Genomic DNA, 55,068 nt, shown 5'->3' with positions numbered 1-55,068 from the left:
GCCCGCCGCTCCAGCTGCCCAGGTACTTGTCGGGGATGGTGCCCTCGTCCGGGCCAGGGGTCGTGGGGCCCGGCGTGCTCGGTCCGGGCGTCGGCGCGGTGGGCCCCGGCGTCTCCGGAGAGCTGCTCGCACTGTTCTTGCCGCCGCCGCGCTTGTCCTCGGTACCGTCGCCGTTCATGACGGCGTAGACCGTGCCGCCCGCCCCGATGGCCACTATCAGCGCCACGGCGACCAGCGCCACGGTCGACCGGGCGCTGCGGCGCGGGGGCTCGGGCAGCGGGGTGGGGCCGTACGGGGGTGTGGGTCCGTATCCCGGAGGCGGCTGCTGGGGGTAGCCGTACGGGGTGGACTGGGGGTGGGACGGCTGGTGGGGGTAGCCGTACACGGGGGCGCCGGGTGGCGGCGTGGGAGGCGGGGTCTGACCGGACACCATGGTGGGCAGGTGATCGAGGGGCGCGGCACGGGGCGTGCCGGGAGGCGGGGGAGTGGCGTCACCACCCCCCTCACCACCTGCCCCGACGGCTCCCGAGCCCGCGCCGACGGCTCCCGACCCTGCGCCGCCGGCTCCTGACCCTGTGCCGGCCGCCCCGGAGTGTGTCCCAGGCGTACCCGATCCTGCACCGGCCGCCCCGGGTCCTGTCCCGGGCGTACCCGCTCCTGCGCCGGCCGCTCCCAATCCTGCACCGGGTGTACCCGGTCCCATGCCGGCCGCCGCCGACCCTGGGCCGACCGCACCTGGTCCTGCCCCGGCGGCTCCCGACCCTGCGCCGGCCGCCCCGGGGCCTGTCCCGGGCGTACCCGGTCCCGCACCGGCCGCCGCCAAGCCTGCGCCGCCCGCCCCCGGCCCCGCACCGGCCGCACCGGCACCGGCCGCACCGGCCACCCCCGCCCCCGCGCCAGACACCTTCGCCGCCCCCGAGCCCCCGGGCGACGCGCACGCCGCGCCCGGGGACGGCTGTCGCGGCTCCTCCGGGCTCTCAGGGCTCTCCGGATCCTCCGCGTCCAGCAGCTGCACGGCGTGCCTGCCGAGCTGGGCGACCAGTGCGGCCGGCAGCCACGGGTCGATGGTGCGGCCGTCGCCGAGGGCGGCCGCCGCGCCCGTGCGGTCCAGGATCTCGTCGAGGGAGGGCCGGGCCGCCGGGTCCTTCCTGAGGCATGCGGCGATGAGCTCGGAGAGGCTCTCGGGGAGCCCTTCCAGATCCGGTTCCTCCTGCGCGATGCGGAACATCAGCGCGTGCACGCCGCTGTTGGCCGTGCCGAAGGGCAGCGCCCCCGACGCCGCGTACGCGAGGACCGAGCCGAGGCAGAACACGTCGCACGCCGGGGTGATGCGATCGCCGCGCACCTGCTCCGGTGCCATGAAGCCGGGCGAGCCGACCAGCGCGCCGGTGCGCGTGAGGCCGCCGTCGGTGACGGTCTCCAGCGCGCGGGCGATGCCGAAGTCGATGACGCGCGGGCCGTCGATGGTGACCAGGACGTTCGACGGCTTGAGGTCGCGGTGGACGATGCCCGCCGCGTGGATGTCCTTGAGGGCGCCCGCGAGCCCGGCCGCGAGGATGCTCACGGACCGCTCGGGCAGCGGGCCGTGGTCGTGCGAGACGACGCTCTGCAGCGAGGGCCCTGCGACGTACCCCGTGGCGACCCACGGGATGGCCGCCTCGGTGTCCGCGTCGAGGACCGGCGCCGTCCACGCGCCGCCGACCTGCCGCGCGGCCCGCACCTCCTGCCGGAACCTGTTCCTGAACTCGTCCTGTTCCGCGAGTTCCTGGCGGACCAGCTTCACCGCGACCGTACGGCCGCGCTCGGACCGCGCGAGGTACACCTGCCCCATCCCGCCGGCGCCGAGCCGCGCCAGCAGACGGTACGCACCGATCCGCTGCGGATCCCCGGGTACGAGCTTCTCCATCGCCGCACCGACCTCCCCCATTGGTGTGCAACAGAGTGAGGATAGTGCGGCCGTGGGACAGGGTGGGGTGGGCTTGCCTCTACGGTTCCGTAACGGGTTCCGTAATGGGTTCCGTATGGGGTGGGACAAGGGGTCCCGCACCGCCGGCGCAGACCGTGTCCAGCGCGGCGGACAACCGCTCCAACACCCGTACCGACTCGGTGAATCCGTCCGTTCCGAGCGCCGCCGCGAGGCGCTCCGCCAGCTCCGCGTGGCCCGGGTCGATCTTCGCGACGGCGGCAAGCCCGGCCTCCGTGGGGCGCAGCAGCTTGGCGCGGCGGTGGGCCGGGTTCGGGGCGTACTCGGCGAGGCCCTTGCGGACCAGGAGGTCCGCCACGCGCTGCACGCTCTGCCGCGTGATGCCCATCGCACGGGCGATGCCGGAGACGGGCAGCGGTTCGTGCAGGACGGCGCCGAGGACCTGCCAGTGGGCGGCGGTCAGGCCCGCGGGCCCGGCCAGCTCGTCGGAGACGGCGAGGAGTTGGCCGTTGAGCCGGAAGACGGTCAGCGCGGTGCGGCTGAGCAGGTCCTGGTGTGCGCGTGCCATCTGCCTTTCCCCGCTCACGAGTTGAGCGTCTCGTACGCGGCCGGGTCCGAGTCGTGGAAGAGGCGGTACCACGCGTCGAGCTTCTCGCCCTCGAACACGTCGCCGAGCCGCCCGAAGATCTCCCGGGCGAACGCGACCGGTTCGGTCGGCCCCGCCGTGATCAGGTCGCCGTCGGTGACCGCGTCCGTCTCGACGTACCGCTCGGCGCCCTGATAGCCGGTGGCGGCCAGGTATGTCGCCGCCCCGCTGGTGTGCGCGCGGTCGTCGAGGAGACCCTCGCGGGCGAGGCCCGCCGTGGCCCCGCAGATCGCGCCGACCGGCACGCCCGCGGCCAGGAACGCGCGGGCCGTGCGCGCGAACGGCGCGAGGTCGTCGCTCGTGTCCCACAGGTCGGCGCCCGGCAGGATCAGCAGCGAGCTGTCCGGGCCGCCCTCGGTGCGCAGCTCGCCGAGCGCCAGGTCGGGCTGGACGCGCAGGCCGCCGAGGGAGGTGACCGGGGCGGTCGTCGGGGCGACCGTGCGGATCTCGTGGCCGAAGCGGGCGAGCCAGGCCGTGGCGTGGCCGGTCTCCCAGTCGGCGAAGGTGTCGTAGACGGCCAGGTGTACGGGCTTGCGGGACATGAGGGCCTCCAGTTGCCGTATCGCGAGGTATGACCGCATGCTCTCGATGAGGTATGACAGCATGCTGTCGAAAAGGCAGCGTGCTGTCAATCGATTACGGGCCCGGCCTTCCTTAACGTCCACAAGGGGCGCCCTTAACCCGCCCCTCCCTAGCGTCCTCGTCATGGACAGCACACTGACCCTCAGCGCCCACCTGGGCCTCGACCTGGCCGCCGTCGCCCTGCTGACCTTCGGGGTCTTCTATCCGCGGCACCACAGGCGTGAGCTCGTCCCCGCGTACCTGGCCCTGAACGTCGCGCTGTTCGCGGTGGTCGCCGGGCTCGGCACCGTCGGCGGCGACGGCGGGCTCGCCCTCGGCTTCGGCCTCTTCGGGGTGCTCTCGATCGTGCGGCTGCGCTCCGACGCCCTGCAGCACCAGGAGGTGGCGTACTACTTCATCACCCTGGTGCTCGGCCTGCTCTGCGGCCTGCCCGCGCTCAGCCTGCCGGTGGCGGCGCTGCTCGCCGGGGTCCTGCTGGTGGTGATGTACGGCGCCGACCACCCCCGCCTCTTCGCGGGTGACCGGCGCGCCATCGTCACGCTGGACGCCGTCTACCGCGAGGAGGGCCCGCTCAGGGCCGAGCTGGAACGGCGCCTCGGGCGGCCGCTGGGATGGACGGTCCAGGAGGTGGATTACGTACGCGACCTCATGGTGCTGGAAGTCCGATTCCGTCAGCCGGAACCTTCCGGGCGGCGTGGGGAGTTGACCGTACGACGACGCACGACCCGGTCCCGCACGATCACCCCCGGCCACCAGAAGGAGACCGTGTGAACCCCGCCGTACGCGCCATCGGCCGCGCCGCGCTCGCCGCGCACCCCATCTCGCTCGACGAGGTGAACGCCAGGGCGGAGCTCCTCGCCCGCTACGACAACAGCTACCTCGTGCCCGTCGAGATCTTCGAGGATCTCGCGTCCCTGCTGACCGACCCCCGCCGGCGAAGCGGCCCCTTCCGGGCGCTCAGCATCGGCGGAAAGCGCTGGTTCCGCTACCACTCGACGTACTACGACACCCCCGAGCTGCTCACCTTCCACGACCACCGGCAGGGCCGGCGGCTCCGCTACCGCATCCGGGAGCGCGTCTACCAGGACAGCGGCGAGCGGCAGTTCGAGATCAAGCTGAAGAGCGGGCGGGGCGAGACCGTCAAGCACCGGCAGCGCCTGGAGAGCGGCGACCACGCCCTGGACGGGGTCCGGCTCGGATTCCTCGCCGGAGTGCTGCGCGGGTCGTACGGCATCGAGGCGCCGGGCGGGCTCACCCCCTCGCTCGTCACCGACTACCAGCGCGCGACCTTCGTCGCCGACGGGCAGCGCATCACGTGCGACGCGGGGCTCGTCGTGCGGGACACGGCGACGGGGCGCAGCGCGGCCGCCGACAGCGGTCTCGTGCTGGTGGAGACCAAGACCAAGGGGCATCTGACGGACGCCGACCGGGTGCTGCACCGGTTCGGGGTGCGGGCCGCGGACTTCACCAAGTACTGCGGGGGGTATGCCGCGGTCCGGCCCGAGCTGGGCGTCAACCGGTGGGCGCGGGCGGTGCGGACGGCGTTCCCGCGGGCGGTGGCGGCCCCTCGGGGAGCGGGCGCGGGAACGTCAGGGTGACCTCGGCGCCGCCGGCCGTGCTCACCGTCCCGAAGCGGCCGTTCGCCTCCTCGGCCGTGCGGCGCGCGATGTCCAGGCCGAGGCCCGTGGAGCCCGCGCCGCTCGTGCCGCGGTCGGGCGCGGTCGCGTCGGGGAAGCCCGGGCCCTCGTCGGCGACGGTGAGCTCCGCCTCGCCGCCGGGCAGGACGCGGACCGTCACGCGGTAGGCGGTGCCCTGCGGTGTGTGGTCCAGGACGTTGCCGATCAGGGCGTCCAGGGCGGCGGCGAGCTCGTCGGCGGGGACGGTGACGGGGACCGGCAGGGGCGTGTCCCCGCCGGGAGTGACCGTCTCCGTCCGCCGCCCCTGGTCCTCCGCGAGGGGCGCCCAGAACGCGGCGCGCTCCCGGGCCACCGCCGCCAGATCCGCGCGCGGCGCCTCGCGCAGCGGCCGCCTCGCCCTGCGGATGACGTCGTCGACGCTCCGCTCCAGCGCGGCGACGTCCGCCGCGATGCGGTGGGCCTCGTCCGGGTCGCGGAGGGTCTCCGCGTCCAGGCGCAGGGCGGCCACCGGGGTGCGCAGACGGTGGGCGAGGTCGGCGGCGTTCTCCCGTTCGGCGGTGAGGAGTTCGTCGATGCGGGCGGCGAGCCGGTTCAGTTCGCCCGCCACCAGGCGGAGTTCGGGCGGGCCCTCGGGGGTGGCCCGCGCCGTGAGGTCACCGGCCGCGAGGCGGTCCGCGGTGCGGGCGAGCCGTCGGGTGGCGCCGACGAGACGGGCGCCGAGACGGTCGGCGAGGAGCAGCCCGAGGAGTACGAGCCCCACGCCGATACCGGCGAGCACGAGCCAGGAGGTGAGCGTCCCGGCGTACAACTGCTGTCTGGTGAGCGTGACTTGGACGACGGCCGTACCGCCCTTGGCGCCCTGGACGGGCACCAGGACGAGGCGGCTGCCGGAGTCCGTCTCGTAGGTGAAGGCACGTCCTGTGCGGGCGAGGCGGACGGGATCAGTGATCGGGGAGCCGCTGTTCGCGCGCGGCCCGATGACCGCCCCGTCCGCGAGGATGAGCGAAGTGGCGGGCAGCCCCCGGCCATTGACGCTCTCCACCGTCTGCTCGGCGGTCTCGCGCTCGTCGGCGGTCGCCAGGGTGGGACCGAGGGCGTGGGCCACCCACTGGGCGCGGGCGGTGGCCTCGGCGGTGGCGCGGTCGGCGGCGTGGCTGCGGGTCAGGAGGGTGAGGGGGACGAGGAGGGCGGTGAGGACCAGGGCGGTGGTGGCCGCGGTGAGGAGGAGAAGGCTGCGGCGCATGGATCAGTCCGTGTCCGTGGGGATGACGTCGCCCTCCGGGGCCGCGAGCTTCACACCGACCGTGCGGACCGTGTGCAGATAGCGGGGCCGCTGCGCGGTCTCCCCCAACTTCCGGCGCAGCCAGGACAGATGGACGTCGACCGTCTTGTCGGCGCCGCCCAGGGGCTGCTGCCAGACCTCGGCGAGGAGTTCGCGGCGCGAGACGACCTGGCCGGGCCTGCGGGCCAGATAGGCGAGCAGGTCGAACTCGCGCGGGGTGAGGTCGAGGGCCGTGCCGTCGAGGGTGACCTCGCGGGCCGTCGGATCGACGGAGAGGGCGCCCACGCGGAGGGGTTCCTCCGTCTCCGCCACCCCGAGGCGGCGCAGCACCGCCTTGATGCGGGCGTCCAACTGGGCGGCGCCGAAGGGTTTCACGATGTAGTCGTCAGCGCCGGCTTCGAGAACCGTGACCATCTCGGGCTCGTCGTCACGGGCCGTCGCCACGATGACGGGGACGTCGCTGACGGCACGCAGCATGCGAAGGACCTGCGCCCCGTCGACATCGGGCAGCCCCAGATCGAGGACGACCAGGTCGGGCCCGCTGGTCACGGCCGCGTCCAGTCCCGCCATGCCGCTGGGCGCGGTCGCCACCGCGTGGCCCTTGTCGCGCAGGGCCCGCACGAGCGCGCCGCGGAGCTGGGGGTCGTCCTCGACGACAAGAAGATGCGCCATACAACCACCGTAGTGAGGGGCGGGCCCCGGGCTCGGGCAGGGTCCTTGTCGGGGCACTTGTCGGGGCCTTAACCGGACGTTAGGAAACGATGCGGCACAGTGGCGGGATGAGGAAGTGGCGGAACGCCGTCGTCACGGCGGCGTGGGTGGCCGTGGGGACGGCGGCGGGGGCGCTGGGTGCGTGGCAGCTGGCGAGCGCGGACGGTGGGGGCGACGCGGCGCACAGTCGTCCGCTGGACGAGGCGGCGGTACGGAGGGCGCTGGCCGGGGCCGCGCACTCTCCTCCGGCACGCCGGAAGACCCCGCCCCCCGCTCCGCCGTCCCACTCGTCCTCCCCCTCCGCGGAGAGGTCGACGGTCCGGTTCACCGGCGGTTCGGCCACGGTGGAGTGCCGCCCCGACGGCACCGTCCGGCTCGTCTCCTGGAGCCCCGCCGACGGCTTCCACATAGATGACGACGTCGAGCGGGGCCCCGCCCCAGTCGTACGCCTGGAGGCCGAACCGGCCGACGACGACGCACAGGAGGACCTCCCCTACGAGCTCCGCTGCACGGCGACGGGCCCACGGGCGAAGGTCGTCCCCGACACGGACGAAGAAGACTGAAAGCCCACCCGCGCCCGCACTCCGCCTGCCGCTCCGCTGTGGCTGATCGCGCAGTTCCCCGCGCCCCTGGGCAACCCGCGCAACCGCCCCACGCTCGGCAGAGCAGCCCCGGGTGCCCTGGCCGCAGCGGGCGACGGCCACCCCGCCCCACCCAGGGGCGCGGGGAACTGCGCGCTCAACCCCCACCGGCCGCAAGCCGAATCAAAACCCCCGCCCGGCAGGGCAAGCCCCCGGGTGCCCAGGAAGAGCGGGCGGCAGAGCCCCGGCTCCCTAAGGGGCGCGGGGAACTGCGCGCTCAGCCCCCACCGGCGGTAAGCCGAATAAAGCCCCCGCCCGCCAGGGCAAGCCCGGGTGACCAAGCAAAGCGGGGGGCGGCCGCCCGGGGTCACCCAGGGGCGCGGGGAACTGCGCGACCAGCCCCCACCAACCCGCACCCGAGAAGAAGAGCACCCACAGGGGGACGAAAAGCCCCGCCACCCGACACTCTGTCGGGTTCCACCCCCCACGCCCGACAGGACGCCCATGTCCCGTCCACTCCGTGGACATTTACCCTCGGCCCCATGACCCCTCAGCCGAATCCCCAGGTCGGCGCCGCCGTGAAGGCCGCGGACCGCGCACACGTCTTCCACTCCTGGTCCGCACAGGAGCTCATCGACCCGCCGGCGATCGCCGGCGCCGAAGGCTCGTACTTCTGGGACTACGACGGCAACCGCTACCTCGACTTCACCAGCGGTCTCGTCTTCACCAACATCGGGTACCAGCACCCGAAGGTCGTCGCCGCGATACAGGAGCAGGCGGCGACGATGACGACCTTCGCGCCCGCCTTCGCCGTGGAGGCCCGCTCCGAGGCCGCACGCCTCATCGCCGAGCGGACCCCCGGCGACCTGGACAAGATCTTCTTCACGAACGGCGGCGCCGACGCCGTCGAGCACGCCACCCGCATGGCCCGCCTGCACACGGGCCGCCCGAAGGTGCTCGCCGCGTACCGCTCGTACCACGGCGGCACCCAGCAGGCCATCAACCTCACCGGCGACCCGCGCCGCTGGGCCTCCGACACCGGCACGGCGGGCGTCGTCCACTTCTGGGCGCCGTTCCTCTACCGCTCCCGCTTCTACGCGGAGACGGAAGCGCAGGAGTGCGAGCGCGCCCTCCAGCACCTGGAGGACACCATCGTCTTCGAGGGGGCGCAGACCGTCGCCGCGATCATCCTCGAAACCGTCCCCGGCACCGCCGGCATCATGCTCCCGCCGCCCGGCTACCTCGCGGGCGTGCGCGCGCTCTGCGACAAGCACGGCATCGTCTTCATCCTCGACGAGGTCATGGCGGGCTTCGGCCGCACCGGCGAGTGGTTCGCCGCCGACCTCTACGACGTCACGCCGGACCTGATGACCTTCGCCAAGGGCGTGAACTCCGGATACGTGCCGCTCGGCGGCGTCGCCATCTCCGGGAAGGTCGCCGAGACCTTCGCCAGGCGGCCCTACCCGGGCGGCCTCACCTACTCCGGGCACCCCCTGGCCTGCGCCGCCGCCGTCGCCACGATCAACGTCATGGCGGAGGAGGGTGTAGTGGAGCACGCGGCGAACCTCGGCGCGCAGGTCATCGAGCCGGGCCTGCGCGCGCTCGCCGAGCGCCACCCGTCGGTCGGCGAGGTGCGCGGCGTCGGCATGTTCTGGGCCCTGGAGCTGGTGAAGAACAGGGAGACCCGCGAGCCGCTCGTGCCCTACAACGCCACCGGCGAGGCGAACGCCCCCATGGCCGCGTTCGGGGCCGCCGCCAAGAAGCACGGCCTGTGGCCCTTCATCAACATGAACCGCACCCACGTCGTGCCGCCCTGCACCCTCACGGAGGCGGAGGCGAAGGAGGGCCTGGCCGCCCTGGACGCGGCGCTCTCGGTGGCCGACGAACACACCGTGTAGCCCCGTCTCACCTGGGGTGACGGTGCCGGGCGGGGGCCACCTTCGGGCCCTCGCCCCGAAACCCCGACCGCGTAGTCTGGCGTGCTCGTAAGGGAACACACACGCGACCACGTACACGACCTCCGCGGGGGAAACAGATGCCCGGCACCGACGGCCCCGCCGTCATCCGCAGCACTCTGCGCCAGCAGATCGCCGACGCCCTCCGCGACGAGGTCCTGGCCGGCAGGCTGGAGCCGGGCCAGGAGTTCACGGTCAAGGAGATCGCCGAGCAGTACGGCGTCTCCGCGACCCCCGTCCGCGAAGCCCTGGTCAACCTCACCGCGCAGGGCCTCCTCGACGCCGACCAGCACCGCGGCTTCCGCGTCCACGAGCACACCCTGGACGACTACCGCTCCATGCTGGAGGCCCGCGGCCTCGTCGCCGACGGCATCTTCCGCGACCTCACGGCGCACGGCGCCCGCCGGGACGTCGGCGACGCCCTCCTCTCCGTGCGCCGCCGCGGCGAGGAGGCGGCCCGCGCGGCCTGCGCCGGCGACCTGACCGTCCTGATCGGCTACGACCTGCGCTTCTGGCGCGAGCTCAGCACCCTCTTCGGCAACCCCTACCTCTCCGAATTCCTGCACCGCCTGCGCGTGAAGTCCTGGGTCTGCGCCGTCACCCACCTGCGGCGCTGGAGCGACATCAACGGCGGTGACCTGCGCGGCCTGCTCTGGTCCCGGCACACCGAACTCGTCGACGCGCTGGTGCGCCGCGACCCGGCGGCCGCCCACGCGATCGTCGTGGAGTACAACGCGCACTCCCTGTCCCTCATCGAGCGGCTGGCCGCTGCATGAGCGTGGACCTGACAGTCGTCGTCCCCGCGTACAACGAGGAGCGGCGCCTGGGCCCCACGCTGGCCGCGCTCCGCGACCACCTCGACCTGACGTACCGGGGCGCGTGGGAGCTGATCGTCGTCGACGACGGCTCGACCGACCGCACCGCGGAGATCGCCGCCGAGGCGGCCGCCGACGATCCCCGCGTCCAGCTCGTCCGCGGCGGCCGCAACCGCGGCAAGGGCCACGCGCTGCGCCTCGGCGTCCTCGCCTCGTACGGCCGCCGCGTCCTGGTCACCGACGCCGACCTCGCCGCGCCCATCGAGGAGCTCGACCACCTCGACAAGGCGCTGACCGACGGCAACGCGGCCGCGATCGGCTCCCGCGCCCGCCCCGGCGCGACCATCGGCGCGCACCAGCACCGCCTGCGCGAGCTCCTCGGCCGGACCGGCAACTTCCTCATACGCACGGTCGCCGTCCCCGGAATCCGCGACACCCAGTGCGGCTTCAAGCTCTTCGACGGCGACCGGGCCCGCGAGGCGTTCGCCGCGTCCAGGCTGCACGGCTGGGGCATCGACGTCGAGATACTGCAGTACTTCAGGCGGGCAGGCTGGCCCGTCGCCGAGGTGCCCGTGCGCTGGTCCCACCAGGAGGGATCGAAGGTCAGGCCGCTCGACTACGTGAAGGTCCTCGCCGAGCTGACCCTCCTCAAGGCCCGTGCGGTCCGCCGGGCCGACGTCCTGATCCCCCTCCTCTTCCTGGCCCTGTCCCTCACCCTCTTCTCGGGCCGCTGGGTGTCCCCGGCCCACCGCTATTTCCCCGACTCCATGCAGGACCAGAACCAGTGGGAGTGGTTCTTCGCGGTGACGGCGGACAACGTCCGCCACCTGAACAACCCCCTGTTCACCACCCTCCAGAACGTCCCGGACGGCGTGAACCTCATGGCCAACACGGTCATGCTCGGCCTCTCCGTCCCGCTCGCCCCCGTGACCTGGCTCCTCGGCCCCGCGGTCGCCCTGAACGTGGCGATGACCGGCGGCCTCGCCGCCACCGCCCTCACCTGGTACCGGCTGATCCGCAGACGCCTCGTCCCGCACCGGGGCGCCGCCGCCACCGGCGCGCTCCTCGCCGCCTTCGCGCCCCCGATGGTCAGCCACGCCAACGCCCACCCGAACTTCATCGTCCTGTTCATGATCCCGCTGATCGTCGAGAGGGCGCTGCGGCTCTGCGAGGGCACCCGGGTCGTACGCGACGGAGTCGTCCTCGGCCTGTTCACGACGTACCAGATCTTCCTCGGCGAGGAACCGCTCCTCCTGGCCGCGCTCGGCATGCTGCTCTTCGCCCTCGCGTACGCGGCCGTGCGCAGGGACGTGGCGAGGGAGGTCTGGCGCCCGCTCGCGCGCGGCCTCGCGATCGCCCTCGCGGTCACGATCCCCCTGGTCGCCTTCCCCCTGTACTGGCAGTTCTTCGGGCCGCAGAGCTACAAGAGCGTGCTGCACGGCGACAACGCGGGCAACAGCCCCCTCGCGTTCCTCTCCTTCGCCGAGCGCTCGCTCGCGGGCAGCGACGCGACCGCCGACCACCTCGCCATGAACCCCACCGAGGAGAACGCCTTCTTCGGCTGGCCGCTCGCCGCCCTGGCCTTCGCGATCGTCGTACGCCTCTGGGAGCGCACGGTGGTCAAGGCGCTCGCGTTCACCGTGGTCGGAGCCGCCCTGCTCTCGCTGGGACCGAAGTTCCGCATTCCGCTGACCGAGACCGTCCTGCCAGGACCGTGGGCGGCCCTCTCCGACCTGCCCCTCTTCGAGTCCGTCATCGAGTCGCGCGTGGCGATGGTGTGCGCCCCGGCGCTCGGCATGCTGCTCGCCCTGGCGCTCGCCCGCCTGCTGTCCGCTCCCCGGCGCGCGCACCGGTACGCGGGTCTCGCGGCCGTCGCCGTCGCGCTGCTGCCGATCGTGCCCGCGCCGCTCAGGGCCGTGGACCGGACCGACGTGCCGCCGTTCATCGCGCAGGGCACCTGGCGCACCTACCTGGGCGACGGCGAGACCCTCGTCCCGGTGCCGGTCCCCGACCCCGGCAACGCGGAGGGCCTGCACTGGCAGACCACCGCCGACCTGGACTTCCGCATCCCGGGCGGCTACTTCAACGGCCCCTGGGGACCCGACCGCATCGGCATCTACGGCCCCACCCCCACGAACACGTCGAACCTGCTGGCACACGTCCGCTCCACCGGCCGCGTCCCCCAGATCACCTCCGCCTGGCGCGAGGCGGTCCGCAAGGACCTCACCTTCTGGAACGCGGGCGTCGTGGTCCTGGCGCCGCAAGAGAACGACACGGAACTGCGCAGGACCGTGGACGCGCTCATCGGCCGTCACGGAAAGTGGGTGGGCGGCGTATGGATATGGGACCTGCGCCAGGGCAGCTAGAGGACCAGAGGCCCCACTACGCTGCCTGCACGCGAAGCACCACTCCGCAACCCGCACCTCCGCACCTCCGCAACGAACGCTCACTCGTACCTCCGCAACGAACGCTCACTCGTACCTCCGCAACGAACGCTCACTCGTACCTCCGCAACGAACGCTCACTCGTACCGTCCGTCGCCCGACCTGACCCGAGGAGTCCTTCTTGGCCTGCGACCTGTGGCTGGTCCCGCTCGTCGACGTGCTGTGCCACAGCGCCGACAACCCCTTCGCGGAAGAGCTCGCCGTCTACGACAAGGCGCTGAACGAGGCGGGGCTCCCGCCCGTCCCCGTCTTCGCCTACATGCCGGGCCTGTCCGGCGACGTCGCCCCGGTCGCGGGCTTCGACTACGACGCACTGCATTTCCTGCGCCGCGCGTACCTCCTCCAGATCTGCGGCCTGGAGGTCACGCCGGTGGACGCGCTCGGCGGCGACTACGAACAGCTCCTGGAGATGTTCGACGCCACGGCCCAGCAGTCCCACCTCGTCTGGCACTACGACCACGCGGGCGCGTACGTCCCCGTGGACTTCCCGGCCCCGCTCTCCAACGACGAACTGCTCGCGGGCGGCGGCCCCCTCGGCTCCTCCCAGGCGCTCCTGCGCGAACTGGAGTACGTGGCCCCCTCGATCGGCATAGACCCCGCCAACCCACCCCTGCCCCCGGCCCCGCCCGCCGCCCCCACCTCCCTGGAGGAGCCGGCGGCCCCGCCCCCGCCGGACGCGAGCCCCTTCGCGAGGGAACGCCACGTCTGGCTTGGCCTGCACGCGGCGGCGACCCGCAGCCTGGCGCAGGGCTCGATGATCATCTACAGCTAGCGATGAGTTTTCGTGTCCCGCCCGGTCTGACTGTCGTACACGACTATTCAGGAGGAGCCACGTGAGTCAGCCAAGCCAGCCGAGCCAGCTACTGAAGGTGCAGAACTTCGTCGTGTCGCAGGACGGGTTCGGCGCCGGTGAGGGCCAGAGCCTGGAGCGTCCCTTCGGTCACGCGAATCCCGGGGAGCTGATGGCGTGGGCGGGTGCGACGGCGAGCTGGCCGAACCGTACCGATCCGGGCGGGAGCCGGGGCCTGGACGACTACTTCGTCCGGGACTTCCACCACAACATCGGCGCGGAGATCATGGGCCGCAACAAGTTCGCGCCGCAGCGCGGGCCCTGGCAGGACCACGAGTGGCGGGGCTGGTGGGGCGAGGAGCCCCCGTTCCACACGCCCGTGTTCGTGATGACGCACCACGAGCGCCCTTCGTTCACGCTCTCCGACACCACGTTCCACTTCGTCGGCGGCGACCCGGCCACGGTCCTCGCACAAGCCCGCGAGGCGGCCCAGGGCAAGGACGTGCGGCTCGGCGGCGGTGCCACCGTCATCCGGCAGTTCCTGGCGGCGGGCCTCGTCGACACGCTGCACGTGGTGGTCTCACCGGTGAAGCTGGGCTCCGGGGTGCGGCTCTGGGAATCCCCCGACGAACTGCTCGACCGCTACCACCTGGATGTGGTGCCGAGCCCGAGCGGAGTGACGCACCACGTGTTCTGGCGCAGGTGACGTACGACGTACTGGCGTAGAGGTCAGTGGGGTCCGTGGGGTCAGCGGGGCTCGGGCGGCCGCTGCCGGGGCATGTTCGGCCGGGCTCCGGGCGGCAGAGGGAACCGCCCGGGGGAGGCCGGCGCCTCCCGCTGCGGGCCGCCCGGGCTCATCGCCTGCATGGCCAGCGGCACGGGCCCGGCCCGGAACTCCATCATCCAGTCCGAGGTCTCCGCCCGCACCAGCTCCGTCACGTCGTCGGAAAACCTGCGCAGCACCCCGAGGCACCGCTCGGCCGCCTCCCCGGCGGTGCCCTCGGTGGGCCCGAGGACTTCCCGCACGCTCTCCGACGCCCAGTCGAACTGCAGCACCTGCAGCCGCCGCTGCACGGCCTGCGCGGTCGCCACGTCCCGCATCCACCCCGACGTGAGCCCGAAGAACCGGTCGCACCCCACGCACGCCACGCCGGCGAGCAGCGACACGAACCCCCAGGAGGCCCCGGGTCCGGCCACCACGGCCAGATCGAGCAGCGGCAGTACGCCGGCGCCCATGGCGCCCAGCGCGGCGCCCGCCCGCAGCAGCCGGGCCGCGCGCCGCTTCCGGCCGCGGTCGACGAGATACCACTCGGCGGTGTCGAGGGCACCGCGCTCCACCCAGCGGTACAGCTCGTCGAGCCGCGCGGCGGGCTCGCCCCAGTCGCCGAGGGGAAAGGCCCGCCCGGCCAGATCCCCGAACCGCGCACCCGGTCCCGCACCGGCGCCCACCCCCGAACCCTGCCCCTCGGGGGGCACCCCCTGAGAGGGCACCCCCTCGGGAGGCATCCCCTCGGGCTGCATCTCCGGCTGGCTCACCCGGCACTCCTCTACGAGATCGCGCGTATCGACACCAATTCCTACCGCCCAATGGGTGGCCATGAGCCCGGATTCACGGCTTTTCCGCCCGGAAGAGCTGCTTGATCAGGTATAGGAAGACGGTTGATCTCACTCGAAAGAGTGCTGGGGCGACGCGCTCGCCGACCACGTAGGCTCGGTCTTGGCGGCAACCCCGCCAGATGGACCCGCATAAACGGACCCGTACGAAACGGAGCTGATCGTGATCCCCGGTGGTGGCCAGCCCAACATGCAGCAGCTGCTCCAGCAGGCCCAGAAGATGCAGCAGGACCTCGCGGCGGCGCAGGAGGAACTGGCACGCACGGAGGTGGACGGCCAGGCGGGCGGCGGCCTCGTCAAGGCGACGGTGACCGGCTCCGGCGAGCTGCGCGGCCTGGTGATCGACCCGAAGGCGGTCGACCCCGAGGACACGGAGACGCTGGCGGACCTGGTCGTCGCGGCGGTCCAGGCGGCCAACGAGAACGCGCAGGCGCTGCAGCAGCAGAAGCTCGGCCCGCTGGCCCAGGGCCTGGGCGGCGGCGGCATCCCGGGCCTTCCCTTCTAAGAAACCCCCCGGCCAACTACGGTACGTAGAAGCCGGACACTCTCAGCAGCACAGCATGATTACGGGAAAGGCGTTCCGTGTACGAAGGCGTGGTTCAGGACCTCATCGACGAGTTGGGCAGGCTGCCCGGCGTCGGTCCCAAGAGCGCGCAGCGGATCGCCTTCCACATCCTCCAGACGGAACCGACGGACGTACGCCGCCTGGCCCACGCGCTCCTTGAGGTGAAGGATAAGGTCCGCTTCTGCGCGACCTGTGGGAACGTCGCGCAGGAAGAGCTCTGCAACATCTGCCGCGACCCGCGCCGCGACCAGTCCGTCATCTGCGTGGTCGAGGAGCCGAAGGACGTGGTGGCGATCGAGCGGACGCGAGAGTTCCGTGGTCGCTACCACGTCCTCGGGGGCGCGATCAGCCCCATCGAGGGCGTGGGCCCGGACGACCTGCGCATACGGGAACTGCTCGCGCGCCTGGCCGACGGCACGGTCACGGAGCTGATCCTGGCGACCGACCCGAACCTGGAGGGCGAGGCGACGGCGACGTACCTCGCGCGCATGATCAAGCCCATGGGCCTGAAGGTCACCCGCCTGGCCAGCGGACTCCCTGTCGGGGGAGATCTGGAATACGCGGACGAGGTCACCCTGGGCCGCGCTTTCGAGGGGAGACGACTCCTAGATGTCTGATGCCACGCTGCACGCGACCGCCCGGAACCAGAACCCGGACGACTTCGCCGTCCAGATCTCCGACCAGGTCGAGAGCTTCATCGTCTCGGTCAGGGAGGTCGCGAGGGGCGACGAGCCGGACTCGGCCGTCCCCTTCCTCCTCCTGGAGGTCTCCCAGCTCCTCCTGGCCGGCGGCCGCCTGGGCGCCCACGAGGACATCGTCCCCGAGGAGCGGTACGAGCCGGACCTCGGCCCGGAACAGGACGTCGACGACCTCCGCGAACGCCTGGCCCTCCTCCTGGACCCGATCGACGTCTACTCCGAGGTCTTCGACCCGTACGAGCCCCGCAAGGCCCCGGTCCCCTGCCGCATCTCGGACGACCTGGCGGACGTGGTGGCGGACCTCTGCCACGGCCTGGCCCACTACAAGGCGGGCCGCACCACAGAGGCCCTGTGGTGGTGGCAGTTCTCCTACTTCTCCAACTGGGGCTCCACAGCCTCCGGCGCCCTCCGAGCCCTCCAGTCCCTGGTGGCCCACGTCCGCCTGAACCAGCCCCTCGAAGACCTCGACGGCCTGGACACGGACGAGGACCTGGCAGCGGAGGGCCTGGAGGAGGAGGCGGGCAAGGTGATGGCGGAGGAGATCGCGGGGCCGCTCGGCCTCCGGACGGTGAAGTAGCGCGGGCTCCGGCTCCCGCTTCCGCACGGGCGCGCGGCCCGCACCCGTGCCCAAGGGGCGGCCCTCACCGTTTCACTCGTCGAGCCGAGCACACGAAGACGGGGGCGCCCGATCAAGCAGGCGGCGCGCAAGGCGACCGAGGCGTACGTACTGGCGCACCGGAAGTCGCCGATCCAGCACCCCAGTTGAAGACCCAACGCTACGCTGAGTCACACAGCTGCGCTAGGGAAGCGGGGGGCCATGGCGGATGAGGCGTGGGTGGGACTGGCCGAGGCGATCGGGGCGGTGCGCGCGGAGTTGGGGCGGGCGGCCGAGGAGGGTCAGGGCCAGGGCCTTCAATTCCGTACAGGGCCGGTCGAGTTGGAGTTCACCGTCGACGTGCGCAAGGACGGTGAGGCCCGAGCGAAGGTGCTCGTGCTCCCCTTCGGGGCGGAGGCGAAGGCGGCTCGCTCCAAGGGCACGGTGAGCCGGCTCAAGGTGACGTTGCAGCCGGTCGACCCGGAGACCGGTGAGGACGCGCGGGTCGGTGACGACGTGGAGGAGCGCCCCCGGTAGGGCGGCGGCCACGTCATGGACGTACGACGGGTCGTGGAGATCTGGAACCCGGGCGAAGGCAGGGCGGGCACGGGTTATCTGGTCGCGGACCGGATCGTCCTCACGGCGCTGCACAACGTCCGGGGCGCCGGGGGACTGGAGGTCCGCCGGCTCGACCCGGACGGGCACGACCAATGGGCCGACGCTGAGGTTCTCTGGCCTGAGCGCGGACCGGACCCGCAGCCGGATGCGGCACTGATCCTCGTCACGGGCGCGTCCTGGGCGCCGCTGCTGCCCGGTGCCGCTCCCGTACGGTGGGGCCGCATCGATCCGGCCGTCGCCGAAAGCCGGCTCGGCTGCCTGGCCGTCGGCTTCCCGCGTGCGGAGGCGCGGGACGGCGTCCGGGACACGAAGGAGATCCGGGGCCACATCGAGACCCTGACCGGCCTGAAGTCGGGCGGCGACGTGATCACCGCGTACGTCGACCGGGTGGCCACTCCCAGCAAAGCGGACCAGAAGTCGCGCTGGTCGGGAGCATCCGGCGCGGCGCTGTTCGCTCGCGGACGGCTCGTCGGCGTGGTCACGACCGACCGCGCAAGGGACTACGAGGCGGATCAGCTCACGGCGGTGTCCGTGGCGTCGCTCGCCGCGCGGCCCGGCTTCGCGATGGCGGTGAAGGCGGCGGGTGGTGACCTGGTCCTGGAGGAGGTCACGGCGACGGACGCCGACGCGGTCGAGCTGCGCACGGCGTACGACGTCGAGGCGCCCCGGGGCCTCCACAATCTGCCGGACCTGCCGTCGCGGTTCTTCGTCGGCCGCGAAGAGGCGCTCGCCTCGCTCAGCCGTGCCCTGTCCGAGGACTCCCAGACGATCACCCAGACCCTGCACGGCCTCGGCGGCGTGGGAAAGACGACGCTGGCGCTGCACTACGCCCACGACCACCGGGACGCGTACAGGCTGGTGTGGTGGATCCGCGCGGATACGCCGGACCTGATCGACGTGGGACTCGCCGCGCTGGCTGCCCGCCTTCGAGGGCCCGCGCCCACCCTGGCGACCGCCCAGGCCGCCTCCTGGGCCATCGGTTGGCTGCAGACCCACCCGGGCTGGCTCCTGGTATTCGACAATGCGGAGAGGCCCGAGGATGTGCGGGCGGTGGCGGGCCAACTTTGCGATGCAGGGCGGCAGTTGATCACGTCCCGCTGCAAGGGAGGTTGGTCCGGAGATCCGATTCCCCTCCCGGTCCTCGACGCCGACGCCTCGCTAGACCTACTGGCACGCCTGACGGACGGAGGCGACGAGGACGAGGCCCGCGCCCTGGCCGAAGACCTGGGCCACTTGCCCCTTGCCCTGGAGCAGGCGGGGGCGTTCATCGCCCAGACCTCGATCACGATCGGGGAGTACCGGGAGATGCTCGGCCAGTACCCGGGGGATGCCACCGACGCGGCACCTGAGGGCTCGGACCCGGCACGCACGATGGCCCGCATCTGGCGCATCACCCTGGATGTTCTCCACAAACGTGACCCGCGCGCCGTCGACCTGCTGCGCATCGCGGCCTGGTACGCCCCGACGGGCATTCCTCGCGACTTGTTCGCTCCCCTCGCTGAGAACCCCGTCGACCTCGCCCGTCTCCTGGCCCTTCTGGCCAACTACAACATGATCACCCTCGACCGCTCGACACTCGGTGTCCACCGCCTGGTCCAAACGGTGGCCCGCACGGCAGCGGAGAAGGACCCGCATCGGGCCGCGTCCCTCATCGAGCGCGCCCGTGGGATGGCCGCGGTCCGGCTGCACGACCTCTTCCCGAGCGACCCCGCGCGTAATGTGGACGGATGGCCGACGTTCAGGGCCCTCTTGCCGCATGCCGAGGCCTTGCTGGAGGCGTGGAGGCCCACCGATGACACCCAGGTGACTCACTACGTCATCAATGAGGTGGGCCTCTACCTCGAAGGGCAGGGCGAGGTGGCAAAGGCCATCGAGTACCTCAACCGCGGTGTGGGCGCGGCCACCCGGGTGTTCGGCGCGGAGCACCCGCACACGCTGGCGGCACGGAACAACCTGGCCGCCGTCCATGAGTCGGCGGGTAATTCGAGGCATGCGATCGCCCTGTATGAGCAGGTGCTGGCCGACTGCGCTCAGGTGTTGGGGGCGGCCCACCCAGACACGTTGAGGGCGCGGAACAACCTGGCTGCCACCTGTGAGTCTGCGGGTGATTCAGCTCGTGCGGTCTCCTTGCTAGAGCAGGTGGTGCCCGAGCGGTCGCGCGTTCTGGGCGCGGACCACCCGGAAACGCTGTCGTCGCAGGACAACCTGGCGGGTGCGTACAGTGCGGCGGGTGATGTCGCTCGCGCGATCGCTTTGTACAAACAGGTGCTGGCGGATCGGCTGCGCGTGTTGGGCCCGGATCACCCGAGCACGTTGACGTCGCTGAACAACCTGGCCGTCGCATACAGGAAGGCGGGCGATGTCGGTCGTTCGATGGCTCTGTACGAGCAGGTATGGGACGGCTGCAGGCGGGTGATGGGTTCGGACCACCCGCAGACGCTGATGGCGAGGAGGGCTCTGGACTCCGCTCGGAACAGCAACTGGAAGTTCCGCAAGCCTACGGACTGACCGGCCCCAGCGTCGCGAGCAGTCGTGCGGGATCCACGTATGGTGCCGTCGGTGTCGGCTCGGAGTACCAGAGCAGGGGCCACGTGTTGCCGGCCAGTGCCGGGATGCCGATGTACGTCACCGTGCGCGGGGTTCCGAAGCGTTGTACGCCCAGCGGCCATGTGTGGTCCTTGGCCGTGCCCGGGGCCACCAGGAAGTACATCCAGCGGAAGCCCGTCGCCTCGCAGATGACGGGGCCGGCGTCCCCGTCCGCCTCGGCGAGCAGGCGGGCGGCGACCTGTTCCCCTCGTACGCCCTGAATCCGGAGCGTGTCGAAGTGCACGCCGGACACCCGGAGTTGGTGCCCCGCCACCGGGACCCACTCGGGCCAGTGAATTGCGTTCGTCATGGTCACACTTTGCGGTGGGCGGAGTTACGCTCGGTAGTGACTGAGGGGATACACGCCCGGCTGTATCCGTCGGAGGTGGTCGCTGTGTCCGTTCAGTACAACCCGACGTGGCGTTATAGCGGGAACCAGTTGAAGCGGTGGCGGATGAAGGCGAACGTCACGCGGGAGGAGCTGGGCGCTGCCTGTAATTACTCGCCGGACACGATCAAGGCCATGGAGCAGGGTGTCCGTATGCCGACCGCCCGGGTCTTGGACGCGGCGGATGCCCTGTGCGGGGCGGATGGGCTGCTGAGCGCGGCGAAGGATTACGTCCAGCGTGAGAGGTTTCCGCAGCGAGCCCAGGACTTCATGGCTCGGGAGCAGGAGGCGATCTGCCACTGGTCGTACGAAGTCGCCCTCATTCCCGGTCTGTTGCAGACGGAGGCCTACGCGAGGTCGCTGATCGGAAACCGTTGCCCGCCTGTAGACATGGAGACGGTTGAAGAGCGCGTCTCGGCTCGGTTGGAGCGGCAGTCGATCCTGACTCGGCGGCCACCGGTAGCCGTCAGCTTTGTGGTGTACGAGGCCGCCTTGCGTGTCCCGCAGGTGGACAAGGCACAGCTGGCGCGGCTGCTGGAGGTGGGGAGTCTGTACAACGTCGTGTTGCAGGTGCTTCCCTTCGGCCGTGCACTTCCTGCCGCGTTGCCCGGTCCGATGGTGCTTCTGGAGACTCGCGACCATGAACGACTGGCCCTCTCGGAGGGGCAGTCGGTGAGTCAGTTGACTGCCGACCCGGATGTGGTCGCCGCCCAGAGTGAGCGGCTTAGCATGATCCGCACGGTGGCTCTCGGCCCTGCTGAGTCGGCCCAATTCATCGAGCGGATGGTGGATGACCTGTGACTGTCGAGCTCAATTGGTTCAAGTCCAGCTATAGCGACGACGAGGGTGCCAACTGCGTCGAGATAGCGCTCTGCGCTCCCAGCGGCCTTCGCGTCCGCGACTCAAAACTCCCCGCGAGCCCAGAGCTGACGATCTCCGCCCCCGCCTGGGCCGCCTTCATCGCCGCAGTTCAGCCCGGAGCTTGAGCCCCGGGACCCGAGCTTCTTCCTGGGTCTGGTTCACCGGCGAAATTGACCCAACCCACCTACCCAAAAGGGGAGTTGCGCGTTCCGTCACCCTCAAGAGTGACGTTCCGTAGTCAGCTTGCGCCGGAACGTAAAGGCGCCCTAGGTTCGCGGCAATAGAACGGCCTCGGCCGGTGCGCCAACACCGGGTCCGAGGCCTAGCTCGACGTATCGAGTGCCTTCGATTCCTAAGCCCTACTCTCGAAAGCAGCCGACCGTGGCTTACGCCAAGCCTAATGCCGTGCTCCCCTCCCCGTCCCACCCCATGGCCAAATCGGGCTACGGCAAACGCCTCGCGGGTGACGCGGAACCGGACACCGAGCCCGACTTCGCACACTTGGGCCCCCGCGACGCGGAATTCGCGACGTTCGTCGATCATCTTCCCGACGGGGCCGCGATGGGCCACAAGGTCATCGCCGCCGAACACCCCAGGTACGGCCAGCAGGCCACCCGTACCTCCCTCAGGCGCCTCACCGAGGCCGGTCACCTGCGCTGGGTCAAGGAGCACATCACCGTCGAGGACAACTCGATGCGGTGGGTGACCAGGACGTACTGGTCGAGGGAGCCCAAGTCGCGCGAGTGGTGGGCCGAGTTCGTGCGGGAGCGGCACGGGCGGGACGTCACCGACGCGTACCAGCCGGGCCTGGCCAGGGTGACCGAGCCGGAGCCCGCCGCCCAGCAGGCACCGGAGCCGGAGCCGCCCACGGCCCACCACACCCTCGCCCAACTCCGCACCGCAGACCGCCGCATGGCCCTCTCCGAGCAGGAGTGCAAGCAGCTCGCGCCCCGCGCAGCGGAGTGGCTCGCCCGCGGGGCCACCCCGCAGGACATCACGCGCGCCCTCACCGAAGGGCTGCCGCCCACCGTCACCAACCCGGGCGGTCTCGCCCGGAACAGACTGGAGAACAAGATGCCCCCCAAGCGTCAGGCCCCCGCCAAGGCCCGCGCCCGCGTCACCCGCGCCGTCATGATCTGCCCGTTCTGCGAGGAACCCGAGACCTCTGTCGAGCTGGTCAACGGGATCTGCATGGACTGCTGCCCGCAGGAGGAGCGGTCGGGGTACGTCCCGGACACGTTCCTCGCACGGCCGCTGAGCCCGACTCGTCCGCGCCCCGCGGGGTACGACGACGTCGTGGACGTGACCGAGAGGGTGGCGGAGCTGCGCCGGGCCGCCGGACTGCCGACGCCCCGGGACGGCGTATGAGCGTGCAGGACGTGCCGGTCCGGGCACCATGGAGTCAAGGAGGCGACGCCATGACCCCCAGCACCGAAGAGCGCCCGGAGATGTCCATCGAGGATTTCGAGGAGCTCGTCCGCAGGGCTCCGGAGACCGTGCGCAACAAGCTCGAATTTCTCGGGGGAAGGTTGTGCGTGAAGCACGGTCCGATCGATGCCGAGGACTTCGAGGAACTTGCCCGAGTGGCCCCCGAAGCGGTGGTTCTCGAGCTCATCGACGGAAAACTAGGGGTCAAGCCTGTGCCGGACGGCGACCACGGAGAAATCATCATGTGGTTGCTGCGACAGTGCATGCAGCAACGCCCGGAACTTGGGCTGTACCCCGAGCAGGGGTTGGTCGTCGAGGGGTACCGCGCAGGACGCGCGAAGCCCGACGGAGCGCTCGCGCCGGTAGGGAGCTTCGGCGGGCAGGGGGAGTGGGCGGACCCCAGCAACGTCCTCATGGTCGTTGAAGTCACCTCGTACGACCGCGACACCGATCGCCGCGACCGCCACGAGAAGCGACACGGGTACGCCCGCGCAGGCATCCCCGTCTACCTCCTCATCGACCGCGACAGTGACACCGTGACTGTGTTCAGCGGCCCTCTCGACGGCGACTACCGGCGAAACCCCGCCTACGCGTACGGCGCCGCCGTCCCCCTCCCCGCCCCCGTCGGCATCACCCTGAACACGGAGCAGCTCAAGAACTACACCGCCTGAGGCCCCCGGCCAGAAGCCGCCAGAACCTGTGACGCGCCCCACTTTCGGAGTGCCCCGCTCCGAACCGGGCATGTGCCAAGCCGAGCGGTCGGAACGTACGCCCCGAACAGCGGGAACGTATGCCAGCGGTGATCAACTTGTGAGCGGGACATCTCACGATGTGATATCAGCGAGGCGAATTTCGGCCGCTCGTTAGACTGAGCCGACCGCAGTAGTGCGGAACAGACGGACTGAGCGAGGAGCGCACGTGGGCCTTGTCGTGCAGAAGTACGGAGGCTCCTCCGTAGCCGATGCCGAGGGCATCAAGCGGGTCGCCAAGAGAATTGTCGACGCCAAGAAGAACGGCCACCAGGTCGTTGTCGTGGTGTCGGCGATGGGCGACACGACGGATGAGTTGATCGATCTCGCCGGACAGGTATCCCCGATCCCTGCCGGACGCGAATTCGACATGCTGCTGACCGCTGGTGAGCGCATCTCCATGGCCCTGCTGGCCATGGCGATCAAAAACCTGGGCCACGAGGCCCAGTCGTTCACGGGCAGCCAGGCCGGCGTCATCACCGACTCCGTCCACAACAAAGCGCGGATCATCGATGTGACCCCGGGCCGCATCCGGACCTCCATCGACGAGGGCAACATCGCCATCGTCGCCGGGTTCCAGGGTGTGAGCCAGGAGGGGAAGAACATCACCACCCTCGGGCGCGGCGGGTCGGACACGACCGCCGTCGCCCTCGCCGCCGCGCTCGACGCCGAGGTGTGCGAGATCTACACGGACGTGGACGGCGTCTTCACCGCCGACCCGCGTGTGGTCAAGAAGGCGCGGAAGATCGACTGGATCTCGTTCGAGGACATGCTGGAGCTCGCCAGCTCCGGGTCCAAGGTGCTCCTCCACCGCTGTGTGGAGTACGCACGTCGTTACAACATCCCGATTCACGTGCGGTCCTCGTTCTCGGGGCTTCAGGGCACGTGGGTCAGCAACGAACCGCAAGGGGACCGCAAGGTGGAGCAGGCCATCATCTCCGGTGTCGCGCACGACACCTCCGAGGCCAAGATCACGGTCGTCGGCGTGCCCGACAAGCCGGGCGAGGCCGCCTCGATCTTCCGCGCCATCGCGGACGCCGAGGTCAACATCGACATGGTCGTGCAGAACGTGTCGGCCGCCTCGACGGGCCTGACCGACATCTCCTTCACCCTGCCCAAGGCCGAGGGCCGCAAGGCCATCGACGCCCTGGAGAAGACCCGGTCGGCCATCGGGTTCGACTCTCTTCGTTACGACGACCAGATCGCGAAGATCTCGCTCGTCGGGGCCGGGATGAAGACCAACCCGGGCGTCACCGCGACCTTCTTCGAGGCGCTCAGCGACGCCGGCGTGAACATCGAGCTCATCTCGACCTCCGAGATCCGCATCTCGGTCGTCACCCGCGCCGACGACGTGAACGAAGCCGTGCGCGCCGTGCACACCGCCTTCGGGCTCGACTCCGACACGGACGAGGCCGTCGTCTATGGAGGCACCGGCCGATGAGCCGTAAGCCGACGCTCGCGGTCGTCGGAGCGACCGGGGCCGTCGGCACCGTCATGCTCCAGATCCTGTCGCAGCACGCCGACATCTGGGGCGAGATCAGACTCGTCGCCTCCCCGCGCTCGGCCGGCAAGAAGCTGGCCGTGCGCGGGGAGGAGGTCGAGGTGCACGCCCTGTCCGAGGACGTCTTCGACGGGGTCGACGTCGCCATGTTCGACGTGCCCGACGAGGTGTCCGCGCAGTGGGCGCCCGTCGCCGCCGCCAAGGGCGTCGTCGTGGTCGACAACTCCGCCGCCTTCCGGATGGACCCGGACGTCCCGCTGGTCGTCCCCGAGGTCAACCCGCACGCCGCCCGCGTGCGGCCGCGCGGCATCGTCGCCAACCCGAACTGCACGACGCTCTCGATGATCGTGGCCGTCGGCGCGCTGCACGCCGAGTTCGGCCTGCGCGAGCTGATCGTCTCCTCGTACCAGGCCGTGAGCGGGGCCGGCCGCGACGGCATCGATACGTTGCGTCGGCAGCTGAACCTCGTCGCGGGCAGCGAACTGGGCACCAGCCCCGGTGACGTACGCCGTGCCGTGGGGGACGACACCGGCCCCTTCCCGGAGCCCGTGGCGCTGAACGTCGTGCCGTGGGCCGGGTCCCTGAAGGACGACGGCTGGTCGTCCGAGGAGATGAAGGTCCGGGACGAGTCGCGGAAGATCCTCGGCCTGCCCGGGCTCCGCGTCGCCGCCACCTGCGTGCGCGTGCCCGTCGTCACCACCCACTCCCTGACCGTCCACGCGCGCTTCGAGGACGAGGTCACGGTGGACAAGGCGCGCGAGATCCTCGCCACCGCCCCGGGCGTCGTGCTGTTCGACAATCCGGCCGCGGGGGAGTTCCCCACCCCCGCCGACGTGGTCGGCACCGACCCGACCTGGGTGGGGCGGGTGCGGCGCGCCCTGGACGACCCCACCGCGCTGGAACTCTTCGTCTGCGGGGACAACCTGCGCAAGGGCGCCGCGCTGAACACCGCGCAGATCGCCGAGCTGGTGGCCGGGGAGTTCACGGCCGGCTGAGCCGAACGGCCTCCTTGAACGCGCGGATTACGCGGATTGGTACATACCACCCCACGGGCGAGCCCTTTGTGGGATCTGTGTAAGTTCTGTGTCCAACTCGGTGACCATGAACGCTTGAACTGGATCATCTCCGCGTTCGAAGATTCGCGTCTGATCACTGCAACCGGCGGCGGGGCGGGGGGCGTCTTTAGCGGTCGCCCTCAGGGGCGGCCCGAGCGCCGGGAATAAATGGGGCATAGGGGAAGAGCTGGTACGCATGGGGGCTTTTGATGCATCGTCACAAGCGGTGCCCGCGCGACATGCCGCAAACGCGATGCCGGATGCGTACAACCCTGATGGGGGGAAGCGTGTCCAACAAGCGTGGCAGAGGTACTCGACTTCACAGCGGTACAGGCGAGAGGCGCGGCAGCGCTGCGTCCTCCTCGTCGTTCCCGCACGACCGGCGGCATGCCGGTGATCGCACCCATGCCCGCGGCGCGGCCCGCCCGCATGCCGGCGCAGCGCGAGGGCGCTGACGACACGATGACCGCGGGCACCACAGTCGACCACCTCACCGAGACCTACCGCGCCCACTACCGGTCGCTGCTCGGCCTCGCCGCGCTGCTTCTCGACGACACGGCGTCCTGCGAGGACGTGGTGCAGGAGGCGTTCATCCGGGTGCACTCGGCCCGCAAGCGGGTGCGTGACCCGGAGAAGACGCTCGCCTATCTGCGTCAGACCGTGGTCAACCTGTCGCGGTCCGCGCTGCGCCGGCGCATCCTCGGGCTCAAGCTCCTCTCGAAGCCGATGCCCGACATGGCGAGCGCGGAGGAGGGGGCGTACGACCAGCTGGAGCGCGACGAGCTGATCAAGGCGATGCGCGGTCTCCAGCGGCGCCAGCGCGAGGTCCTCGTGCTGCGCTACTTCGCCGACATGACCGAGGCGCAGGTCGCCGAGACCCTGGGCATATCCCTGGGCTCGGTGAAGGCGTACGGCTCGCGTGGCATCGCGGCCCTGAGGGTCGCCATGGAGGCGCCGGCATGAGTGAGCGCAAGCGTGACGAGCAGGGCGGATTTGAGCACCATGGCAGGAACGGAAACGTGAACCACGGTCCCGATGGCGGCCCCGGGCCGGACAACGGACCCGAAGGGTCCGGTGCTGAAGACGGACTCGGCTCGGAAGGCGGGCGCGGCTCGGAGAACGGGCGCGGCTCGGAGAGCGGGCGCGGGCCGGCGGACGGGAGTGGCCCGGCGGACGGGCGGGGCTCCACCGGCGGGCTGCGGGCCGTCGGAGGGCTCGACTCCGAGGGCGGGGCCGGTCCCGAGGACACGCTCGGCGCCGACGAGCTCGCGCTGCGGCGGATGATGCGGCAGGCCGTGCAGGAGATCGAGCCGGGCGAGCGCGCCCTCGACCACCTGCGGCAGGCGGTCCCCGCCCGCAGGGCCCGCAAGCGCCAGGCCGTCGTCGGCATCGCGGCCGCCGCGCTCTTCATCGGCACCGCGGTCCCCGCCCTGGTGCACGTCACCAACTCCAAGGGCGACTCGGACGACCGTCCCTCGATCGCGGGCAACAGCCAGGACGCGCAGGGCGGTTCGACCCAGGGCAAGGGCCCGGGTCCGGGCTCGAAGGGGTCCGAGAAGAAGCCCGACAAGTCCAAGAGCAAGGACAAGAAGGGCAAGAAGGACAAGAAGGACGGCAAGGCGAAGGGCGGCACGGGCGGCGGCGGTACGGGCTCGCCCGACCCCTCCACCTCCGAGGCCGCCAGCTCGCCGGTCTGCGACACGGCCCAGCTCGGCGCCACGGGCAGCACGAACCCCGCGGACGCCAACGGCTCGGTGTACGGCTCCTTCCGCGTCTCGAACGTCTCCGACAGCAGTTGTACGGTCGAGGCCGCCGGCGCCGTCAGCGCGGTGGCGCAGGGCGCGGCCGACCCCACGAAGATCGTCGTGGTCGACCACACGGCGGGGGACGCGGCGCTCGGCCTGCCCGACCCCTCCCAGGAGGCCAGCCCGCTCGTACTGCAGCCCGGCGCGGCGTACGAGGTGCGGTTCGCCTGGCTGCCGTCGGACAAGTGCCCGACGGACGGCGGCGAGCCCACGCCCAACCCGACGCCCTCGGAGGGCGGCGACAGCGGGACCCCGGGCGGCGGAACGCCCGAGGGCATGGAGACACAGCTGGGCCGGGCGGACGGCGGTGTGGCCGACGGCAGCGTCGTGGTCTCCCTGACCGCCGAGGCGGGGGCACCGTCGGCGGCCGCCACGGTCCCGAACGCGTGCGCGGGGACGGTGTACCGGACCGGGGTGCTGCCCGCTTCCTAGCCCTGCCCGCTTCCTAGCCCTGCGGCTGGGGCCCGGTGGTCCGGACCTCGGCGGCCTGGGGTTCTTCGAGCAGGCCGAGGCGGGCGTCGCGGGCGAACTCCGCCTCGCGGCGGAACAGCCGGAACCACATGAAGACCACGAACCCCGCGAAGACGAACCACTCGCCGGTGTAGCCGAGGTTCTGGAAGGCCTTCAGGTCGAGGCCCGTGTTGTTGGGCGCGGCCGCCGGGACCGCCTTCATCCCGGAGTCCCCCTTGTCGAGGGTGATCCACGCGTCGTACACGTCGTCGCGTACGAGGTTGACCAGTGACGCCGAGCTGATCGCGCCCAGCTGGCCCTCGGGCAGTCCGCCTGCGGCGCTCACGCCGTTCGACCCCGGGCTCTCCGACGCCTGCAAGGCACCCGTCACCGTGACCTTGCCCTTGGGCGCGGCGGGGGCCTTGGCGGCGCTCGCGTCGCCGGGGAGCCAGCCGCGGACCACGGGCAAGGACTTGCCGTCGTCCGTGCGGAGCAGGGTCAGGACGTAGAAGCCGCGCTTGTCGTCGAGCTCCCGGTCCGGGACGAGGAGCTGCGTGCCGTAGCGGCCGGTGGCCGTGGCCTGCTCGCCGGAGGTTTCCTTGTCGACGGGCAGCAGGGAGGCGAGGGGGCGCCCCTCGGCGTCACCACGGGCGTCCGCGGTCTGCTCCGCCACCTGCTCCTTGGCGGACTCATGGTCCTGTACGCGGTCCTCGAAGCGGCCGAGCTGCCAGGACCCCATGAATATGCAGAAGGGGATGGCCAGCACGACGAAGACGTTGATCCCCCACCAGCGGGGCGTCAGCAGAAACCGGTACACACCCCCAAGGTACGGTGCCGCCGACCCCCGCCGGCCCGTGGGGTCCACCCCGCCCCACCCCCGGCCGCCCCGGTCACGCCCCCAGGTGCCGCCCCGCGAAGTCCAGCTCCAGGGCGATCTGCTTGATGCGCTCGTCCACGACGAGTGAGCCGTGGCCCGCGTCGTAGCGGTACACCTCGTGGGTCGCGCCCCGGGCGGCGAGGCGGTCGACGTAGTTGTCGATCTGGCGGATCGGGCAGCGCGGGTCGTTGACCCCCGCCGAGATGTAGACGGGGGCCTTGACGTCGTCGACGTACGTCAGGGGGGACGACGCGGCGAAGCGCTCGGGGACGTCCTCCGGTGTGCCGCCGAGAAGCGTGCGGTCCATCGCCTTCAGGGCTTCCATCTCGTCGTGGTACGCCGTCACGTAGTCCGCGACGGGGACCGCGGCGAGACCGACCGCCCAGGAGTCGGGCTGGGTGCCGAGGCCGAGGAGGGTGAGGTACCCGCCCCAGGAGCCGCCCGAAAGGACCAGGCGGTCGGGGTCGGCCAGGCCCGACGTCACCGCCCACTCCCGCACCGCCGCGATGTCCTCCAGCTCGATGAGGCCGACGCGGTGCTTGAGGGCGTCCGTCCACTCTCTGCCGTAACCGGTGGAGCCGCGGTAGTTGACCCGCACGACCGCGTACCCATGGTCGACCCAGGCCGCCGGGCCCGCCGCGAAGGAGTCGCTGTCGTGCCAGGTGGGGCCGCCGTGCACCTCGAAGATGGTGGGGAGGGGGCCCGAGGAGCCCGCGGGCCGCTGCACCAGCGCGTGGATGCGGCCGCCGGGCCCGTCCACCCACACGTCCTCCACCGGGACGGACTTCGGTGCCTTCATGCCGGGCGGGTCCAGGACCACGCCGCCCGCCGTGGAGCGGACCACCGGCGGCTCGGCCGCCGACGACCACATGTACTCCACGCTGCCGTCGGGGCGTGCCGTCGCGCCCGACACGGAGCCGGCCGGCGTGTCGATCCGCACCAGCTCGCCGGAGGCGAAGTCGTAGCGGAAGAGCTCGCCCCGGGCCTCGAAGCCGTGCGCGACGAGGAGCGCGGAGCCGTCCGGATACCACTCGGCGCTCACGTCACCCGGCAGGCCGAGCGCGAGGTCGTGCTCCTCGCCGGACGCGACGTCCCACACCATCGGCTCCCAGCGTCCGCGCCGCTGGTGCCCGACGAGGAGGCGCGTGTCCCCGTCGACCGGCGCGAAGCCGAGGACCTCAAGGCCCAGCTCGACCGTGCCGCCCTTGGTGTCGTCGAGTTCGGCGACCGTCGAACCGTCCGGCCGGATCACCCGGAGCGCGGAGTGCATCGCGTCACCGTGCTCCGTGTGCTCCACGGCGATCAGCGAGCCGTCGTACGACAGGTCGCCGACGCCCGCGGACTCCCGGTGGCGGTACACCTCGACCGGGCCGGGGTCGCCGGGACGCACGACATGGATGGTCGAACCGTCCTCGTCCGTCGAGCGGCCGACGACCACCGTCCCGCCGTCCCTGCCGAGGGCGAGGCCCGCGGGATACGAGGCGGCCAGGCCCGGCACCGCCGGCTCGTCGGCGCCACCGGCGAAGGGCTGGCGCAGCCAGACGCCGAACTCGTCGCCGTCCTTGTCGTCGAACCACCAGATCCACTCGCCGTCGGGCGACAGCGCGCCGTCCGTCGTGCCGTTCGCCCGGTCGGTCACCTGGCGCTGGGTGCCGGTCGCCCTGTCCCACGCGTACAACTCGTACGTCCCCGTCGCGTTCGACACGAACAGGGAGCGCTCCGGAGCATCCTCCGCCCAGTCGGGCAGGGACACGCGCGGCGCCCTGAACCGCTTCTCCCAGTCCGGCATGGCATCCGTCACCGTCTCGTTCGTCGCACCCGTCTCGCTCATGCCCTCCATACTGCCTGGCCCCGCCGACAATCCGCTGGCGGGATTCCCCAGCCTGTGGATAACTTTCCGGCCATGTACTCCCCGACGCCCGCCGACTGGCGAGAGACCAACCGGAAACGCTGGGACGAGCGCGTTCCTCTCCACCTCGCCAGCGACTACTACGACCTCGACGCCTTCCGCGCCGGCAAGGACCCCCTGCGCGACCACGAGCTCGCCGAAGTGGGCGACGTACGCGGAAAGTCCCTGCTGCACCTCCAGTGCCACATCGGCCTGGACACGCTGTCCTGGGCGCGGCACGGAGCGTCCCGCGTGGTGGGGCTCGACTTCTCCGAGCCCGCCGTCGAGGCGGCCCGTGAGCTCGCCGCCGAGCTCGGCCTCACCCCGGAGCAGGCCACCTTCGTCACCGCCGACGTGTACGACGCGGCCGATGCGGTGCCCGACACCTCGTACGACATCGTCTACACCGGAGTGGGCGCGCTCGGCTGGCTCCCCGACATCCGGCGCTGGGCCGAGACCGCCGCCTCGCTGGTCGCCCCCGGCGGCTTCCTCTACCTCAACGAATTCCATCCGCTCACCGACATCCTGGACGACGCCACGGGCTCCCGCGTCGAGCACGACTACTTCGCGCGCGACGCCTGGGTCGACGAGACGCCCGGCGGTTACGCGGACACCGTCACTCCCACCGTCCACAACCGCACCGTCGAGTGGCAGCACCCGGTCGGCGACGTCGTCTCGGCGCTCGCCGCCGCGGGGCTGCGCGTCGAGTTCCTGCGCGAGCGCGACCACACCCTCTTCGCGCGGTTCGGCGCGCTCGAACTCCGCGACGGCACCTACCGGTTCCCCGCGGACCGGCCCCGCATCCCGCTCATGTACTCCCTGCGGGCGAGCAGGGCCCGGGATGCGTGAGCGGTCAGGGCAGGGGAGAGGGCGGCCGCAGCCAGCCCTCCTGGTCGGGCGCGAACTCGCCCAGTTTCGTCCAGTCCCACGCCTGCAGCACCTCACGCCCCCGGTCGTCGTCCGGCTTGAGGACGGCGACGACGACATCCGACGTGTGCCGGGTGAGGAGCAGCGTCCGAAGGCGGGAGGCGAGGTCCGAGCCGCGCTCGGCGGGCGTGACCATCAGCTCGCTCAGCAGGAACACCCGCCCCGAAGCGGTCTGTTCCTCGATCTCCGGGGGCAGAACACCGCGGAACCTCTCCCACCACGCACCGCTGCGCTCGGCACGGTATCCGTAGAGACAGCCGACCAGGCCCGCCGCGTCGGCCACGACCATGTCGAAATCCGTCTGCTGCACGTCTTGTTCGAAACGGCGCAGAAACTCACGCCGGTCCCCGAACTCGGCGCCGGCCATGCCGCGACTGGAGTCCACGTAGAGGTCGGCCAAGGCCTCACGCTGCATCTCCGCCTGCCAACGGCTCAGTCGCCGCAAGAACACCTCTGGCATGTACGCCTCCCGCCCCGCTCCGCTGGGAGCAGCTCCCCCTGCACCCTGGACTCCGCATCGTGTCAGCACCGACCGGCGAGGGGAACGGGGCGACAGGCAGGACCAAGAGGCATAACCGGCAGATCACTGGGCAGGCGGTCTGATGACGTACCGCCCGCCGCCCCCACCGAGCGAAGGTGAACCCGTGAGGACCTCCACACAGTTGACCGCAGCACCCACGCATGAGGAAGCACCTGCTGCGGCCCCCTGGGAAGAGACGTCCAACAGCGAACTGCCGTGGGTCGAGGACGCGGGGATTGTCGCGCCCAAGGACGCGCGGGCCCTGTCGAAGATCTTCTTCGACCGGCTCCAGCACCTCGAAGAGGGCACGCACGAATACCAGTACGCACGCAACACCCTGATCGAGATGAACCTGTCGCTGGTGCAGTTCGCGGCCTCCCGCTTCCGCGGCGGCAGCACCGACATCGACGACATCGTGCAGGTCGGCACGATCGGCCTGATCAAGGCCATCGACCGCTTCGAGCTGTCCCGTGAGGTCGCGTTCAGCACCTTCGCGCTGCCTTACATCACCGGTGAGATCAAACGATTCTTCCGCGACACCACCTGGGCGGTCCACGTGCCGCGCCGCCTCCAGGAGCTCCGCGTCGACCTCGTGAAGGCCAAGGAGGCGCTCGGCGCCGAACTGGACCGCGAGCCCACCGTCCGCGAACTCGCCGACCACCTCGGCCTCACCGAGCGCGAGGTCAACGACGGCCTCGTCGCCTCGAACGGCTACACCGCGGGCTCCATCGACGTCCCCCTCAACCAGGACGACGGCTCCAAGGGCCGTGACTACGCCGACGTCCTCGGCGAGGAGGACCCCGCGCTCGACCTCTTCGAGGACCTGCACGCCCTGGCGCCCCTCGTCGAGCAACTGGACGAGCGCGAGCGGCACATCATCGAGATGCGCTTCGGCCAGGAGATGACGCAGGGCCAGATCGGCGAGGTGCTCGGGGTCTCCCAGATGCACGTCTCGCGGCTGCTGACCCGCACCCTCGCCAAGCTGCGCTCCGGACTGCTCACCGAACACTGAGCCGACGGCTTTCAGTAAAGAAGCCGCCCCTCAGCGCAGGCGCCGGGACTTGTGCGACCGCGCCCTCAGGCGTACGTCGGCGGTCAGCTCCCGGGGTGCCGTCGCCGCTCGCGCCTCCGCCACCGTGTGCCGGGCGAGAAGCTCAAGGACCGTCTCCGGAGAGCTGCCCGGCAGCAGGACGAGGGTGATGTGGGCGCGCAGCCGCCGTGAGCCGCCCCGAAGGCGTACGCGCGCGTCGGCCACGCCCTCGATGGCGCGTGCCCGCTCGGTCATCGCGGCCGCCAGCGCGGCCCCGGAGAGCGTCACGTCGGGCTGCCCCAGGGGCAGTTCCCGTACGCGGCCACTGCGCAGCTGCGCCACGGCCCACCCCAGGAACAGGAGTACGCCGACGGAGAGCGCGGCGATCACCAGAGGCGTCCACCAGCCCTGATCGCGCCACCTGCCGAGGTCACGCCCGTCGAGCCACACCCTGTCGGCGCCGAGCCGCGGCCAGCCCGACGGCAGCCGCTCGCGCACGCCGTCGGTGGCGGACGCCAGCACGGCTCCGGCGCCGAGAAGCGCCACGGCCGCACCGAGCAGGGCCGCGCGGTTGGTGCCACTGCGGAGCCTGCTCATCGAACCCCGCTCTCCGGAGCAGCCGAGTCACCGTCCGGCGCAGGTGGCGCCAGCGGCCCCGGCGCGGGAGCGCGCCAGGCGGGTTCGGGGCGCAGCCGGACGCGGAGCCGTGGCGGCCTGGCCACCCCGCACGCCGTCAGGGCCCGCTCCGCCGCCTCCGTCACCGCCCGGTGCGCGTCGTCCTTGCGGCCGAAGGCGAGCCCGGCACGCACGCGTGCCCTGCGGCGGCCGACATCGACCCGCACCCGGGCGATGCCGGGCAGCTCCGACACGGCGTCCCGCAGCAGCGACGCCATCGCGCGCCGGTCGAGGACCGCGTGGACGCCCGGCAGCGGTGGCCGCATGGGGAGCCGCCCGCGGCGGCCCGGCGTGACGGCGAGGACCAGCAGCCACACGCCGAGGCAGAACACGGCGAACGCCACCGCCGCACCCGGCCAGAGGCCGCTGTCCGGGCCGTGCGTGGTGAGCCACCCCATCAGGTCGGCCCGCCACCCGGCGGGCGGACGGTCGGCCGTGCGCACGGCCAGCACGTCGTACAGGAAGACACCGCACACCACGGCGGCGGCGAACGTCAACGCGGCGACGGGCACGCGCCGCGAGGACCACGGCCGCCGGGCCCGCCCCCCGACACCCGCCTCCACAGAAGTGCCCTCCTCTACAGAAGTGCCCTCCTCTGCTGAAGCGCCCTCCCGTAGACACAGCTCCCGCACCCGCACCCGCGCCGAGGGCACGGCGAGGCCGGTGAGTCGCGCCGTACGGTCGGCGACATGGGCCCGGACGCGTTCGCCCGCGTCGTCGAGCACCGCGGGATAGGGCAGCGTCACGGTGACGTCGACCCGGGCCCGACGGCCGCGTACGGACGCCGAACTTCGGGTCGCCCGCACCTCACCGGGCGCGAGCGCCTCCGTGGCGGCCTGCCCGGCGATGCGGCGCACCGCCCGGTCCGCGACGGTCGTCGAGCCGCGGTCCGCCGCCGGCGTACTCATCGCCGCCCCCGGTCACGGCCGCTCAGGAAGCTCCGTATGTCCGTGCCGTCGTCGACGAGGCGCCCCGCGACGAAGCCCACCGCGCCGAGCGCGGCGACCAGGAGGAAGGCACCGAAGCCGCCGAACCACCCGGCGAACCCCAGCGCCATCCCGGCGATCAGGCCTACCAGAGCTGCGCTCACCACTCACCTACTCCACACGCGTCTCGCCGGCGGAGTCCGAGCCGTCGTCGTCGGGCAGCCGTACGTCGTTGACCGCGACGTTGACCTCGACGACCTCAAGGCCGGTGATGCGCTCCACGGCCGCGATGACGTTCTCGCGCACGTCGTGGGCGACGTCGGTGATGGGCACGCCGTACTCGACGACGATGTCCAGGTCGATCGCCGTCTGCCGCTCGCCGACCTCGACCTTCACGCCGCGTCCGACGTTGGGCCGGCCGCCGGGGACGCGGTCGCGGACGGCGCCGATGGTGCGGGAGAGCCCGCCGCCCATGTCGTACACACCGGGGATCTCACGCGCGGCCGTACCGGCGATCTTCACCACCACCACGTCGGCGATGGACGTCTTCCCGCGGGTCGCGGCCGGCTCGGTGGCCCCCGTCCTGCCCGCCACGGTGGTGCTGCCCGGCACGGCCTGGTGCGGGGCCCCGGTGAGGCCCTGTTCGCCGCCACCGGAGGCGGTCTTCGAAGTGATCTCCTGAGTCGACATGAAGCCATCTCCTCGTCGTCAGTGACTCGTCGCTCGCTCACTGCGGGCCGAGTGCCCGGCCCGGCGCATGTCTGACACCGGGGCAGAGGATTCGTTACGCGTCCCGGTGGAATTTCTTCTCCCGGCGGCCCCCGCACCCGCGTCGCATAACGCGGGCGCTCGCCATGTGTCGTAGGAGTACGACCTGAGTGAGAGGAGCCGCGTGTGCCGGGCGACCCGGACAGAGCGCCGGCCGAGGCGGACGACTCCGCGCGGTCCGACGACGGACTGCTCGCGGTACGGGCCGCGGAGGGCGACGAGGAGGCCTTCGAGGTGCTGGTGCGCCGCCACGCGCCGGGCCTGCTGCGGCTCGCGACACGGCTGCTCGGCAACCGGACGGAGGCCGAGGACGCGGTGCAGGAGTCCTTCGTGAGCGCCTGGCGCAAGGTGCCGGAGTTCCGCAGGGACGCGCAGTTCGGCACGTGGATGCACCGCATCGTCACGAACCGCTGCCTGAACGTCCTGCGGGCCCGCCGCCCCGCCGTCGACCTGGGCGACGTGCCCGAGCCGCAGGCACCGGAGCACGAGGCCTCCCCGGCGCGGGTCGCCGAGGCGCACGCCGCCGTGGCGGAGCTCGGCAGGGCGATGGAGGGGCTGTCTCCGGAGCAGCGCGTCTGCTGGGTGCTGCGCGAACTCAACGGCCTCGCCTACGAAACCATCGCCGAGACGGTCGGCATCAGTCCGGAGGCGGTACGGGGCCGCGTCTTCCGGGCGCGGCGCTATCTCACGGAGGCGATGGCCGCATGGCGTTGAACGAGGAGAACGAACTGCTGCCCTGCGGCCGCGACGTGTGGAGCGTCTGGGAGCGCGCGGAGACCGGCGAAGCCGACCCGCACGCCCTCGGCTGCCCGCACTGCACCGACGCGCGGAACACGCTGCGGCACCTGGAGGACGTCGTCGCCGCCGCCCGCGACACGGACCCGCGGGAGCCCGAGCCCGACACCTCCGCGCTGGTGGGGCGCGTCATGGACGTGGTGCGCCTCGAACTGCGCCCCGGCCGCACGCTGCCGCTGGGCGAGGAGGACGAGGACGCGTGGATCGTGGAGGCCGCGGCCGCCAGAACCGTCCGCGCCGCCGCGGAGTCCCTGCCGGGCGTACGGGCGGGCAGCTGCCGCATCGAGGCGCTCGACGAGGAGGGCCGCACCGACGCGGCCGCGGGACGCCGTCCGCGCGGGCCCGTGCGGATCCGCACGGAGGTCGCGGTGACCCTCACGTGGCATCTCCCGGAGGTCGCCGAGCGGGTCCGCCGCCGGGTACTCGACGCGGTGGACGCCGAGCTCGGCATGAGGGTCGCGACCGTCGACGTGACGGTCGCCGACATCATCGACGACGCTGAAGACGCTGAAGACGCTGTCGACCACAGCGCGGAGAGGCGGCACCCGTGACGGACCGACGTACTGCCGGTGAGCTGGCCGAGGCCGTCCAGGAAGCGGTGCTCGGCACCGCGGGGGTCGCGTTCCTGCGCCCGGGCATCGCCGAGCTCCTGCGCGTCACCACCCCGCTGACCAGGCGCTCCTCGGCGGTCCGCGTCACCCGGGACAAGGGCGCCGCGGCCTGGCACGCCGAGATCCACGTCGTCCTGCGCCGCGGTTACCGGTCCGTGGACGTCACCCGGGAGGTGCGCGCCGCCGTGGCCGGGACGCTGCTGCGGATGACCGGCGAGCAGGAACCCCCGCGCGTCACGGTGACGGTGACCGGCCGCGTATGAGAGAACTCCGCCCGGGGAATTCTTCAGGCCGCGGGCTCACGCGGTCAGCGGTACCCGGGCGACGATGCGCTTCCCGCCGCCGGGAAGGCGCGTCACGCTGACGTCGTCGGCCAGCCGGCACACCGTGGGCCAGCCGTGTCCGCCGCTCACGAGGAGGGCCGTCCGGGGGCGGGTGACCGGAACGGTGTCGCTGCCGTCCTCGACGGTGATCTCGACGGAGTCGGACCGTACGCGGCACTGGAACCCGCGCAGACCTCCGCCGTGCCTGAGCGCGTTGGTGACCAGTTCCGAGGTGACCAGAACCGCGTCCGCGACCGCCATCTCGCCGATGTGCCGATGCCCCTGGCGCAACGCCGCGCGCACGGCCTCCCGGGCGGCTGCCGGGCTGCGGGGGCGGGCGAGGATGCGGGCTTCCTGAGTGCTGTCGGTTGTCACAGCGCATCACTCCCACCGATGTTGTGGGGACTGTTCCTCTTCGGCTGCCCCGTGAGCCCGCCCGCACACACGGCGTTCGAGTGGTTCGCCCGGTCGGCACCGAAATGCCCGGTGGCCGCACACGGGGTCCGTGGCGCCACCGGGCAGGGTGTCCGGGGGTCAGAAGAAGAGGTCCAGGCCCAGTCCGGCGTGCCAGTGGTGGTGCCCGTGGCCGTGGCCATGACCGTGACCGTGGTGATCGTGGTGCCAGTCGTCCCTGTCCGGGCCGTCGGCCTGCTGCGCGGCCGGGGCGGCGGCGGAGGCGGGAGCCGCGAGGGCGACGCCGGCCGGGACGGCCAGCGCGGCGGTGACGGCGGCGACGGACAGGGCGCGGGTTATGCGCTTCATGCTCAGACCCTTCGGTGAAGGCGTGTGCACGCGCCGGTGTGGCGTGCACGGACGCTCATCACGCTGAAGGGTCCTCCGGGGGCCTGCTCGCCGAGCGCCGCTGGGGGAGTGACGCCGGCCGGGGGCGGGGGGAAGGCGCCGTCAGCGAGGTGCGGGCCTTCCCCGGCAGCGCCCCCGGGCGGCGCGGGGCACCTGGATCAGCGGTTGGCGACGCCGTTGCCCGAGAGCAGCGGGATGTCCTCGATGAGGTGCGACAGGGGCTCGTCGCCCTTGGCCTGCGTCGAGTTCTCGACACACTGCTGCATCTGCGGCGCCGAGAGGATCGGGATGTCCTGAACGCCGATGTTGACGAGGGCGACGATGTTCTGGATGTTCGCCTTGACCGGGAGGCCGACACAGAGCTTGTTCAGCGAGCCCTGGACCAGGGTCATCTGCGGGCTCATGTTGCCCTTGGTCGCGGAGTTGCCGAACGCCTGCCCGGCGCCGTTGCCGCTGACGGATTGGGTGCCCGTGTCATCGCCGATGGCCATGGCCTGCGGAGCCGCGGTGACGGCCATTCCGGCGGCGGTCAGGGTGACGGCGGTCGTTGCGAGCAGCTTCTTCATGGTGAGGAGTTCCCTTCGAGTGAGGCTCCACTCCGGAGCCGCATGGTGATCAACTGAGCGACAGAGCGGGAGTTGCGGCCATTCGGCCATTCGGTTGATAAATGTGCTGAACGTCAGCTTTCGTCTCAACGGCACCGTTTCGTCGCGCACTTCGACAGGAACGAAATCGGAGACGCCCCCACTCTTGACGAGGAGATATGGCTGACCGCACAGGACCATGGCAGCGGCTAGGTGTCATTCCGACGAGCAGGCAGTCTCCGGAATGCCGCACCGACCCCATCTACGATTCCTTGCTCAGGAGTTGGTACGCGCAGGGCAGAACCGTCCCGGGACGGCCCGACCCCGAGTGGAGAAGGCTGGTCGAGCGCGACCCCTGGCCCCGGCAGTGAACGAGAGCGGCGGGCCGCCAAGGAGGAGGATGGCGGCCCGCCGGGAGGCATGCGGTGTCAGCGGTTGCTGACGCCGTTGCCGGACAGGATCGGCAGGTCGTCCAGAATGTGCGACAGCGGCTCGTCGCCCTTGGCCTGGGTCGAGTTCTCGGTGCACTGCTGGGTCTGCGGCGCGGAGAGGATCGGGATGTCCTGGATGCCGATGTTGACCAGGCCGACGATGTTCTGAATGTTGGCCTTCGCGGGCAGGGCGATGCAGGGCTTGTTGAACGAGCCCTGGATGAGCGCCATCTGCGGGCTCATGTTGCCGTGCGTGGCCGAGTTGCCGAACGACTGCATGGCATTGTTGCCGCTCATCGTCTCGGTGCCGCCGTCGTTGCCGATGGCGAGGGCCGTGGGTGCGGCGGACGCCGACATGCCGACGACGGAAGCCGTGACCGCAGCTGCGGTCATAACCTTCTTGATCACAGGTGTTCCTCTCTGAGTTAGCCCCGTCCTCGGAGCACCCTGAGCAACTGCCCGGAACGGGAGGGGTTGCTGAAATTCACTCCGATGGCCCAATACGCGGCCACCCGCGAGTATGAGTGATTCCGTCGTCGTGCCGACCACCGACGATCCGATGGAGTGAATGCGCGGAACTAAACGTGGGGCGGGGAGTTGAGCAGGCCGCAGTAACGTGAGCGTCTGCCCCAGAAAAGGAACCACAAATGCTTAAGAAGGCAATGGCAATGGCAGCGGCTGCGGTGGCCGTAGCCGGTATCGCTTCCCCCGCGATGGCCGTCGGCGACGACACCGGTACCCAGTCGATGAGCGGCAACGGTGCCCAGCAGTCGTTCGGTAACTCCGCCACCAAGGGCGACATGAGCCCGCAGCTCTCCCTGATCCAGGGCACGCTGAACAAGCCTTGCATCGGCCTCCCGGTCAAGGCCAACATCCAGAACATCGTCGCCCTGGTCAACATCGGCATCCAGGACATCCCGATCCTCTCCGCGCCGCAGACCCAGCAGTGCACCGAGAACTCGACGCAGGCGAAGGGCGACGAGCCGCTGTCGCACATCCTCAGCGACATCCCGATCCTGTCCGCCAACGGCGAGCACAACGGCTGATCCGTCGCGCTGTAGAGACTGCTCGGGCCGCCCGCCTTTTCCTCCTCGGGTGGCCCGGGCTTTCTCATGTCCTGGCTGCCGCCGGCCAACTCCCTTACCCCTATTGCTGCTTCCCCGGCGAGTCGCATTCGAGTGAACTTCCGAAGTGTGTCAACTCTGCGGTTTCTTCGGCCACTACCGCTCGTTAAGCAGGGCTCAGGTCGCGGTGCGGGAACAGGGAATGCCCGCCCGGCTCCGGCCGCCGTTTAGGCGTGGCCCGAGAGAAGGGAAAAGCTGTGAAGCTCAAGAAGAGCGCAACGTTCATTGCCGGTGCGGTCATGGCGCTGGGCCTGGGCGCCCCGGCGTTCGCCGACGCCGGTGCCTCGGGTGCGGCCCAGAACTCCCCGGGTGTCATCTCCGGCAACGTCATCCAGGTTCCCGTCCACGTGCCGGTCAACGTGTGCGGCAACAGCATCGACGTCGTCGGTCTCCTGAACCCGGCGTTCGGCAACACCTGCGTCAACGACTGACGTAGCGGCTCAGCTGTTCCTGCTGTGTCCCAGCCGGCCTTGGCAGCCTTCCCGGCGCCAGGGCCGGCTTCCCATCGGACAGAGAAAGACCACTAGATTGCGACAGGCCCTCAGCAAAGGAATGCTCTCCGCCGCGGCCGCCACGAGCATCCTGTCCCTGTCCGGCACCCACGCGTTCGCCGCTTCCGGAGCGAACGGGCAGGCGCTGGACTCGCCCGGCTTCTTGTCGGGCAACAACGTGCAGGCCCCGGTGGAAGTGCCGGTGAACGTGTGCGGCAACTCGGCGAACGCCACCGCGGCAGGCAACCCGGCCTTCGGCAACACCTGCGGCTCCTCCTCCCACTCCTCCCACTCCTCTCACTCCTCTCACTCCTCCCACTCCGGCTCCCACGCGGCGCCCCGCTCCGCGCCCTCACGGCCGGTGGAGAGCGCTCCGAAGGCGGCGCCGCGCACCCACTCCGAAGCGGCCGGCAGCCCCACACGCCCCGCACGCTCCACCCGCTCCGACAGTCCCGCCCGCTCCACCCGCTCCGAAGCTCCGGCCCGCTCCTCCTCCAGCTCCGCGGCCCAGGGCGACACCACGCGGTCGCCCGGCGTGGGCGCGGGCAACAACGCGAAGGCCCCGGTCGACGCACCGGTGCAGGCCTGCGGCAACTCCGTGGGCATCGTGGCCGCGCTCTCGGGCGTCATGGGCAACCGCTGCGGCGACGACCACTCCCACCGGGACCCGCACGCCGCCGAGCCGCCGACCGCCGGAAAGCCGCCCGCCGCCCCACCGGGCGGTCCCGTCCCGCGGCCCCGGACGGCGTCCCCCGCCGACCCCGCGGACCCCATCGGTTCCGCGGACCATGAGGACCCGCGTCCCCCCGAGGTGTCGTCGGCCTCCGCACCGCACCACGTACCGCAGGGCAGGCACGCCCGGCGGCCGGCCGCCGCGGAGACGCCCCACGACCTGCTGGCCGCCACGGGACCGGACGCCGCGCTGCTCGGCGCGGCGGGCGCGAGCGCGGGGCTGCTGCTCGGCGGAGCGATCCTGTACCGGAGGGGCGCCTCGTCCCGGCGCTGAGCACCGGACACAGCAGTACGCCGGCAGGGAAGCGGAGACGGAACCGCTTCCCTGCCGGCGCAAGGGAGGTGGAGACGTGGCCTGCCCATCGGGGGGCGTCGCTCACCCACGGCATAGGAGCCGACGGCTGGCGGGAAGCGACCCGGCCTGTCCCAGTGAAGCCCGTTCAGTGCATCACCGGATGACCCCCGCGGGAAGTGCGGTTCACCCGTTCGCCCGCTGAGTCACTCATAAGAGAGCCACCGAAACCAGCGCGTCGTACGCAGGTCATGCATCGGTGACGGCTCGCTCTCTGTTCGCCTGGGCGGGGAGGACGGCGGGCGGGTGTTCCGCCGGCCGAGCCGACAGGGGTGTCAGAGGTTGGCGTGACCGGTGGCCCATGCCGTCGCGCAGCCTTCGCACCACGTGGCGGCGCCAGAGCCGGCGCAGGGAGGCCCCAGGGGCGGGGTCGTCCGCGGCGTGCCAGGCGAGTTCGGACCCGGACCCGGACCCAGACTCGGAACCGGACCTGGTCAGGGTCCGCAGTGCCGCCAGAGGGGCGTAGTTCTCCACCACGAACGTGCGGCCGTGCAGCGGCTGCGGGTCGGGCACCGGCCGGTGGGTCAGATCGAGGTGCAGGGCGCGCACCACGTCCGTGCCCGTGCCGTCGGCGAAGAGGCGGAACTGGGCGCCGGGGCGCGGGTTGAAGTCGATGAGGTGGAAGTCGCCGGTCGCGGCGTCCCTGCGGAAGTCCAGGTCGAAGATCCCGCGGTACTCCAGGGCCGACACGACCTGCGCGGCCGCGGACCAGAGCGCGGGGTTCGCGGTCCAGTCGCCGCTCACCGTCAGACCCGCCGAGCGCGGCCACGACAGGTGCTTGCGGCCCGTACCACCGCCGCGTACGACACCGTCACGGCCCACGCAGCCGTGCACGAACCAGTCCGCGTCGCGGGTCCCGGGCACGAAGGCCTGGAGGAGGAGGCGGCTGCCGGCCTCGGTGCGGCGCTCGAACAGGGCGGCGGCCTCGTGCGGGGAGCCCAGCACGGTGGTGCTGCGCAGCCCGGTGTCGCGGGGCAGCAGCCAGGGGCGGCTCCACTTCGCCACGGCGGGGGTACCGAGGAGGTCCACGGCGTCGGCGGCCTCGGCGGCGGACTCCGGGGCCAGGGTCGTCGGGTGCGCCACGCCCGCCTGGGCGCAGACCCGGGCGAGAGCCGCCTTGTCCGCCACGCGCTCGGCCACGGCGCCGGGCACGCGGGGCACCAGGAAGCGGTCGGTGAGCTGCTCGTACAGGGCGCTGACCGCGAGGGCGCCGGCGTCGTCGAGGGGGATCAGCACGGCAGGTCCTGTGAGCCGGTGCGAGACCCGCCGCAGCACGGTGGCCACCTCGGCGAGTGACGCTCCCGGGGCGGGCGGCGCGTGCATCCGGTGCAGATAGCGGGATCGCCGCACGGGGCTTCCGCGGTCGTCGGCCACCAGATGGACCTCGATTCCGGCGCGGCCCAGGGAGCGCACGGCACCCAGCGTTCCGTGGTGGAAGGGATTCCTGTCGATCCGCAACAGGACCGCAGGAATGCGGGTGTCCAGAGGCTGCAACGTCATCCTCGCTTGTCGATCGCCCATGCGGGCGATGTGGCGGAATACGGGATTAGAAACACGATTGGCGCAATAGAAATACATATGACGGAGTGTCAGTGGAGTGAGGCCGAAAACGAGGAGCAGGTATGGGCGTACACGCCCCGGAAAGCCTTCGAGTCAGTGGGCGTCTTCGACGTGGTAAACGCCGTGGACGCGGTAAACGTCTCGCCTTCATCGCCGCCGGAATCGTCTCGTCGATGGCCCTGGCCCCCGTGCCGGGACACACCGTGGGTGTCGTACGCGACGGCGAGCCTCCGGAAGCCGTTTCCCCGGCCCCGGCCCCCGCCTTCGGCGCGTATCTCGACTACGGCCCGCGCGGGGTCGAGCGCATCGGTGAGCTCAGCCAGTGGCTCGGCGGCGCCGAGCTGCGGGTCGGGCACACGTACCTTCCGGGTGATCGCTGGAGCAATATCGAGGGAGCCCCCGACTTCCTGGAGAGCTGGGCGGAGTGGCGCAAGGAGAAGGACGACAGGCTCTTCGTCCTCAACGTCCCGATGCTCGAACGCAACGAGGAGGGCGTCGACGACCGCGAGGTGGCCCGGCTGCTCGAACAGGGCGCCGCGGGCGACTTCGACGGCCACTACAGAGTGCTCGCCGAGCGCCTGGTCGACCTGGGCGTGCCCGACACGGTGGTCGTGCTCGGCTGGGAGATGAACGGCACGACCTACACCCATCGCTGCGGTCCGGACCCGGAGTCCTGGAAGAAGTACTGGAACAGGATCGTCAGCACGATGCGATCCGTTCCCGGGCAGAAATTCAAGTTCGACTTCACCCCCAGCAGGGGGCGGGACGCCGTTCCCTGGACCGAGTGCTATCCCGGTGACGACACCGTCGACATCATCGGCATGGACTCGTACGACCAGCCGCGGGGAATGTCCTTCGACGAGCAGATCACAGAGCCCTATGGACTCCAGCAGCACGTGGACTTCGCGGCGGAGCACAAGAAACCCATCTCTTATCCGGAATGGGGGCTTTTCCGCAACGGCGACAACGAAGAATACATGCGCCGCATGCTGAAATGGATGGACGAGAAGAAGCCGCTGTACAACACGGTCACCGACTACTGCCCGCACGGTGTCTGGCAGTGCAAGGACAACCCCGCCGCGGCACGGGTCTACCGCGAGCTGCTCTCCGGCCGCGACGGGAACCCGCCGGGACCGGCCCGGCCGCCCGAGCCGGGGAAGCCCCCGGCCTGCTCGCCGGTGGAGTTCGGCGACTGGGTCGAGTACTGGCTGGGCGGCAGCCTGTGTCTGCGCTTCGACTGGCTGAAGGACGGCAAGGACTGACATCCCGCCGTGCCGCGGTGGCGTGGGCCGTCACGACGGGGCTCCGCCACCGCGGCGCGCGTCACCGCCACCGCGACGCGCGTCGCCCGCGCGCTCGCGCAGCCGCCGCTTCGCCCACTGGCGGCCCGACGCGCCCCAGGCCACCGCGTGCACCAGGGGGGCGGTGCGCCTGCGGGCCAGCAGGAAGCGCCGGTTGGTGACGGGCTCGGGCCGCCAGTGGTGCTTGTACGGTTCGTTGCCGCGCAGCAGGCTCAGCGCGCGCGGGTGCTCGCCGCCGGTGTGCCGGGTGGACGCCTCCAGGAGCATCGTCGCCACATCCACCTTGCGTTCCCTGAGCCGTGGATGGGCGCCGTACAGATAGCCGCCGGCCAGCGTGCCCGAGAGCAGCGTCAGGTCCGCGGCCAGCACCTCGCCGTCCAGGCGGAACTCGGTCAGCACGGCCTCGCCCGCCGCGACCATCGGGCGCATGGAGCGGAGCAGGTGTTCGTGGAACCGCGGCTGGAGGTGCTCGGGGGTCACCTTGCGTCCCTGCCACTGCAGTTGGTGCAGGTGCAGCAGCGTCCGCACCGAGGACTCCACCTCCTCGACGGGCACGACCCGGCTCTCCACCCCCAGCGCCGCCAGCTTGCGGATCTTGGCGCGGGCGCGCTGGGCCCGCGGCGCCGGCAGCCGCTTGAGCAGCCCGTCGATCGGAAGCGCGGGAAGTTCCAGGCAGTCGGACGCGGTCAGCGTGCGCCGCGGCCCCGGCCACCGCTCGTAGAGGCTCTCCACGCACGCGCCCGGCCTGACCTCACCGAAGTCGACCAGCGCGGTCCGGGCCAGCGCGTACAGGCCGGAGAGGAGCGCTTCCGTCCCCTCCTCCCGGCACGCGTCGTCCAGCAGCACGTCGGTGAAGTCGGAGATCGCGCCGCCCAGCGGCTTCAGCGCCGGGAGCGGCCGGTCCACCCGCATCAGCGGCGCCGCCGCGATCAGCCGCCCGCCGCTGTGGACGAGCAGCACCCGCAGCCGGCCACGGCTGCCGTACGACCGCCACCAGGACGCCAGCCACGCATGGCTCTGGAACGGCGTGGCCGCGGCACACGCCCGGTGCAGCCGCCCCCACGGTTCGGCCAGCGCCTCGAACTCGTCCTCGTCCACGCAGAGCTCGGCCGTGGGCAGGCTGCTCGGCGCCGTGCTCGCCGGTGCCGTACTCATGGGGCGCTCCGGACCAGGCCGGACGCGGGCCCGGGGACGGAGGCCCCCGCCGCCGCCTCCTCCGTTCGCGTGCGCGGGCGGACCAGCAGGGCGAGGCCGCCGAGCAGCCCGCCGGCGCTCGCGCCGACCAGGGCCGTCACCCCGGTGGAGAGCGTCGAGGGCGCGTCGGGTGCCAGGGCGCGGGAGAACGGCAGCAGCTTGACCTGGGTGCTGCCCTTGGAGTGGTTGGCGCTCGTGGCCAGCGACCGCGCCACCGCGTCGGCGGCGGTGACGGCGGAGCCGGGCTGCTCGGTGGTGGCCGAGACCGCGATCATCGGCGCGTCGGGGGACGTGGCCACCCGCACCCTGTCCCGCAGCTCCGTGGCCGACATGCCCGCCGCCACCTGCGCGTCGCCCAGCACGGCGAGCTGCGTCGCCACCCGGCCGTACGCCTGCGCGAAACCGAGTGCCGTGGCCGGGTCCGCCTTCGCCTGCGGGACGGCGACGACGTAACTCGTGGCCGTGTACTCCGGGGTCTGCAGGACGCCGTACCCGGTGCCGACGAGGGCGCCGAGGACCGCGCAGGCGGGCAGGGCCGACCAGCGGGGCAGCCGGGCGAGGCGGGCCCGCAGGGGTCCGGTGCGCGCGTGCGCTTTCACGGAGTCACTCATCGAGGGGTCACCTCCAGGGTCGGGCCGGCTGCAGCTGACGTGTAGACGTCCATCAGTTGGCCGGCGCTTCGGGTGATGCTGTAGTGGCGCACCGCCGCCGGTGCCTCGCGGTGCGGCGGGACGTCGCCGCGCAGGCCGTGCAGGGCCCGCGCGAAGGAGTCCGGGTCGCTCGGGCAGTAGGCGGCGCCGGTCCGCTCGCCGGCGCCGAGGCCTTCGACTGCGGGGCAGGACGCGTAGAGCACGGGGAGCCCGGCGGCCAGGCCCTCGACGAGCGCCAGGCCGAAGGCCTCCTCGGGGGAGGGGGAGGCGAGGACATCCATGGCGGAGAGCAGCGCGGGCAGGCCGCCCGGGTCGTGGGTGGACTCACCGGTGAACCGCACCCGCCCGGCGAGGCCGAGCCGGTGCGCGAGCCGCCGGAGCCCCTCCTCCTGAGGGCCGCTCCCCACCAGTACGACGACGACGTCCTCGGGCAGCCGGGCGGCGGCCTCCAGCAGGACGTCGAAGCGTTTGCCGGGGGTCAGCCGCCCCACGCCGCCGACGACGAACTCGTGTCCACGCAGGTCCAGTCGGGCGCGCGTGCGGGCGCGGGCATCCGGGTCGAACCGGAAGCGCTCGACCTCGATGCCGTTCGGCACGACCCGGATGCGCTGCCGCGGCACGCCCCACCGGTGCAACCGCGCCCCCACGGCGGGGGAGACGGCCACCGTCACGCGGCCGAGCCGCTCCCCGGCCAGATACAGCGCGCGCACCCCCGGCGTCAGCGGCCGCCCCTCCATCTGCGAGTCGCCCAGGGAGTGTTCGGTGGCCACCACCGCGCGCACCCCCGCCATGCGGGCCGCGACGCGCCCGTACAGGCAGGCGCGGTACAGGTGGGTGTGCACCAGGTCGTACCGGCCGACACGGATCAGCCGGGTCAGCCGCGGCAGCGCCGCCACATCGCGGTTGCCGGCCATGCCCAGGTCGGTGACGCGGGTTCCGTCGGCCTCGATGCCCTGGGCGACGGTGCCCGCGTTGGTCAGCGTGACCACGTCGCTGGACGTGGGCAAGTGGCGCAGGAGCAGGCGCAGTTGTTGCTCGGCGCCGCCCACTCCGAGTCCGGTGATGATGTGCAGTACCTTCATTCCGCCACCGCCGAGCCGTCGAGCGCGCGGCGCCGCAGCCGGTTCGTGCGCAGCTTCAGCCGCAGGCGCCAGGCCGTGTCGCCCTGGCCGACGTGGACGCGCGGCAGGGCGTACGTCCCGGCGAGCGCTCCCGGCGCGATCGCGCACCCGTACGCGTACCCGGCCTCCCGCACCGCGGCCACGACGCGCTCGTCGACGTGGCCGTAGGGGTAGCAGAAGCCCCGCACCTCGCCGCCCGTCAGGTCGCGCAGCGCCGCGCGGCTGTCGCTCACCTCGCGGCGCAGCAGCCCGTCGTCGGCGGCGGTCAGGTCGACGTGGGTCAGCCCGTGCGAGCCGATCTCCACGCCGCACTCGGCCGCGTGCCGGATGCCCTCGGCGCCGAGGAGCGGTTTGCGCGGGCCGAGCGGGTCCCAGGCGTTGTCGCCGTCGAGCCGGCCGGGCAGGACGAACAGGGTCGCGGTGCACTCGTACTGCCGAAGCAGCGGCAGCGCGTGCTCGACGAAGTCGTGGTAGCCGTCGTCGAAGGTGAGGCCCACGAGGTTGTGCTCCCGGCCCCGCGCGCACGCCTCCAGCAGGTGCGTCATCGACACGCCGCGCAGCCCCTGGCGCCGCATCCACCGCAGCTGCTCGGCCAGCCGGTCCGGCGCGACGGTGATCTCGTACGGGTCGTCGGACGGGTCGGCGACGGAGTGGTACATCGCCACCCACGCCGGGTTGCGCGGCGGCCGCAGCCGCAGGAAGGGCTCCGTACCGGACGGCGCGGGCGGAGTGAGGTCAACGGACATGACGCAGCTTTCTGCCGACGGAGCGAAGGACGGTGGTCCAGGGCCGCACCCCCAGGAGCAGGCCGAGGAGCACGAAGGAGACGGTCACCGCGGTGAAGCTCGCGAGGACGGCAAGGGCGGGCCGCGCCACGCCCTCCGCGACCACCGCGCCGAGCAGCGCGGAGCCCCCGGCGGCGAGCGTCAGCCGGCCGAGCTGCCCGAGGACGGCCCGCGTCCTGACCGGCACGGTGTGCGGGCCGAGGCCGCGCAGCAGGAGCAGGGCGCTGACGCAGATGCCGGTCGCGTTGGCCCCGGCGATCCCGTGGACGCCCCACGTGCCGACGGTCAGGAAGCCGATCCCCGCGGTGGTGACGACGCCGACGAACATGGCGAAGAGCGGGATCCAGGTGGTGCGGGCCACGGAGAAGTGCGCCCGGGCCAGCGCGCCCACCAGCGTGTGGCCGAGCAGGCCCAGCGCGTAGACCCGCATGACCGAGGCGGTGGTGGCCGTGTCGCGGGAGGTGAAGGCGCCGCGCTGGAAGAGCAGTTCGATGAGCGGGTGCGCGGCGGCGACGACGGCCGCCGCGCCCACGAGCACCACGCACCCGGCCAGGACGACATCGCGCTCGACGCGGTCGCGGGCCCGCTCCTTCTCGCCCATGGCCAGGGCCCGGGCGACCACGGGGAAGGTGACCGTGCAGATCATGAGGGACAGGGCCATCGGCATCTGCGCGACCTTCTGCGCGTAGTTCAGATGCGAGATGGCCCCGGCGGGCAGCGACGAGGCGAGGAACCGCTCGATGAGGACCTGCGACTGACGGCACAGTGCGAACAGCAGGACGGTCCAGATGATGGCGGTCTGGAGGACCTTGGCGGGCTCGGACCCGGGCCCGCTCGTGGTCGCGGGCCCGGGACGGTACGGGCGCCGCAGCTGCCGCCACAGCGAGGGCGCCTGTACGACGACCATGAGGACGCCCCCCACGGCCACGCCCGCCGCCGCGGCCCGTACCCCGAGCGGCACCGCCAGCGCGAACAGGGCCGCGATGATGGCCGCGTTGTAGGCGACGTACACCGTCGCGGGCGCGACGAACCGCTGGTGCGCCCGCAGCGCCGCGCTGCAGTATCCGGTGAGGCCGAAGGTCAGGGCGCAGGTGGCGGTCAGCCGGGTGCAGTCGACGGCCAGCTGCGGGTCGGGCAGCCCGGGGGCCAGCACGGCGACCAGGTACGGGGCCGCGGCGATCAGCAGCGCGGCGGTGCCCGTGAACCACAGGGCCATCCGCGGCAGCGACGCCCGTACGAGCTCCTGGACCGGGTCGGCGGACGGGCTGTCCGCGCGGCGCGCGAGGGCCAGGCTGAACGCGGGTACGAGGAAGAAGGCGAGGCCGTCCTCGATGAGCAGCGTCGCGGCCACCTCGGGGACCGTCCACGCCACCAGGAAGGCGTCGGTGTCGGTACCGGCGCCGAAGAAGTGCGCGAGCGCCTGGTCGCGTACGAGTCCGAGGAGCGAACCGGCGACGGAGAGCAGGGCCGTGACGAGCGCGGCCTTGGCGAGGAACGACCCGCCGGTCCTCCCGCCCGTGTCCGGGGCGCCGCCGGAGCCACCGGGGCTGTCGGAAACCGTGGCGACCGGCGCCGGCACGGCCGTCATCAGGCACCTCCCGCTTCGGGCCGCCCGTGGGAGCCGACCGCCCACCAGGCCGCGAGGCCGAAGGCGACGCCGGTCAGGACGGTGGAGGGGCCGCCGATGTCGGCGTACACGAAGTCGGTCAGCTGCCAGGCCAGCAGCCCGCAGGCGACCAGCGCACAGTCGAGTTCCGGGCCGCCGGGGCCGTTTCGCCCGGCCCGCTGCCGCCGCCACCGGCGCACCGCGCACACCGCGAGCGCCGCCCAGCCGCCGGCCAGCGCGGTGAGGCCGAGCAGTCCCTGTTCGCCGAGCACCAGCAGATACATGTTGTGCGGGGACAGCAGGGGCTGGCGGACGAAACCGCTGCCCGCCCCCGCGGTGTCGCTGGCGGCGGACAGGGCCAGCGAGGCGTGGCTGTCGCGGTGGTCGGGGAACCCCTTCAGGCCGACGCCGGTCACGGGGCGCTCCCGCCACATGTCGACCGAGGCGGCCCACATCGTGTAGCGGTCGGTGACCGACTGGTCGGGTGTGCCGGTGACCTGGGTGATGCTGCTGAGGCGTTCCTGGAGCATCGCGGAGCCCACCCCGAGGCCCGCCACCAGGACCACGGCGGCGGCACCGGCGGCCAGCAGGACCCGGCCCGCCCGGCGCACCCCGGCGAGCAGCAGCACCCCGGTGCAGGCCACCGCGGCGGCGATCCACGCGCCACGGCTGAAGGACAGGGCGAGCGGCACGGTCAGCAGGGCGGCGCAGACCACCGCGGCGGAGCGTTGGCGCGGCGAGCGGGGCCGGAAGGCCAGCGCGAGCGCGCAGACGAGTCCGTACGAGACGACGGTGGCCATTCCCATGACGTCCGTGGAGCCGAACGTGCCCACCGCGCGGATGTCCTCGCCCATGTACGAGGCGCCGGTGCCGGTCAGGTTCTGGTGGACGCCGATGACGCCCTGCCACAGCCCGAGCGCCACGAACGACCAGGCGAGGAGGCGGAAGTGGTGGGCGTCGCGGATCAGCAGCAGCACGGCGGCCGGCACCAGGACGAAGACCTGCAGATAGCGCGCGGCCCCGGCGACACCGGTCGCGGCGGACGAGGCGCCGAAGGCGGCCACGGTGATGCCGACGACCGGCAGCCCGAGGAGCACCGCGGCGGTACGGGTCAGCGGGCGCCGCCGGGCCCGCACGGCGCGTACGACGCAGAAGCCGACGACGAGGGCGGACACCGCGTCCGCGAGGGTGCCGGTGCCGCCCCCGCCCCCGCCACCTCCGCCGCCTCCGGACGCGGCGCCCTCGGCGGGCACCGGCAGCGCGAGGAGGGCGATCAGGAGCACCACCGGCAGGACCGGAGCGCTCCGCCTCAGCTCGGACAGCGCCACGTCGTGCGGGCGGGCCCCGCGCGGCAGGGCGGTCGACAGGTGGTTCACCGCGCTCAGCTCCCCGTGCGGCGTACGAGGCAGCCGACGGTCCGCAGCAGAATGCACAGGTCCTGCCAGAACGACCAGCTGTCGATGTAGGCGTTGTCGAAGCGGCACCGGTCCTCGATGGAGGTGTCGCCGCGCAGGCCGTGGATCTGGGCGAGGCCCGTGATGCCGGTCGGCATGCGGTGCCGGTGGGCGTAGTCGGGGTAGGCCTGGCTGAACTGCGCGACGAAGAAGGGCCGTTCGGGCCGCGGTCCGACGAGGCTCATGTCGCCCCTGAGCACGTTCCACAGCTGGGGCAGCTCGTCCAGCGAGGTGCCCCGCAGGAACCGGCAGAACGCGCTCATGCGGTGCTCGTCGGCGACGCTCCACCGGGTCGCCGCCTCCTGCTGGTCGGCGGGGCGGTGGGTGCGGAACTTCAACAGGGTGAACAGCCGCCCGTCCTTGCCGACGCGCTCCTGCCGGAAGATCACGCCGGGGCCCTCCACGGCCCGCAGCACCAGGGCGCAGACCGCGAGGACCGGCGCGGCCGCGAGCAGCAGGACGCCCGACACCGCGATGTCCAGCAGCCGCTTGCCGGCCTCGGGCCCCGGGGATCCGGCAGGCGTCAGGGGCCGGCAGGCGAACCCGGCCACGTACTGCCGGGACCCGTCCGGCCCGCGCCCGGCGCCCGAGCAGTGCGGGTCGAGCTCCCACAGGTCACAGCCCAGACCGTGCAGGGCCGGCAGCCGCCCGGCGGGCTCCTCGCCGCGTCCGGCGAGGAGGAACACGGCCCGGACGTCGTTCTGGATCACCGCCCGGTGGAGTTCGTCCTCCGTGCAGAGCACCGGCAGTTCGGGCCCCTGCTCCGCCGCCGTCCCGGCACCGCCGGCTTCGTCCTGCGGTGGCGGTTCCGCCGTCTCGCTCACGATGCCGACGGGCCGCACGCCGCAGCCGGGGCGCCGCAGCAGCGCCGCGGCCACCCCGCGCGCCCGGTCGCCGGGCCCGACCACCAGGACCGGGCTCGGCCTGCGCAGGGTGGCGGCCCGCCGCCGCCGGTGGACGAGCGCGCGCCCGCAGCAGCTCAACAGGGCCTGCGCCGCGGCCATGCCGAGCAGCGTGCGGAGGGGGAGCGGCTGCGCCCAGGGCAGCGCGGGGGCGAGGACCGCGGTGAGGGACCAGGCGAGGGCGATCCGCCCGGTGAGCGACGGCACCTGGCCGAGCGTGTCGGGGAGTGCGGCGTACTCGTACAGGCGCCCCCGCGCGTTCAGGATCAGCACGCCCGCCACGAGCAGGGGTGCCAGTACGGCCTGTTGCCGCGGGTCGTCGAGCAGCAGCAGGCCGAGGAGGGCCGCCACGCAGTCGGCGGCCACCGGCGCGGCGGCCGAGCGCCGCGTGCGGGCGGGCCGCCGGGCCGACGCCCCGGCGCGGCGGGCCGTCGCCTCGCGTGGTGCGACGACGAAGGTTCCGGGCGGGGCCTGGGTGTCCTGCCGTGGCTGAGCCGATGAGGAGGCAACGGTCCGTTCCGCACTCACGTGGTGGTGCACTCCCTGCGTTCGGTGGGCGCCGTGCCCAGAAGCTCGCCGTACACCGCGTCGATCGCGGCCGCGGCACGCCGTGCGTCGTGGTGGTCCAGTACGTGCCGGCGGCCCCGCCGCCCCAGCGCGTCACGCAGTTCTCCGTCCCGCAGGAGCGCGATGAGCGCGCGTGCCAGTGCTTCGGGGTCCTCCGGCGGTACGAGGGCGTACGGGTGGTGGTCCCGCGGCAGGCTCTCCCTGGCCCCGTCCACGTCGGTGACCACGACGGGACGGGCACAGGCCATGGCTTCGAGCGGGGCCAGCGCCATGCCCTCCCAGCGGGACGGCAGGACGACGACGTCGGCCGCCCGGTACCAGGGCGCGGCGTCGGCCGCCGCCCCGACGAACGCCACCCGCGGCCCGGCCCGCTCCCGCAGCCGCTCCGCGTCCGGCCCGTCCCCGACCAGCACGAGCCGGGCCCCGGGCACCCGCGCGGCCACCGCGGGCCAGGCGCGCAGCAGCACGTCCTGCCCCTTCTGCCGGCAGATCCGCCCGACGCACACCACGAGGGGCACGCGTGCGGGGCCCTGTCCGTCGGGCGCGAACCGGGCGGTGTCCACGCCGTTGGGGACCACCGAGCAGGAGCCGCCGACGCCGGCCCGGCGGCCGGTGGCGAGCTCGGCCTCGCTGACGCAGACGGTGCGGGTCGTCCAGCGGGCCGCATGGCGCTCCCAGAGCCGGGCCAGGAGCGCGGTGGGGCCGCCGACCGCCTCGAAGGACCAGGCGTGCGGCTGGAACACCGTGGGGACGCTGCCGCGCAGCGCGAGCCGCGCGGCGAGCCCGGCCTTGGCGCTGTGCGCGTGGACGAGCGCGGGTGCCGCCGCGTCGATGACGCGCTTGAGGTCCCTCGTCTCGGCGCGGAGGCGGGGGCCGGGGGAGCGGGTCGCCGCCCAGGGGTGGACGCGGATGCCGGCGGCGCCCAGCGCCCGGGGCAGGAAGCCCTCCTGGGGGCAGGCCACGTGGACGTCCGTACCGGCCGCGGCCTGTGCCGTGGCCAGGTCGACGACGACCCGTGCCACGCCGCCGTCCACCGGCTGGCTGATGTGCAGGACCGTTGCGGCTTCCCTCAGCACTCCTGAGTGACGCATGACGGCGTTGGCCTTCCGAGTGTGAGAACTCTGAACCACAGCGGACATGGGGTGATGCGCGGTGAATGTACGAATCTGAACGCGTATGGGTGGAATGCCCTAAAGGGAAGCGCAACTGTAGCCGCTGAAGTGGGCCGCTCCGTCAACCTCGGTACGTGTGTCGGATTGGTGAAGAGAGGCGCGGCCGGCACCCGAACGCATGGCCGGTGGCAGTACGGAGCAGCGGAGGTTCCCGCCGCCGCGACGGACCCGCTCCGCCGTCACGGCAACGAATTCCGCCGCGTATCACCCGTCTGGGCGCACAACTCGGCGTCGAGGTCGGCAGTTGATCCCTCCAGACGGGCATCCCGCCCGTACGTCGCATCATCACCAAGGAGCAGCACCCCATGTCGCGTACCACCAAGGCTCTCGCCCTGTCCGCCGTCGCCGCCGCAGCCGTGGCGGGATCCGCGGGTGTCGCTGCCGCCGACTCCGGCGCGCAGGGCGCCGCCACCAACTCCCCCGGCGTCATCTCGGGCAACAACGCGCAGGTTCCGATCCACGTGCCCGTCAACGTGTGCGGCAACAGCGTCAACGTCATCGGTCTGCTGAACCCGGCGTTCGGCAACCAGTGCGCCAACGACTGACGCACCGTCTGACCTGAGCGGCCGTCCCCGTGGAAGCGGGGGCGGCCGCTCCGCGTGTCCGGCCGGTCTCCGTTCA

Annotated in this window: 58 protein-coding genes (1 of these 58 cut by a window edge); 31 read left to right on the top strand and 27 right to left on the bottom strand. The window is 72.2% G+C overall.

Annotation, left to right across the window (positions count from 1 at the left end; genetic code table 11):
* From AB0H82_RS02495 to AB0H82_RS02485, 3 genes are all read right to left on the bottom strand, one after another.
* Nucleotides 1–1,906 carry the 5' portion of a serine/threonine-protein kinase gene (locus AB0H82_RS02495; RefSeq protein WP_362987943.1) on the bottom strand. The gene continues 311 nt to the left of window position 1, outside the view, so 1,906 of the gene's 2,217 nt are visible here — the first part of the coding sequence; its start codon is at nt 1,904–1,906; the stop codon falls past the left edge of the window.
* A 79-nt stretch (nt 1,907–1,985) separates the two neighbouring features.
* Complete coding sequence (locus tag AB0H82_RS02490; RefSeq protein WP_362987941.1) at nt 1,986–2,492, bottom strand: MarR family transcriptional regulator; 507 nt, start codon at nt 2,490–2,492, stop codon at nt 1,986–1,988.
* A gap of 14 nt (nt 2,493–2,506) precedes the next feature.
* On the bottom strand, nt 2,507–3,112 hold the full coding sequence (locus AB0H82_RS02485) for a DJ-1/PfpI family protein (protein WP_362987939.1): 606 nt from the start codon (nt 3,110–3,112) through the stop codon (nt 2,507–2,509).
* A 163-nt stretch (nt 3,113–3,275) separates the two neighbouring features.
* On the opposite strand from AB0H82_RS02485, the gene AB0H82_RS02480 reads away from it, so the two are divergent.
* Both AB0H82_RS02480 and AB0H82_RS02475 read left to right on the top strand, forming a co-directional pair.
* Complete coding sequence (locus AB0H82_RS02480) at nt 3,276–3,923, top strand: DUF4956 domain-containing protein (RefSeq protein ID WP_362987937.1); 648 nt, start codon at nt 3,276–3,278, stop codon at nt 3,921–3,923.
* Complete coding sequence (locus tag AB0H82_RS02475; RefSeq protein WP_362987935.1) at nt 3,920–4,750, top strand: VTC domain-containing protein; 831 nt, start codon at nt 3,920–3,922, stop codon at nt 4,748–4,750. The genes AB0H82_RS02480 and AB0H82_RS02475 overlap by 4 nt, the downstream gene beginning before the upstream one ends.
* Here the strand turns inward: AB0H82_RS02475 and AB0H82_RS02470 are convergent.
* Complete coding sequence (locus AB0H82_RS02470) at nt 4,665–6,032, bottom strand: HAMP domain-containing sensor histidine kinase (protein WP_362987933.1); 1,368 nt, start codon at nt 6,030–6,032, stop codon at nt 4,665–4,667. The genes AB0H82_RS02475 and AB0H82_RS02470 overlap by 86 nt on opposite strands.
* A 3-nt stretch (nt 6,033–6,035) precedes the next feature.
* A complete protein-coding gene (locus AB0H82_RS02465; protein ID WP_362987931.1) occupies nt 6,036–6,743 on the bottom strand; it encodes a response regulator transcription factor in 708 nt (235 codons plus the stop codon).
* 107 nt (nt 6,744–6,850) lie between these two features.
* Between AB0H82_RS02465 and AB0H82_RS02460 the strand changes: the two genes are divergently transcribed.
* The 6 genes from AB0H82_RS02460 (at nt 6,851) to AB0H82_RS02435 (ending at nt 14,073) form a co-directional block, all read left to right on the top strand.
* On the top strand, nt 6,851–7,345 hold the full coding sequence (locus AB0H82_RS02460; RefSeq protein ID WP_362987929.1) for a hypothetical protein: 495 nt from the start codon (nt 6,851–6,853) through the stop codon (nt 7,343–7,345).
* Between the two features lie 560 nt (nt 7,346–7,905).
* Nucleotides 7,906–9,261 carry an aspartate aminotransferase family protein gene (locus AB0H82_RS02455; RefSeq protein ID WP_362987927.1) on the top strand — a complete coding sequence of 452 codons (1,356 nt, stop codon included), beginning with the start codon at nt 7,906–7,908 and terminating at the stop codon, nt 9,259–9,261.
* A 137-nt stretch (nt 9,262–9,398) separates the two neighbouring features.
* Nucleotides 9,399–10,094, top strand: a complete 696-nt coding sequence (locus AB0H82_RS02450; protein ID WP_362987925.1) for a GntR family transcriptional regulator — start codon at nt 9,399–9,401, stop codon at nt 10,092–10,094.
* Nucleotides 10,091–12,499, top strand: a complete 2,409-nt coding sequence (locus AB0H82_RS02445; RefSeq protein WP_362987923.1) for a dolichyl-phosphate beta-glucosyltransferase — start codon at nt 10,091–10,093, stop codon at nt 12,497–12,499. The genes AB0H82_RS02450 and AB0H82_RS02445 overlap by 4 nt, the downstream gene beginning before the upstream one ends.
* Nucleotides 12,500–12,698: 199 nt before the next feature.
* Nucleotides 12,699–13,349 (top strand): hypothetical protein, encoded by a 651-nt coding sequence (locus AB0H82_RS02440; protein ID WP_362987921.1) that lies wholly within the window; start codon nt 12,699–12,701, stop codon nt 13,347–13,349.
* A gap of 61 nt (nt 13,350–13,410) precedes the next feature.
* Nucleotides 13,411–14,073: a dihydrofolate reductase family protein gene (locus AB0H82_RS02435; RefSeq protein ID WP_362987919.1), complete on the top strand. Its 663-nt coding sequence runs from the start codon at nt 13,411–13,413 to the stop codon at nt 14,071–14,073.
* 41 nt (nt 14,074–14,114) lie between these two features.
* Here AB0H82_RS02435 and AB0H82_RS02430 read toward each other — a convergent pair whose 3' ends face one another.
* Nucleotides 14,115–14,903, bottom strand: a complete 789-nt coding sequence (locus AB0H82_RS02430) for an SLATT domain-containing protein (RefSeq protein ID WP_362987917.1) — start codon at nt 14,901–14,903, stop codon at nt 14,115–14,117.
* Nucleotides 14,904–15,144: 241 nt separating this feature from the next.
* Between AB0H82_RS02430 and AB0H82_RS02425 the strand changes: the two genes are divergently transcribed.
* The 5 genes from AB0H82_RS02425 (at nt 15,145) to AB0H82_RS02405 (ending at nt 19,965) form a co-directional block, all read left to right on the top strand.
* On the top strand, nt 15,145–15,486 hold the full coding sequence (locus tag AB0H82_RS02425) for a YbaB/EbfC family nucleoid-associated protein (protein WP_079087076.1): 342 nt from the start codon (nt 15,145–15,147) through the stop codon (nt 15,484–15,486).
* Between the two features lie 77 nt (nt 15,487–15,563).
* A complete protein-coding gene (recR, locus tag AB0H82_RS02420) occupies nt 15,564–16,163 on the top strand; it encodes a recombination mediator RecR (protein WP_362987915.1) in 600 nt (199 codons plus the stop codon).
* Nucleotides 16,156–16,821, top strand: coding sequence for a DUF5063 domain-containing protein (locus tag AB0H82_RS02415; RefSeq protein WP_362987913.1), 666 nt, complete (start codon nt 16,156–16,158; stop codon nt 16,819–16,821). The genes recR and AB0H82_RS02415 overlap by 8 nt, the downstream gene beginning before the upstream one ends.
* A gap of 240 nt (nt 16,822–17,061) precedes the next feature.
* Nucleotides 17,062–17,376, top strand: a complete 315-nt coding sequence (locus AB0H82_RS02410) for a trypco2 family protein (protein WP_362987911.1) — start codon at nt 17,062–17,064, stop codon at nt 17,374–17,376.
* Between the two features lie 15 nt (nt 17,377–17,391).
* A complete protein-coding gene (locus AB0H82_RS02405) occupies nt 17,392–19,965 on the top strand; it encodes a tetratricopeptide repeat protein (RefSeq protein ID WP_362987908.1) in 2,574 nt (857 codons plus the stop codon).
* On the opposite strand, the gene AB0H82_RS02400 is transcribed toward AB0H82_RS02405, so the two are convergent.
* Entirely contained in the window at nt 19,955–20,359 is a 405-nt protein-coding gene (locus AB0H82_RS02400; protein ID WP_362987906.1) for a hypothetical protein, read from the bottom strand. The genes AB0H82_RS02405 and AB0H82_RS02400 overlap by 11 nt on opposite strands.
* 78 nt (nt 20,360–20,437) lie before the next feature.
* Between AB0H82_RS02400 and AB0H82_RS02395 the strand changes: the two genes are divergently transcribed.
* From AB0H82_RS02395 to AB0H82_RS02360, 8 genes are all read left to right on the top strand, one after another.
* Nucleotides 20,438–21,232 (top strand): helix-turn-helix transcriptional regulator, encoded by a 795-nt coding sequence (locus tag AB0H82_RS02395; protein WP_362987905.1) that lies wholly within the window; start codon nt 20,438–20,440, stop codon nt 21,230–21,232.
* Nucleotides 21,229–21,417, top strand: coding sequence for a DUF397 domain-containing protein (locus tag AB0H82_RS02390; protein ID WP_362987903.1), 189 nt, complete (start codon nt 21,229–21,231; stop codon nt 21,415–21,417). Before AB0H82_RS02395 ends, AB0H82_RS02390 begins: the two co-directional genes overlap by 4 nt.
* A gap of 304 nt (nt 21,418–21,721) precedes the next feature.
* Entirely contained in the window at nt 21,722–22,660 is a 939-nt protein-coding gene (locus AB0H82_RS02385) for a hypothetical protein (RefSeq protein ID WP_362987901.1), read from the top strand.
* 50 nt (nt 22,661–22,710) lie between these two features.
* Complete coding sequence (locus AB0H82_RS02380) at nt 22,711–23,391, top strand: Uma2 family endonuclease (RefSeq protein WP_362987899.1); 681 nt, start codon at nt 22,711–22,713, stop codon at nt 23,389–23,391.
* A gap of 247 nt (nt 23,392–23,638) precedes the next feature.
* Nucleotides 23,639–24,910, top strand: coding sequence for an aspartate kinase (locus tag AB0H82_RS02375; RefSeq protein WP_362987897.1), 1,272 nt, complete (start codon nt 23,639–23,641; stop codon nt 24,908–24,910).
* Nucleotides 24,907–25,965: an aspartate-semialdehyde dehydrogenase gene (locus AB0H82_RS02370; protein WP_362987895.1), complete on the top strand. Its 1,059-nt coding sequence runs from the start codon at nt 24,907–24,909 to the stop codon at nt 25,963–25,965. The genes AB0H82_RS02375 and AB0H82_RS02370 overlap by 4 nt, the downstream gene beginning before the upstream one ends.
* A gap of 360 nt (nt 25,966–26,325) precedes the next feature.
* Nucleotides 26,326–26,988 carry a SigE family RNA polymerase sigma factor gene (locus tag AB0H82_RS02365; RefSeq protein ID WP_362987893.1) on the top strand — a complete coding sequence of 221 codons (663 nt, stop codon included), beginning with the start codon at nt 26,326–26,328 and terminating at the stop codon, nt 26,986–26,988.
* Nucleotides 26,985–28,262: a hypothetical protein gene (locus AB0H82_RS02360; protein ID WP_362987891.1), complete on the top strand. Its 1,278-nt coding sequence runs from the start codon at nt 26,985–26,987 to the stop codon at nt 28,260–28,262. Before AB0H82_RS02365 ends, AB0H82_RS02360 begins: the two co-directional genes overlap by 4 nt.
* 13 nt (nt 28,263–28,275) lie before the next feature.
* On the opposite strand, the gene AB0H82_RS02355 is transcribed toward AB0H82_RS02360, so the two are convergent.
* Nucleotides 28,276–29,097, bottom strand: coding sequence for an SURF1 family protein (locus AB0H82_RS02355; protein ID WP_362987889.1), 822 nt, complete (start codon nt 29,095–29,097; stop codon nt 28,276–28,278).
* 73 nt (nt 29,098–29,170) lie between these two features.
* Nucleotides 29,171–30,988, bottom strand: a complete 1,818-nt coding sequence (locus AB0H82_RS02350) for a prolyl oligopeptidase family serine peptidase (protein WP_362987887.1) — start codon at nt 30,986–30,988, stop codon at nt 29,171–29,173.
* 72 nt (nt 30,989–31,060) lie between these two features.
* On the opposite strand from AB0H82_RS02350, the gene AB0H82_RS02345 reads away from it, so the two are divergent.
* Nucleotides 31,061–31,894 carry a class I SAM-dependent methyltransferase gene (locus AB0H82_RS02345; RefSeq protein WP_362987885.1) on the top strand — a complete coding sequence of 278 codons (834 nt, stop codon included), beginning with the start codon at nt 31,061–31,063 and terminating at the stop codon, nt 31,892–31,894.
* 4 nt (nt 31,895–31,898) lie between these two features.
* Here the strand turns inward: AB0H82_RS02345 and AB0H82_RS02340 are convergent, their stop codons facing one another.
* Nucleotides 31,899–32,432: a hypothetical protein gene (locus tag AB0H82_RS02340; RefSeq protein WP_362987883.1), complete on the bottom strand. Its 534-nt coding sequence runs from the start codon at nt 32,430–32,432 to the stop codon at nt 31,899–31,901.
* 271 nt (nt 32,433–32,703) lie between these two features.
* Between AB0H82_RS02340 and AB0H82_RS02335 the strand changes: the two genes are divergently transcribed.
* A complete protein-coding gene (locus AB0H82_RS02335; protein ID WP_362988299.1) occupies nt 32,704–33,504 on the top strand; it encodes an RNA polymerase sigma factor SigF in 801 nt (266 codons plus the stop codon).
* Nucleotides 33,505–33,534: 30 nt separating this feature from the next.
* On the opposite strand, the gene AB0H82_RS02330 is transcribed toward AB0H82_RS02335, so the two are convergent.
* From AB0H82_RS02330 to AB0H82_RS02315, 4 genes are read right to left on the bottom strand one after another with little or no spacing between them, the layout of a single operon-like run.
* On the bottom strand, nt 33,535–34,119 hold the full coding sequence (locus AB0H82_RS02330) for an alkaline shock response membrane anchor protein AmaP (RefSeq protein WP_362987881.1): 585 nt from the start codon (nt 34,117–34,119) through the stop codon (nt 33,535–33,537).
* Nucleotides 34,116–35,105 (bottom strand): DUF6286 domain-containing protein, encoded by a 990-nt coding sequence (locus AB0H82_RS02325; protein ID WP_362987879.1) that lies wholly within the window; start codon nt 35,103–35,105, stop codon nt 34,116–34,118. The genes AB0H82_RS02330 and AB0H82_RS02325 overlap by 4 nt, the downstream gene beginning before the upstream one ends.
* Nucleotides 35,102–35,287, bottom strand: a complete 186-nt coding sequence (locus tag AB0H82_RS02320; protein ID WP_362987877.1) for a hypothetical protein — start codon at nt 35,285–35,287, stop codon at nt 35,102–35,104. Before AB0H82_RS02320 ends, AB0H82_RS02325 begins: the two co-directional genes overlap by 4 nt.
* A gap of 7 nt (nt 35,288–35,294) precedes the next feature.
* Nucleotides 35,295–35,813: an Asp23/Gls24 family envelope stress response protein gene (locus tag AB0H82_RS02315; RefSeq protein ID WP_362987875.1), complete on the bottom strand. Its 519-nt coding sequence runs from the start codon at nt 35,811–35,813 to the stop codon at nt 35,295–35,297.
* A 204-nt stretch (nt 35,814–36,017) separates the two neighbouring features.
* Between AB0H82_RS02315 and AB0H82_RS02310 the strand changes: the two genes are divergently transcribed.
* From AB0H82_RS02310 to AB0H82_RS02300, 3 genes are read left to right on the top strand one after another with little or no spacing between them, the layout of a single operon-like run.
* Nucleotides 36,018–36,605 (top strand): sigma-70 family RNA polymerase sigma factor, encoded by a 588-nt coding sequence (locus AB0H82_RS02310; protein WP_362987874.1) that lies wholly within the window; start codon nt 36,018–36,020, stop codon nt 36,603–36,605.
* Complete coding sequence (locus AB0H82_RS02305; protein WP_362987872.1) at nt 36,596–37,237, top strand: hypothetical protein; 642 nt, start codon at nt 36,596–36,598, stop codon at nt 37,235–37,237. Before AB0H82_RS02310 ends, AB0H82_RS02305 begins: the two co-directional genes overlap by 10 nt.
* Nucleotides 37,234–37,560 (top strand): hypothetical protein, encoded by a 327-nt coding sequence (locus AB0H82_RS02300; protein ID WP_362987870.1) that lies wholly within the window; start codon nt 37,234–37,236, stop codon nt 37,558–37,560. Before AB0H82_RS02305 ends, AB0H82_RS02300 begins: the two co-directional genes overlap by 4 nt.
* 36 nt (nt 37,561–37,596) lie before the next feature.
* Here the strand turns inward: AB0H82_RS02300 and AB0H82_RS02295 are convergent, their stop codons facing one another.
* The 4 genes from AB0H82_RS02295 to AB0H82_RS02280 form a co-directional block, all read right to left on the bottom strand.
* On the bottom strand, nt 37,597–37,995 hold the full coding sequence (locus AB0H82_RS02295; RefSeq protein ID WP_362987868.1) for an ATP-binding protein: 399 nt from the start codon (nt 37,993–37,995) through the stop codon (nt 37,597–37,599).
* Nucleotides 37,996–38,154: 159 nt separating this feature from the next.
* A complete protein-coding gene (locus AB0H82_RS02290; RefSeq protein WP_362987866.1) occupies nt 38,155–38,382 on the bottom strand; it encodes a hypothetical protein in 228 nt (75 codons plus the stop codon).
* A 197-nt stretch (nt 38,383–38,579) separates the two neighbouring features.
* Complete coding sequence (locus AB0H82_RS02285) at nt 38,580–38,987, bottom strand: rodlin (protein ID WP_362987864.1); 408 nt, start codon at nt 38,985–38,987, stop codon at nt 38,580–38,582.
* Nucleotides 38,988–39,433: 446 nt separating this feature from the next.
* Nucleotides 39,434–39,844 carry a rodlin gene (locus AB0H82_RS02280; RefSeq protein WP_362987863.1) on the bottom strand — a complete coding sequence of 137 codons (411 nt, stop codon included), beginning with the start codon at nt 39,842–39,844 and terminating at the stop codon, nt 39,434–39,436.
* Nucleotides 39,845–40,083: 239 nt separating this feature from the next.
* Here AB0H82_RS02280 and AB0H82_RS02275 point away from each other — a divergent pair, with 239 nt between their 5' ends.
* From AB0H82_RS02275 to AB0H82_RS02265, 3 genes are all read left to right on the top strand, one after another.
* Nucleotides 40,084–40,482 (top strand): rodlin, encoded by a 399-nt coding sequence (locus AB0H82_RS02275; protein WP_362987861.1) that lies wholly within the window; start codon nt 40,084–40,086, stop codon nt 40,480–40,482.
* Nucleotides 40,483–40,799: 317 nt separating this feature from the next.
* Entirely contained in the window at nt 40,800–40,991 is a 192-nt protein-coding gene (locus tag AB0H82_RS02270) for a chaplin (protein WP_362988297.1), read from the top strand.
* Nucleotides 40,992–41,088: 97 nt separating this feature from the next.
* Entirely contained in the window at nt 41,089–42,057 is a 969-nt protein-coding gene (locus AB0H82_RS02265) for a chaplin (protein ID WP_362987859.1), read from the top strand.
* A 267-nt stretch (nt 42,058–42,324) separates the two neighbouring features.
* On the opposite strand, the gene AB0H82_RS02260 is transcribed toward AB0H82_RS02265, so the two are convergent.
* Nucleotides 42,325–43,635: an ATP-grasp domain-containing protein gene (locus AB0H82_RS02260; protein WP_362987856.1), complete on the bottom strand. Its 1,311-nt coding sequence runs from the start codon at nt 43,633–43,635 to the stop codon at nt 42,325–42,327.
* Between the two features lie 233 nt (nt 43,636–43,868).
* Between AB0H82_RS02260 and AB0H82_RS02255 the strand changes: the two genes are divergently transcribed.
* Nucleotides 43,869–44,957 carry a glycosyl hydrolase gene (locus tag AB0H82_RS02255; RefSeq protein WP_362987854.1) on the top strand — a complete coding sequence of 363 codons (1,089 nt, stop codon included), beginning with the start codon at nt 43,869–43,871 and terminating at the stop codon, nt 44,955–44,957.
* Between the two features lie 30 nt (nt 44,958–44,987).
* Here AB0H82_RS02255 and AB0H82_RS02250 read toward each other — a convergent pair whose 3' ends face one another.
* The 8 genes from AB0H82_RS02250 to AB0H82_RS02215 all read right to left on the bottom strand — a co-directional run bounded on the left by AB0H82_RS02250 (nt 44,988) and on the right by AB0H82_RS02215 (nt 54,366).
* Nucleotides 44,988–46,151 (bottom strand): GNAT family N-acetyltransferase, encoded by a 1,164-nt coding sequence (locus tag AB0H82_RS02250; RefSeq protein WP_362987852.1) that lies wholly within the window; start codon nt 46,149–46,151, stop codon nt 44,988–44,990.
* Nucleotides 46,148–46,801 carry a lipopolysaccharide biosynthesis protein gene (locus AB0H82_RS02245; protein ID WP_362987851.1) on the bottom strand — a complete coding sequence of 218 codons (654 nt, stop codon included), beginning with the start codon at nt 46,799–46,801 and terminating at the stop codon, nt 46,148–46,150. Before AB0H82_RS02245 ends, AB0H82_RS02250 begins: the two co-directional genes overlap by 4 nt.
* Nucleotides 46,798–47,922 carry a glycosyltransferase gene (locus tag AB0H82_RS02240; protein WP_362987849.1) on the bottom strand — a complete coding sequence of 375 codons (1,125 nt, stop codon included), beginning with the start codon at nt 47,920–47,922 and terminating at the stop codon, nt 46,798–46,800. Before AB0H82_RS02240 ends, AB0H82_RS02245 begins: the two co-directional genes overlap by 4 nt.
* Nucleotides 47,919–48,620: a polysaccharide deacetylase family protein gene (locus tag AB0H82_RS02235; protein WP_362988295.1), complete on the bottom strand. Its 702-nt coding sequence runs from the start codon at nt 48,618–48,620 to the stop codon at nt 47,919–47,921. Before AB0H82_RS02235 ends, AB0H82_RS02240 begins: the two co-directional genes overlap by 4 nt.
* Nucleotides 48,621–48,696: 76 nt before the next feature.
* Complete coding sequence (locus tag AB0H82_RS02230) at nt 48,697–50,334, bottom strand: lipid II flippase MurJ (protein ID WP_362987847.1); 1,638 nt, start codon at nt 50,332–50,334, stop codon at nt 48,697–48,699.
* Nucleotides 50,334–51,680: an O-antigen ligase family protein gene (locus AB0H82_RS02225; protein ID WP_362988293.1), complete on the bottom strand. Its 1,347-nt coding sequence runs from the start codon at nt 51,678–51,680 to the stop codon at nt 50,334–50,336. The genes AB0H82_RS02230 and AB0H82_RS02225 overlap by 1 nt, the downstream gene beginning before the upstream one ends.
* 53 nt (nt 51,681–51,733) lie before the next feature.
* A complete protein-coding gene (locus tag AB0H82_RS02220) occupies nt 51,734–53,236 on the bottom strand; it encodes an exopolysaccharide biosynthesis polyprenyl glycosylphosphotransferase (RefSeq protein WP_362987845.1) in 1,503 nt (500 codons plus the stop codon).
* Complete coding sequence (locus AB0H82_RS02215) at nt 53,233–54,366, bottom strand: glycosyltransferase (RefSeq protein ID WP_362987843.1); 1,134 nt, start codon at nt 54,364–54,366, stop codon at nt 53,233–53,235. The genes AB0H82_RS02220 and AB0H82_RS02215 overlap by 4 nt, the downstream gene beginning before the upstream one ends.
* Nucleotides 54,367–54,752: 386 nt before the next feature.
* On the opposite strand from AB0H82_RS02215, the gene AB0H82_RS02210 reads away from it, so the two are divergent.
* Nucleotides 54,753–54,992, top strand: coding sequence for a chaplin (locus AB0H82_RS02210; protein ID WP_150217197.1), 240 nt, complete (start codon nt 54,753–54,755; stop codon nt 54,990–54,992).
* Nucleotides 54,993–55,068 lie beyond the last annotated feature (76 nt).

It is taken from the genome of Streptomyces sp. NPDC050732 (assembly GCF_040654255.1).
GTDB lineage: Bacteria > Actinomycetota > Actinomycetes > Streptomycetales > Streptomycetaceae > Streptomyces.
This window is presented reverse-complemented; position numbering and strand designations above follow the sequence as displayed.

Excerpts from the sequence above, each read along its gene's own strand:
- AB0H82_RS02445 (WP_362987923.1), top strand. The coding sequence starts at position 10,091 with ATGAGCGTGGACCTGACAGTCGTCGTCCCCGCGTACAACGAGGAGCGG.
- AB0H82_RS02210 (WP_150217197.1), top strand. The coding sequence starts at position 54,753 with ATGTCGCGTACCACCAAGGCTCTCGCCCTGTCCGCCGTCGCCGCCGCA.
- AB0H82_RS02285 (WP_362987864.1), bottom strand. The coding sequence starts at position 38,987 with ATGAAGAAGCTGCTCGCAACGACCGCCGTCACCCTGACCGCCGCCGGA.
- AB0H82_RS02235 (WP_362988295.1), bottom strand. The coding sequence starts at position 48,620 with ATGTACCACTCCGTCGCCGACCCGTCCGACGACCCGTACGAGATCACC.
- AB0H82_RS02410 (WP_362987911.1), top strand. The coding sequence starts at position 17,062 with ATGGCGGATGAGGCGTGGGTGGGACTGGCCGAGGCGATCGGGGCGGTG.
- AB0H82_RS02490 (WP_362987941.1), bottom strand. The coding sequence starts at position 2,492 with ATGGCACGCGCACACCAGGACCTGCTCAGCCGCACCGCGCTGACCGTC.
- AB0H82_RS02330 (WP_362987881.1), bottom strand. The coding sequence starts at position 34,119 with ATGAGCAGGCTCCGCAGTGGCACCAACCGCGCGGCCCTGCTCGGTGCG.
- AB0H82_RS02465 (WP_362987931.1), bottom strand. The coding sequence starts at position 6,743 with ATGGCGCATCTTCTTGTCGTCGAGGACGACCCCCAGCTCCGCGGCGCG.
- AB0H82_RS02325 (WP_362987879.1), bottom strand. The coding sequence starts at position 35,105 with ATGAGTACGCCGGCGGCGGACCGCGGCTCGACGACCGTCGCGGACCGG.
- AB0H82_RS02255 (WP_362987854.1), top strand. The coding sequence starts at position 43,869 with ATGGCCCTGGCCCCCGTGCCGGGACACACCGTGGGTGTCGTACGCGAC.
- AB0H82_RS02250 (WP_362987852.1), bottom strand. The coding sequence starts at position 46,151 with ATGAGTACGGCACCGGCGAGCACGGCGCCGAGCAGCCTGCCCACGGCC.
- AB0H82_RS02485 (WP_362987939.1), bottom strand. The coding sequence starts at position 3,112 with ATGTCCCGCAAGCCCGTACACCTGGCCGTCTACGACACCTTCGCCGAC.
- AB0H82_RS02260 (WP_362987856.1), bottom strand. The coding sequence starts at position 43,635 with ATGACGTTGCAGCCTCTGGACACCCGCATTCCTGCGGTCCTGTTGCGG.
- AB0H82_RS02315 (WP_362987875.1), bottom strand. The coding sequence starts at position 35,813 with ATGTCGACTCAGGAGATCACTTCGAAGACCGCCTCCGGTGGCGGCGAA.
- AB0H82_RS02405 (WP_362987908.1), top strand. The coding sequence starts at position 17,392 with ATGGACGTACGACGGGTCGTGGAGATCTGGAACCCGGGCGAAGGCAGG.
- AB0H82_RS02275 (WP_362987861.1), top strand. The coding sequence starts at position 40,084 with ATGCTTAAGAAGGCAATGGCAATGGCAGCGGCTGCGGTGGCCGTAGCC.
- AB0H82_RS02455 (WP_362987927.1), top strand. The coding sequence starts at position 7,906 with ATGACCCCTCAGCCGAATCCCCAGGTCGGCGCCGCCGTGAAGGCCGCG.
- AB0H82_RS02270 (WP_362988297.1), top strand. The coding sequence starts at position 40,800 with ATGGCGCTGGGCCTGGGCGCCCCGGCGTTCGCCGACGCCGGTGCCTCG.
- AB0H82_RS02345 (WP_362987885.1), top strand. The coding sequence starts at position 31,061 with ATGTACTCCCCGACGCCCGCCGACTGGCGAGAGACCAACCGGAAACGC.
- AB0H82_RS02415 (WP_362987913.1), top strand. The coding sequence starts at position 16,156 with ATGTCTGATGCCACGCTGCACGCGACCGCCCGGAACCAGAACCCGGAC.
- AB0H82_RS02305 (WP_362987872.1), top strand. The coding sequence starts at position 36,596 with ATGGCGTTGAACGAGGAGAACGAACTGCTGCCCTGCGGCCGCGACGTG.
- AB0H82_RS02470 (WP_362987933.1), bottom strand. The coding sequence starts at position 6,032 with ATGCGCCGCAGCCTTCTCCTCCTCACCGCGGCCACCACCGCCCTGGTC.
- AB0H82_RS02480 (WP_362987937.1), top strand. The coding sequence starts at position 3,276 with ATGGACAGCACACTGACCCTCAGCGCCCACCTGGGCCTCGACCTGGCC.
- AB0H82_RS02360 (WP_362987891.1), top strand. The coding sequence starts at position 26,985 with ATGAGTGAGCGCAAGCGTGACGAGCAGGGCGGATTTGAGCACCATGGC.
- AB0H82_RS02245 (WP_362987851.1), bottom strand. The coding sequence starts at position 46,801 with ATGAGTGACTCCGTGAAAGCGCACGCGCGCACCGGACCCCTGCGGGCC.
- AB0H82_RS02215 (WP_362987843.1), bottom strand. The coding sequence starts at position 54,366 with ATGCGTCACTCAGGAGTGCTGAGGGAAGCCGCAACGGTCCTGCACATC.
- AB0H82_RS02450 (WP_362987925.1), top strand. The coding sequence starts at position 9,399 with ATGCCCGGCACCGACGGCCCCGCCGTCATCCGCAGCACTCTGCGCCAG.
- AB0H82_RS02230 (WP_362987847.1), bottom strand. The coding sequence starts at position 50,334 with ATGACGGCCGTGCCGGCGCCGGTCGCCACGGTTTCCGACAGCCCCGGT.
- AB0H82_RS02380 (WP_362987899.1), top strand. The coding sequence starts at position 22,711 with ATGACCCCCAGCACCGAAGAGCGCCCGGAGATGTCCATCGAGGATTTC.
- AB0H82_RS02290 (WP_362987866.1), bottom strand. The coding sequence starts at position 38,382 with ATGAAGCGCATAACCCGCGCCCTGTCCGTCGCCGCCGTCACCGCCGCG.
- AB0H82_RS02340 (WP_362987883.1), bottom strand. The coding sequence starts at position 32,432 with ATGCCAGAGGTGTTCTTGCGGCGACTGAGCCGTTGGCAGGCGGAGATG.
- AB0H82_RS02240 (WP_362987849.1), bottom strand. The coding sequence starts at position 47,922 with ATGAAGGTACTGCACATCATCACCGGACTCGGAGTGGGCGGCGCCGAG.
- AB0H82_RS02385 (WP_362987901.1), top strand. The coding sequence starts at position 21,722 with ATGGCCAAATCGGGCTACGGCAAACGCCTCGCGGGTGACGCGGAACCG.
- AB0H82_RS02370 (WP_362987895.1), top strand. The coding sequence starts at position 24,907 with ATGAGCCGTAAGCCGACGCTCGCGGTCGTCGGAGCGACCGGGGCCGTC.
- AB0H82_RS02460 (WP_362987929.1), top strand. The coding sequence starts at position 6,851 with ATGAGGAAGTGGCGGAACGCCGTCGTCACGGCGGCGTGGGTGGCCGTG.
- AB0H82_RS02350 (WP_362987887.1), bottom strand. The coding sequence starts at position 30,988 with ATGAGCGAGACGGGTGCGACGAACGAGACGGTGACGGATGCCATGCCG.